Below are 54,917 nucleotides of genomic sequence, written 5' to 3'. Positions count from 1 at the left end.
GGAGGCATGGCCAAACAACCGCATCTCAGTGACAAGGCGTCGGCGTCACGGCTTCAGTCGGCCGCCGACCGCAGTGGCGATCCGAACCTGAAGGCAGCCTCCCAGCGCATGCAGTCAGTTGCTGATAAACGAGAGCACCATCAGCGCCAGCTGCGCAGTCGGTGATCCCTCGTTGAGGCTAAGGGTGCTCCACGTCGGCGGGGCACCCTTAGACGGATTATCGGCTATCTATGTGATCGGACGATCCCTGTCTGCTCCTACCCGTGTACGACAAGGGCCTTGGCCGGTAACTTCGCTGTGTGGCTACCAACGATGAGCAGACGCGCTGGATCGTGCATGGCGAGCGGCTGATCTACGACAACCGGTGGATCCGGCTGGGTCTGGTTGATGTTGCGATCCCGGACGGAGAGCGGTTCGAGCATCACGTGGTGCATCTGGATCGGGCGGCTATCGCGGTGGTGGTCGACGACCAAAACCGGGTGCTCCTGATGTGGCGGCACCGGTTCTTGGCTGACCGCTGGGGGTGGGAGCTGCCTGGCGGGCTGGTCGATGCGGGCGAGGACGCCATGACGACGGCCGCTCGTGAGGTGGAGGAGGAGACGGGGTATCGGCCCAAGGAGATCGAGCACCTGATCACTTACCAGCCGATGGCCGGCATGGTCGACTCGGAGCACAATCTGTTCCTGGTGCGGGGTGCCGAGTTGGTCGGGAGTCCGACGGGGGAGATTGAGGCCGATCTCATCGAGTGGGTGCCGATGTCGGAGATCCCGGCGATGATCGCCCGCGGTGACATCTGGACGTCGGGGACGTTGATCGGTCTGTACGCGGCACGGGAGCGGCTCAGCAGCGGGTGAGGGGCTTAGCGCAGTGAGCGCTTGACCGCTCGGGCGAGTTCCTCGATGCGTTTGCGCTGGCGGCGGGAGCCGGTCATGGTCGCGAGTTGCTGAGCGCGTTGGATGTGGGGTTGGGCCGCGTCGGGTTCTCCCCTGGCCAGAAGAGCATGACCCAGGTCGCAGCGGACTCCGGATTCGGCGCGGTTGTAGGTGCCGTCCATTCCCGCCAGGGCGGAGCGCAGATCTTCGACGGTGCCGGGGTCGCCGAAGCGCACCAGGCAGTTGCCGCGCCAGCGGGCGAGGTGGTGAGCGTCCAAGGAGAGGTAGGGCATGCTCACATCGGCCTCCCCGGCCGGTAGAAGTGCGGCGGCCTGGTCGAGGGCCGCGCGGCAGGTGGTCTCGTCGCCGAGGATCGCGGCGGCTTCGGCTTCGGCTGCTGACAGCCAGGTCCGTAACAGGTTGGGGATGCGTTCGCGGTGGGTGGTGTGGATGTACTGGAGTAGCTCGGTGGCTTCGGCCGGCCTGCCGAGTTCCATGAGGACGTAGGTCTGTTCGGCGGATACGTAAGCGAGAACGGCGGGATCGTCGGCTTCGCGGGCGGCGGCTTTGGCGTGCTCGTAGTGGTTCCAGGCGTCGTTGAGCGCTCCGGTGTGGATGGCCTGCCATCCGGCCAGTGAGGCGGTCTCGGCCAGGACGTGGGCGAGCTGAGCGCGGATGCCGGGGCGTACGGCGTGGCGGTGGGCGCGTTCCACCTGGGCGATCTGGGCGCGCATCTTCTCAGCGATGGCAACCCCGCCGACTCGGCGGTCCATGAGGCGCAGATTGTTGGTCTCGGTGGTGAGGATCATGACCATGACGGGGTCGATGGCGGCGGCGGCTTCGATCCGGGAGGTCAGCTCGTCGGCCTGCTCCTGGTGGTTGTCGCTGTGATTCCCGGTGGGGGATGCGAGGTCGAGCGGGGCCAGGCCGAAGAGCATGCGGGCGTGATCGGGCAGGCCAAGGCCGGTGGCGATGCGCTCGTAGACCTCCAGGTCGGTGACCTGGCGTCGCCCTCGGATGATCAGGCTCACGTGGCCCTGGGCTATTCCGGTGGCCGTGCTGAGGCGGATCTGGCTTGCTCCGCTGTACTTGACGGCGAGGTTGAAAAGCGCCATCACGTCACGGTTTTTAAGGATTTCTTGGCTTTCGTTGCGGTCCCAGACCCATGCCGGAATCTCGATCGGATTGAAAGCGTTCCCGTGCATTCCATCCTCCGGTCATCGGTTCCGAAGTGGTGCATTGCCGCAGAACGGGACTCTATATTCTCGGTGGTATACCTGCGCGGGATAGGGCGGAAAAGTTCGCCCGGACATTCTTTCCGGCATGACAACACCGGTTAAGTGCACGGAGTGCGACGGGCGCGGCTGGAAGATCGTCACTCGTCGTGGATGCGTGGCGGCCATGGGCCTGCACCTGGAACTCTCGGCGCAGGAGGACTGCATCTACTGCGGCGGCACCGAACAGCTCGTCGAGAGGTTCGAGTGGGAGGTGTTCATCACCTCCGGCGGAACCGACGAGCTTGGACCGTGCGGGATCAGTTCGGGGCAGGCCACTGCGATGGACACGCTCCGTACGGAACTGCGTCGGATGGAGTCGCCCGCAACGGTCTGGGGTCGCATCACGCACCGGGTCTACGACTTCGGCACCGTCTCCGACGACTGGACACGGCGGGTGATCTTTCACGCCACAGTGGACCCGGCCGGGTCGGTGCGTTTCGAGCGGCAGGAATCATGAGCGGGAATTCTCCCCGGCAGGGAGCGTCGTGCATGGCGCATCATCTCGTACCGGCTGCTCCCGGATGCATGCCTTTGACCTGGAATAGGTCGCGGCGTTTCGGGCGGGTTCGGGTAGTGGCCTGGACCTGTCACGAGCATCGGGTGACGTTTTACGAATTGTGCGATGCGGGCGGGCTGTCGTTCATTCGGCGTACGGTTCAGGACAAAAATCGGGTGACCGTATTTCATAGTGAGGCGTGGTCGCCTGCTCAGGCTCGGGTGGTGTGGATCAGGATTTTGGCGGGGCTGGCCAGGTAGCCGCCTGTGGCTGCCGCGCCTCCTGACAGGGCTGGTCTCAGCCGGTAGTGTGCTTGTGCAGACAAGTGGTAGAGCGATCGGGCGGTTAAGATGAGCAGGGATTTCGCCCCTCCGAAGTATGCCCAGGTGATGGGCGCGATTCAGGAGCGTATCGAGGCCGGGCAGTACGCGGCCGGTGACATGCTGCCCTCGGAGACGCAGTTCGTCCGGGAGTTCGGGGTGGGTCGCACGACGGTGGTGCGGGCGCTTCAGACGCTGGCCATGCAAGGCTGGATCGAGCGTGAGCACGGCCGGGGCTCATTCGTGAAGGGCCGTCCCGAGAGCGCCGCCGATCGCATCCGGCCGGGCCTGGCGGTAGCTGAGCAGGTCGAGAGCGGCGACATGGTGACCGAGGTTGCCCGTGTTCCGGCTCCCCGCCACATCGCTCGTCTCCTCGGTGTTGAGGACAAGACGCCGGTGATCTCGCGTCGGCGCGTGGTCAAGCAGGGTGGCCGGCTGTCGGCTGTAGAGACCCTGTGGTTCCCGCTGGAGGTCGCGTTGGGTACCGACGTCGACAAGCCCGAACCGCTGGCGCGTGGGGTGCGTCATCACCTCCAGGCGGTCAAGCACCTGCGGTTCGATCACGTCACCGAGCGGCTGACCGCGCGCAACCCGACCAAGGAAGAGGCGGAGTTGCTCGGCTCCTCCAAGCCTGTCCTCGGGGTGCTGGCCACCGTGCATGACGCTGCTGGAAGCGTGCTTCTCGTGATGAGCGTGGCTCTCCCTGGCGACCTTCACGAGCTCCAGGACGTCTACCCGGTGAGCTAAGTCTTCTCCACCCGCCTCACTCATTCACTTGTGCGGACAAGTGGGAGTGGGCTACTCTCAACTTAAGCGGACAAGTGAACAACCGGACATCTGGTTGCCGCTAAACGAGAGGAATCATCATGGCCATCCAAGGCCCCATCCCGATCAGCTTCACGCAGGTCTTCCCGCACGGCTGTTACGTCGTCGGTGAGGTCGAGCAGGTCAAGGACTTCGACGCCTCCTCCAAGGGGCGCACGGTCTACGCCAAGGACAAGAACACCGGCGAACTCGTCTGGCAGGTCGCCGTGATGGATGCCGATCCCACCGTGAAGGCCGGCCAGAAGACGGTCTCAGTCAAGATCCTGTCCCCGACTCAGCCCGTCGTCCCGGCCGCGCTGCCGGGCCTGCCGTTCGTGCCGGTCGAGTTCGACGGCATGACCGCAACCGCCTACGTCGGCCAGAACACCGGCCGCCTGGCCTGGTCGATCCGGGCAACCGCGATGCGGGCTCCCCGCTCGGTTGCGGCTTCCGCTCGACAGAGTGCTTCGGCCTCGGCCAAGGAGACGGCCGGTAAGGACGTGGCCGCGTGAGTGAGCACCAGCCCTACACCCGTGCCTCGATCTCGCTCGATGCGGACGGTACCCGGCTCGACATCTCGTTTCGTACCCCGGACCTGTCGGTCATGGCGCTGGGAGCCAAGAGCAGGCGGCCGTTCCTGAACTTGTCCACCGCACAGGCACAGGTGGTGATCTCCACCACCGGCGGCGGACCGGTCACCGAACGGGACGTGACCCTCGCCCGGCAGCTCGCCGACGCCACCGCGCGCTACCTCGGCGACTGCGAGCGCCTGCACACCGAACAGTCCACCAACCCCGACCAGGCCAAGCAGGACAAGGCGGCCTGACACGTAAGCGGGGCCGCCAGAAGCGCCAACTTCCGGCGGCCCCTCGGTTCTCCCTCTCACGCGAATTCAAGGAAGGCCCCCAGCCTAATGTTCAAGAAACTGCCCGGCGACGAGGCGCAGCACCTCGTCTCCACGACCCCCGATACCGCCGTCGTCTTCCGCCCGGCCGTCGTCCGTACCCCGGCGATCGTCACCATTGTGATCTTCGCGTGGCGGCTGCTGGCCGGTGCCCTGCGGCTGCTGTGGCGTCACCCGATCGCCTCGGCCGTGGCCCTCACCCCCGGTATGCTCACCTACTTCTACGGCTGGCGCTGGGGTCTTGGCCTCGTCGTCCTGGTTCCGCTCGGTCTCACCGCGTGGTGTCTCCTCGCTCGTCCGTCGTTCCTGCGCCTGGTGGGTTGGCGGCTGCTGGCCTGGTGGCGTCGGGTGTGGATCTATCGGCGGCACTGGCAACCAGTGATGATCATCTCCGGGCTCGGCCGTCACTTACGCGGCCGGGACTACCTTCCCCGCATCGTGCGCGTCACCTGTACCTCGTGGGCCGATGTGGTCACGGTGCGGATGCTCACCGGGCAGTCGGTCAAGGACTGGGCCGATCGCACCGACCATCTCGCCCACGGATTCGGTGCTCAATCCTGCCGGGTCTCCATCGCGAGAGCTGGCCGGCTACTGCTCGTCTTCCCCCGGCGCGATCCCCTCGCCACTCCGCTTCCGGCCGTACCGGTTCCGGCTGAGGCGTCGGTGGGGCCTGTGGAGGTCGGCAGGTGCGAGGACGGCAAGCCCTGGCTGTTGAAGGTTCACGGCACTCATGTCCTGGTCGCCGGGGCCACCGGGGCGGGCAAGGGCTCGGTCATCTGGTCGACGATCCGCGGCCTGCTCCCCGCCACCCGCGCGGGCCTGGCCCAAGTGTGGGCACTGGATCCCAAACGGATGGAACTGTCCTACGGGCGTGAGCTGTTCGGCACCCGCTACGCAGCCAGCCCGGCCGACTGCGCCGACCTCCTCGAATCCGCCGTGCAGATCATGCAGGAACGGGCCGACCGCTACGCCGGACTCCAGCGCTCCCACACCCCCACCCTCGATGACCCGTTCGTCCTGGTGGTCGTCGACGAGGTGGCGTTCCTGACCGCCTATCAGTCCGACAAGGGGTTGAAGCTCCGCATCTCCGCTGCCCTGGCCACGCTCACCACGCAGGGTCGCGCGGTCGGGTTCGGCGTCATGGCCGCACTCCAGGACCCGCGCAAAGAAGTCATGAACATCCGCAACCTCTTCCCCGACAAGATCGCGCTCCGGCTGGATGAGTCCGAGCAGGTGGACATGGTCCTCGGCGACGGAGCCCGCGATCGGGGTGCGCTGGCCGATCACATCTCGCTGATCCCCGAGCAGGGGGCCGGTATCGGCTACGTCCGGTTGGAAACCTCGCCCGATCCGATCCGGGTCCGCGCCGCGTACGTCTCCGACAGCGACATCCGCGCGATGACTCTGGGGGTGACCGCGTGAGGGTCTGCTTCTACGGCACCGACGAAGAGATCACCCGGGTGTGCGAGCGGCCCATCCTGGCCGTCCTGGGAACTCGCCACGCTCAGCCCGTCCTGACCTTCGAGCTGTTCAACGTCCGCGTCACCACCGACCCCTACCAGACCACGTTCCGGCTGTCGGCCGACCTGTCCGAAGTGGAGAGGGGCGAGCGTGACTGAGCTGGCCTACATCCTCGACGGTTTGCGCTGTGCGGCCTGCGGCGCGGTCGACACGCTGTGGCTGGACCTGATCCGCGGCCTGGTCGAGTGCCGCGAGTGCGGACAGGGCGCACTCCTCGACCCCGACCACGATGGGGAGGACCTGTGAGCAACCCCAACGATCGCGGCCTGTCGCGGGCAGAGCGTCAGAGAATGCCGCTCGCGCTGGATGTCGCGGTAGAGATCGCCAAACACAACGGCGTATGCATCCGGCCGGTGGTCCTGCGGCGGCTGGACACCTGCACCGGGCTCACCGAGGACGTCAACGTGCCTTGCGGGGCCACCATGGACGCCAAGTGCTCGTCGTGCGCCCGGCGCAACCGCTACCTGCGGATGGCCCAGTGCCGGGAAGGCTGGCACCTGGAAGCCGAACCTTCGATCACCCCGGATGAGCCCAACGAGGAACAACTCTGGCTGGTGGAGTTCCGCGCGGACATGCAAGCCCAGTGCGATGCCGCCGAAAAGGCCGGCGACGACACCACTGATCTGGACGCGATCCTCAGCGGACTGGATGCCGAGATCACCGCGGCCGGGATGCGCGGCACCCTGCTCGGCCGTACCACTGCCAAGCGCAACCGCTCGACCCGGCGACGCCAGGACGCCCCCGACCTGCCCAGGAAGGTCCGGCAGAACACCACCCTGGGACGGACGTTCACCAGCTCCGACGGGATGGTTTACCGACCGTCGCTGTTCGTCACGCTCACGCTTCCCTCTTACGGCAAGGTGCGCAACGGCGTGCCCGTCGATCCGGACGGCTACGACTACCGGCGGGCGGTCCGGGACGCACTGCACTTCTCCAAGCTCGTCGACCGCTTCGTGCAGAACCTACGCCGGGTCGCGGGCTATGACCTGCAGTACTTCTCCTCTGTCGAACCACAGAAGCGACTCGCGCCGCACCTGCACATGGCCATCCGGGGCACCATGCCGCGCGCTGAGGTCAAGGCGATCGCTGCGGCCACCTATCACCAGGTGTGGTGGCCCTCGGTCGACGAAGTGCGCTTCGAGGGCGATCACCTGCCGGTGTGGGTCGAGCGTCCCGCGCGGGAAGACGGCACGCCCTACGCGGACGGCCAAGACGGTGACTACCTCGATCCGGCCACCGGGGAAGTGCTGCCCACCTGGCGCGAGGCGCTCGACCGGCTCGACGCCGACGAGGAGGCCGAACCGCTGCACGTGGTCCGCTTCGGTGACCAGGTCGACGTTCAGGGTGTCCTCGGTGGCACCCCGGATGCCGACCAGTGCATCCGCTACCTGAGCAAGTACCTGACCAAGAGCCTCGGCGACACTCTCGACGCCGACAACCCTGCCCAACGTGACCACGCGGCCCGCATGGTCGAGGCGCTCCGCTATGAACCCTGCTCCCCGGCCTGCCCGAACTGGCTGCGCTACGGAGTACAGCCCAAGAATCCCAAGGCGGGCATGGCGCCGGGTCGGTGTCGGAGCAAGGCGCACAAGCCCGAACACCTCGGCTACGCGGGCCGGCGCGTCCTGGTCTCCCGCAAGTGGTCGAACAAGACCTTGTCCGAGCACAGGCGCGACCGGCGCATCTGGGTGATGGAAGCTCTCGGCCTGGCCGATGAGCCCGTTGACCCGCATCGCTACGTCTGGAAGCCCGTCCCGGCTGGCGACGGCAACATCCCCTCCCTGGCCCTGCGACTGCTGCGCATGGTCGCCGAACGCCAACGCTGGCGAGCAACCCTGCTCGCACTCCGAGAGAAGGCGACCGGACAAGATCTTTCGGCAATCAGGGAGGCGGCGTGAAGAAGAAGGACGACGACAAGCTCATGACCGTCCCGGAGATCCTCGACAAGCTCGGCGGGATCTCCGTCCGGACCCTCTACCGCTGGCGCGAGATCGGCAAGTTCCCCCGTGGCCTGCGACTGCCCAACGACGAGATCCGCCTCTACCGCAGCGAGTTCGAGGCGTGGCTTGAGAGCCTCCGGGAGGCGGCGTGAACACCTCGTACGACGTGAAGTTCTTCGAGATCAGCCGGAACAAGTCGAGCAAGACGCCTTCGTACGTGGTGCGCTGGGCGGTCGCCCGGAAGCGGTCCTCGAAGACCTATCGCACCAAGGCACTCGCCGAGAGCTTCCTGTCCGACCTGCGGCAGGCGGCCAAGCGAGGGGAGGCGTTCGACATCGAGAGCGGTCTCCCTCTGTCGATGATCAAGGCTAAGGATGCCCGGACCGTCCTTGAGTTCGTCGCGGCCTTCATCGAGATGAAGTGGCCCCATGCGGCGGCCAAGAGCCGGGACAGCATGTCAGACGCGCTCGCCACGGTTCTCCCCTCGCTGACCAAGGACCGTCCCGGCCGTCCCGATGCCGAGATCATGCGAACGGCTCTCCGGAAGCACCTCCTCCTCCCGGAGAGCAAGAGGGCCGAGATTTCCCCGGAGATGGCACAGGCGGCCCGCTGGCTTCAGTCCGCGTCGCTCGACCTGACCGCCCTGAACGATGCCAAGACGGTACGGCTGGCACTCGACGCGCTCGCCCTCCGCCTCGACGGCAAGGCGGCGGCTCCGAACACGATCGCCCGTAAGCGAGCCGTCTTTCATGCCGTACTGGAGTACGCGGTGGAGCTGGAGGAGCTGGACGCCAACCCGCTGCACAAGGTCACCTGGAAACCGCCCAAGGTCACCGAGACCGTTGATCCCCGTGTGGCGGTCAACCCCCGGCAGGCTCAAGAGCTGCTCACGATGGTGACCTACGTGGGCGGGCGCGGTCGTGGCCAGCGGCTCATGGCGCTGTTCGCCTGCATGTACTACGCGGCGCTGCGCCCGGCGGAGGCGGTCGGCCTGCGACTCCAGGACTGCCACCTTCCGCTCAAGGGCTGGGGGCGGCTGACGGTCGACATCTCCCGGCCAGAGGTCAACACGCACTGGACGGACAGCGGGGACGCTCACGAGGAACGGGGGCTCAAGCACCGGGGCCGTGCCGACGTGCGTCCGGTGCCGATCCCGCCGGAGCTCGTCGCGATCCTTCGTCGACACATCGAGGAGTACGGGACCGGCGCGGACGGGCGGATCTTCCGTAGCGAGCGTGGCGGCGTGATCGCGTCGACGGCCTACACCGAGGTGTGGCAGGAGGCTCGGAAGCTGGCCTTCACCCCGGCCCAGGTGGCCTCTCCCCTGGCCCGCAGACCGTACGACCTGAGGCACGCGGCGGTCTCTCTCTGGCTCAACGCGGGTGTCTCGGCTCCTGACGTGGCGGAGCGTGCCGGGCACAGCGTGGACGTCCTGCTGCGGGTCTACGCCAAGTGCCTCGACGGTCAGAAGGATCTGGCAAACAAGCGGATTGAGGACGCGCTGGTCGCGTGACATGCCATACGGACAGGACCCCGGAAGCGCTCCGGGGTCCTTCGGCGTTCCGGGGGCCGATTCCCATCTCAGGAGCGGCCGGAAAGTCCTGCACGACCTGGGAAAGCGCGGCCAAGATCATTGCACGCATATTGGTGGAGTGGTGACATGCGGCTGCTTCTGGCTGCCCGCGGCTGCATGTCCCGGAAACGCAAAAGAGGCCCCGGAGGGCCTCTGAGCTGCCAGTTTGGCTGGTGGCAGGTGCAGGACTTGAACCTGCGTAGGCTGAGCCGACGGTTTTACAGACCGCTCCCTTTGACCACTCGGGCAACCTGCCGTGTCCTCCGCGTACTGCGGCGACAGGAAAAGAATAGCGGACTTCCAGGGGTGACGTGACATCCGCGGAGAGCACCCGCCGATAGATGGGCACACTGGGACTTTTGGGGCGGGCGTTGTCGCGCGTGCCGGTCTTGAGCGGGGCGGGCGAGACAGGAGGGACGTCGCGATACGGGCGTGATACGGGGTTCGGCGGCGGGTATCGGGCGGGTGAGGCGGGTGGGCCGGAGGTGACCGGAGGGAGAGCCGGCCGTGGAGTGGGACGGCGGAGCAGGATAACGGGGTGGGACGACACGCTGTGGGCGAGGCGGGACACACTGCCGCCCCAGCATTGACAGGAGATGCTGGATAGGCTGATCCGTTACGTACGCGTCTACCGAACCTGCTCGCGGACGCCGCCGCGGTTCGTGGACCGCGATATTCGGGAGCCGGGCAGCGGGTGATGGTTCCAGCAGTTCAAAGGGGATTGGGCTTTGGCGGATTCATCGTTCGACATCGTTAGCAAGATCGATCATCAGGAGGCCGACAACGCGCTGAACCAGACGGTCAAGGAGGTCGGGCACCGGTTCGACTTCAAGGGTACCGGCGCGACGATCGCCTGGTCGGGTGGTCAGAAGGCCGTCGAGATCAGGGCCAACAGCGAGGAGCGCGCCAACGCGGTCCTCGACGTGTTCAAGGACAAGCTGATCAAGCGTGGCCTGTCGCTCAAGATTCTTGACGCGGACGAACCCAAGCTGTCCGGCAAGGAGTACCGCCTTCTGATCACCCTCAAGGAGGGCATCGACCAGGAGCAGGCCAAGAAGATCTCGAAGATCATCCGGGATGAGGGGCCCAAGGGGGTCAAGGCCCAGATCCAGGGTGATGAGCTGCGGGTGAGTTCCAAGAAGAGGGACGAGCTGCAGGAGGTCATCGCCCTTCTCAAGGGCAAGGACCTGGAGGTCGCCCTCCAGTTCACCAACTACCGGTAGACCGAGAGCCGGGCGGAGCTGTGACTCGCACGGTTACCGCCCTCCACTCTCGGACGCACACCGCCGACGACAGGCGCTTCGGGCCACTCTCCTCCGGACGCGTTCAAAGCGATCATGAGGCTTGAGTGGCCCAGCGCCACTCGATATCGGATACTCCACCGCGGCCACCACCAGAACGACTTCCCGCTTCCGAAGACGCACCGCCAGGCTCGACCATGCTCACCGGGTGCCCGCGACGGTTCCAGCGATGGACGTACGCGCCCTTCAGGCCGAGGCGAGGTGACGGCCCAGTCGCCTGATGGTCTCCGCGGCGAGCAGGGCGTGGCCCCGCATCGAGGCATGGATCATGTCTGAGCTGTACGTCGAGGTGTCGGCGCAGGCGGGGTGGCTCCACATGTCGACGACCAGCGCGCCGTGCCTGGCGGAGACCGCACTCACCCGCTCGTTCAACCTCAGCAGTTTAGGACTGAGCGCCTCAAGCTGAGGGATGGCCGAGGCGATGTTCATGAGGCGGTACGTGATCACTGTCGCACCGGCCGCCCGCAATCCGCCGATGATGGCGTCCAGCTCGCCCTCGACCGCGTCCATGTCGACCACCGGGCGGAACAGGTCGTTGCCCCCGCAGATCACGGCCGCGAGGTCGGGCCCGAACTCCAGTGCCCGGCCGAGTTGCTGTTCCCGTACCTCGGCGGCGACCAGGCCGCGCAGGCCGAGGTTCACATAGGCCAGGTCGGGCCGGCACCGGGCCAGCGCCTCCTGGGTCCGGTCCGCCCAGGGCAGGGTGCGGTAGCCGGGGGCAGGCTCACCCAGCCCTTCGGCGAGGCTGTCGCCGAGCACCGCGAACCGCTTCCACGGGGCGGCGGCGAGGAGCCTGTCGGCCTCCTTCGCGGGGAGGTGGAAATCATCGGTTGAGACGTCTTCGGTCACGTTCGTTGCCTTTCTGGGCATCGGTCCGGCCCGGCTGGGGGCCGAGCCGCCTGCCGACAGCATAAGAACGAACGATCGTGCTATCAACACCCATCAAGCTGGAAATTATCTGGTTGATTTAACAGAACGTTCGTGCTTAAAGTTTGACTCGCGAAGGACATGCTCGACAGCTGTTCCGTCGGTGTTCCGGCGCTGCTCGGCTCCGGGCCACGGCGGGCCGGTCGCGCCGGGGAGCACGGCTCGGGCGGCCCGCCGCATATGGTCTCCGCACCGGCTGTGGCCGATCAGGGGCGAGCCGATGTGCCGACGGGACTTCAGTGGACGGGAACGGTTGAGATGACACAGGACGGGCGTGTGGTGCGCGGGGACCAGACCCGGCAGCGAATCCTGGACCGCGCGATGGCCATCGCGTCCCAGGACGGGCTCGAAGGGTTGTCGATCGGGCGCCTCGCCACTGAGCTCGGGGTGAGCAAGAGCGGGCTGTTCGCACACTTCGGTTCGAAGGAGGAGTTGCAGATCGCGGTCGTACGGGCTGCCGAGGAGGTCTTCACCCGCGAGGTGGTCAAACCGGCGCTGCGGACCGCACCCGGCCTGCCACGCCTGGTCGAGCTGTGCAGGTGCTGGCTCGACTACTCAGAACGGCGGGTCTTCCCCGGCGGTTGCTTCTTCTACGCGGCGGGTGCGGAGTTCGACTCACGACCTGGCCGGATCCGCGATCTGCTGGCCCAGGCACGCCGCGACTGGCTGCGTCTGTACGAGCAGACCATCCGGGACGCCCAGCAACTCGGCCAGTTCGACGCGGATGTCGAACCGGCCCAGCTGGCGTTCGAGTTCGACGCGCTCGCCACCGCGGCGAACTCGGCCGCGCTGCTGCTCGACGACGCCTTGGCGTACCAGCGCTCGCGCGCCGGGATCCGCACCCGGCTGCGCGCCCTGGCCACCCGGCCGGAAGAGGTTCCCTGACGACTCCACAGCGAGACCCGGTCCGTCCCTTCAGGTCACAAGCCTCGGACTGCGCAGCCCCCCCAGCGGCGGCTGCGCAAATCGTCTCCCCCGGCATCGTACGATTCCGGGTGGCTATTCCTGGTCCCAGGTGACCTCAAGCCGGTGCACGCCATAGATGTTCATGTTGTGGCGCAACGGAACGTCCTCGGCCGGGACGGCCAGGCGGAGGGTCGGAAACCGGCCGAGCAGCGCGGGCAGCGCGACCCGCATCTCGACTCGGGCCAGCTGCTGGCCGAGGCACTGGTGGATACCGTGGCCGAAGGCCAGGTGCCCGGTGGCCTGCCTGCTCAGGTCGAGGGTGTCCGGGTCGGGGAACTTCTCCGGGTCGCGGTTGGCGGCCTGGACCGCGAGGGTGACCGTCTCACCCGCCCTGATCAGGTGTCCGTCCAGTTCGACGTCCTCCAACGCCGCCCGGACGTTGGTGTGCGTGATGGTCAGGTAGCGCAGCAGTTCCTCCACCGCCCGGTCGACGCCGCTCGGGTCGGCACGCAGTGCGGCGAGCTGGTCCGGGTGGTTCAGCAGGGCGAAGGTGCCGAGCGCGATCATGTTGGCGGTGGTGTCGAGCCCGGCACCGAGCAGGAACGCGCCGAGGCCGGCGACCTCCTCGTCGCTCAGGTCGCTCGCGGTCAGCTCGCTGAGCACGTCGTCGGTGGGGTTCGCGCGTTTGGCCTGTATCAGTCCATGCACGTACTCCTGCAGCGCGTTCCAGGCCGCGTACATCTCCTCCGGAGAGGTGTACGAGGAGGTCAGCGCCTTCGCGTGACGGTTGAAGGTCGCGCGGTCCTCGTAGGGCACGCCGAGCAGTTCGCAGATCATCATCGCCGGGACGGGGTGGGCGAACGCCTCGACCAGATCCACGGACGGGCCGTGGTCTTCCATGGCGTCCAAGTGCTCGGCGGTGATCTGCTCGACGCGTTCGGTGAGCACCCGCATCCGGCGAACGGTGAACCTGCCGGTGAGCAGCTTGCGGTAGCGGGTGTGCTCGGGCGCGTCGATCCCGGTGAGATCGCCGACCGGCGCGGGTGGAAACTCGGTGACGCCCGGAATCGGCAGCGGGAAGCGCATGAGCTCGTACCGGGAGCTGAACCGGGTGTCGGCCAGGACCGCGCGGGTCAAGGCATGGCCGGTGACCAGCCAGCCGACGTGCCCGTCGGGATAGGTCATCCTGGTGATCGGGTTCGCCTCACGGATCCGGCCCAGTTCCTGTGGCGGATCGAACGGACAGCCCTCGGGGCGGGTGACGGGCAGCGAGTCGACCGGCGGAATCTGTTGGTGCTGCATCGTTTCTCCCTGGTCTAGGTGCGGCTTAGCGGGCGGACTCGCGGTTGAACAGCTTCTTCGACCAGAGGTAGCCGCCGAGCGCGATGACGACGCACCAGCCGACCGCGATGACGGCGTTGTTCCCGATCGGCGTGCCCATCAGCAGGCCGCGCAGGGTCTCGATGAGCGGCGTGAACGGCTGGTACTCGGCGAACCAGCGCAGCACGGTGGGCATCGAGTCGGTCGGGACGAACCCGCTGCCCAGGAACGGGAGCAGCAGCAGCGGCATACCGACGTTGCTGGAGGACTCGACGGTCTTGCTGGCCAGGCCGAACGCGACCGACAGCCAGATGAAGGCGAAGGCCATCATCACCAGGACACCGATGAGGGCGAGCCAGTCGCCGGGCCCCGCCGACGGCCGGAAGCCGATGAGCAGCGCGACGCCGATGACCGCCGCGATGCTGAGCATCGTCTGAATGAGGCTGCCGATGACGTGTCCGGTCAGGACCGACACCCGGGCGATGGCCATGGTGCGGAACCGGTCGACGATGCCCTCGGTCATGTCCATGGCGATCGAGATGGTGGTGCCCTGGACCGCGGCGGTGATCGTCATCAGGATGATCGCGGGGGTGACGTAGTTGACGTACTCCGCACGTCCACCGGAGACGCCGCCGAGCCCGGCGCCGAGCGTGCCGCCGAAGACGTAGACGAACAGCAGCAGGAAGACGATCGGCATACCGATGAGCTGCAGTGTCAAGGACGGGTAGCGCACCATGCGCTTGAGGTTGCGGCGAAGCATCGTCGCCGAGTCGGTCAGGGCGTGCGACACGGTGCTCATCGTGCGGTCACCTTCTCCTTGTTGCCGGTCAGAGCGAGGAAGACGTCGTCGAGGTCGGGGGTGTGCACGCTCAGCGAGTCGACCTCGACCGCGTTCTGGTCAAGCCGGTCGAGCAGCGCCTTCAGCGACCTGAGACTGCCGTCGTGCGGCACGCGCAGGGCGAGCGTGTCGCTGTCGCGAGATGCCTGGCCCACGGCGCGTGCGGCGGATTCGAGGTCGCGCTCGTCGGCGAACCGCAGCAGGACGTGGCCGCCGGGAATGCGCCGCTTGAGCTCGTCCGCGGTGCCCTCGGCGACGATCTTCCCGTGGTCGAGCACCGCGATCCGGTCGGCGAGCTCGTCGGCCTCCTCCAGGTACTGGGTGGTGAGGAAGATGGTGACGCCACTCGCCACGAGCTCCCGCACGATCTGCCACATGGTGCGGCGGCTGCGCGGGTCCAGCCCGGTGGTCGGCTCGTCGAGGAAGATCACCTGTGGTGAGCCGACCAGTGTCATCGCGAGGTCGAGCCGCCGCCGCATCCCGCCGGAGTAGGTCGCCGCCGTCTTCTTGGCCGCCTCGACGAGGTCGAACTGTTCGAGCAGCCGGGCGGTCCTGTGCCTGCCCGCCTTCCGGCCGAGGTGGTGCAGATCCGCCATCAGGGTCAGGTTCTCCTGACCGGTCAGCAGGTTGTCGACCGCCGAGAACTGGCCGGTGACGCCGATCGCGGCACGCACCGCGTCCGGCTCGGTGGACAGGTCGTGACCCGCGATCCGCGCGCTGCCCCCGTCGGCGCGGATCAGGGTGGACAAGATCTTGACGGTGGTGGTCTTGCCGGCGCCGTTGGCGCCGAGCAACGAGAAAACGGTGCCACGCGGGACGTTCAGGTCGACGCCGTCGAGCACGACGTGGTCGCCGTAGGAGCGGCGCAGTCCGGTCGCCGTGATCGCGGATTGGGAGGGCATGGTCATGAGAACCCCTTCGAGATCTGGTCAGGAACGGCGGACGGTGATGTCGCCGAACGACGTGTGCGCGCGGACCTCGACGGTCCGCTCGGACTTCTCCGGTGCTTGGCCGAGGCCCTCCAGCGAGCTCTCCACCCGCCCGTACGAGGTGTTCAGGTCGAGCCATGCGGCGGTGCCTGCGGCGACACCGATTTCGAGGTGGCCGGTCGAGGTGTGCAGTGTGACGGTGTCGCGGGTGACCTGGCCGACGCGAATGGTTCCGTTGGAGGTCTTGGCGTCCACCATGGCGTCGGCCCGGTCGATGGAGATGTCGCCGTTGGCCGAGCGCACCCGCAATTCGCCGGTGACGGTGCCGATGTCGGTGTTGCCGTTGGAGTTCTTGATGACGGCGGTGCCGCCGATCTCGCCGATGCGCACGCGCCCGGTGCCGGTGGAGACATCGGCGTTACCCGCGACCGTTTCGACGGTGATGTCACCACCGGAGGTGTCCAGTCGAAGCGGTCCGGTCCGGTCGAAGCGGAAATGCCCGACCGACGCCTTGAGCCGGCACTCCCCCAGCGTGCCGACGCCGCGCAGGTCCGCTACCGACAGGTCCGCGTGCAGGTGCGAGCCGGTGGGAAGTTCGATCAGCACGTCGACCGACCTGGTCTTCTTGGAGAAGTCGAGCATGCGGGCCTTCGGCCCACGGACCGTCAACGTGCCGTTGGCGTACTCGACGCGCGTCTTCTGCGCGGCGTCCACGTCGGACTCGTCGGACTCGTCGCTCGGCCGCACCTCGACGACGGTGTCGGTCCGGTCGCTCGCGATGATCTGTACGTCACCGATGGAGAGTTCGATCGTGGCGGAAATCGGTTCGGGTGTGGCGAAAACCGGCATGGCTGTCCCCTTGGAATGAGTCAGAAGAACATCCCCGCTGGTCGGAGATGCACGAAGAAAGTGGTTCCGGGTGTCGGCGTGGGCTAGCGGGCCCAGCCGGTGTAACGCTGCGCGTTGCGCTTGCCGCGCCGGTCGGAGCCGTGGTCGCTCTCCGGGGCGCGCAGCGCGGTCGAGGCGGCCCGCACCAGCCAGGCGTTGAGCGAGCGGCCTTCCTTGCCCGCCGCCTCCTCGATCGCGGCCTTGAGCTGTTCCGGGAGGCGGACGTTGATCCGTGTCACCGGGCCGTCCTCGAAGCTCGCCGCGGCGTCATCGGCCGACACCGCGCCCGGATCCGGGGTGTCGGTGAGTGGTTGTTCCGCCTGCTGAGTCGTCACGACGAAGTTCGGGTCGCGTCCGCGCAGGTGCACCTGGACCGAACCGGGGGCCAGGTCTCGGGTGATCTCGTCGGCGGCCGCCGACAACGCCTCAAGCAGGGTGAGCCGGATCGCCGACTCCATCGACACGGTCAACCGCTCGACCAGCGCACTGGCGTCACCGTCACCGGTCTCGACGGCGGTCAGCAGCTCTCGACCGAGGGCGGCTACATACGGGGTCAGGTCCATGGCATCACTATGGCACACCGTGATGCCATCGACAAGCCATATTGGCTCAGATTGGCACCACTCTGGCTCAGGCTGGCTGTTCAGCCGATCACGACACGACGGGCCGACTCCGGAACTCGCACGTCAGAGCGTGCATCTCGCCGGCGAGCCGCCCGAGGGGGACCTGCGCGCCGGCTCTTGACGCAACTTTTCCCGCCGGGGCCCCATCTATCAGGGGGACGGAAGGAAACACCGATGAGACCCTCACGCGGATTCGCCGTACTCGCAGTCACCGCCGTAGCGGCCACCGGCATGATCGCCACTCCGGCGGCGGCGAAGACGGACGACCCGGCCAGGTACGCCTGGCTCAAGAGTTGCCCCAGGGGAGACGACAGCGTCCCCTGCGGTTCGTGGATGCTGACCCTGCGCAGCGGGAGGACCGTCAAGCTGCCCGACGCGCAGGTCCACCCCAGGTCCGCAGCCGGCAAGGTGGACAGGACCGCCAGCAACTCGATCTCCATCAGCGACGACGGCCGCTTCGTGAACTACTTCAGAGGCGGCGAACTCGTCGTCCGCGAAGTGAGCAGTGGAAAGGTCCGCCCGCTGCCGGGTGGTACCGCGAGCCCCCCCAAGGGGATCGGCCAGAGCGACGTGGACACGACGCTCTCTCCTGACGGCTCGGCCATCGTGGTCGACTACTATGACGCCGCGAACAGGCTACCGACCCTGGTCATCAACCTGAAGACCGGCGAGACGGCCAAGCTGCCGCCGAAGAACAGCCTGACGGGTTTCAGCCCCAGCGGGAAATACCTGCTCACCTCCCGATTCACCGATGACAACACCACCGAGTTCGTGGTCTTCGACGCCGAAGGCGACAAGACGGCGAGCCAGATCATCCCGCAGATCGTGTCCAACAACGCGCCTGTCGCACTGGCCGACGACGGGAACACCGTGGCCCTGGTCATCTCCAGCGAATCGAGCGGGCCCCGCCTGCGTACCTATGACCTGTCCTCTGACACCGTCTCCGAGGCGATCGGAATCGGCATGCCCAAGGGCGAGGCCGCGCAGCGTCTCTCCTGGGACACGGCCGGCTCGCTCACCCTCTGGACCAGCCGCAGCGACCAGGAGGGCGAGCCGGGCTCCACCGTGAAGCGGACGCTGAACGCCGAGACCGGGAGCACTCGCAAGCTGGACTCCTTCAGACTCAGGAAGAACGCGTGGGTCTGGTGGCTGCCCGGCGAGTGACGGTGAATTATCTTCGCTTTTATGGGGAAAATTCATGACAAGATCAATGACCGGCTGCGCGAGTTCATCGAAGCGCAGCCGGTCTATTTCGTGGCGACGGCTCCCGAGCAGGGCGGTCACGTCAACATGTCTCCCAAGGGATACGCCGACACCTTCGCCGTTCTCGACGACACCACCATCGCCTATCTGGACCTGGACGGCAGCGGGGTGGAGACCATCTCCCACCTCCGCCAGAACGGCCGGATCACGGTCATGTTCTGCGCCTTCTCCGGCCCGCCCAACATTCTTCGCCTGTACGGCACCGGCCGGGTCGTCGTACCGGAGAGCCCCGACTTCGCCACACTGATCAAGAACTTCGGCCCGCACCCGGGTGTGCGGTCGATCATCGTCGTCGACTGCGACCGCATCGCCGACTCCTGCGGCTTCTCCGTGCCGTTCATGTCCTTCGACAGTGACCGGACGCTGCTGGACGAATGGGCGGGCCGCAAGGATATCCAGGAGCGGCGTGCCTACCGGTCGAAGAAGAACCGCGAGAGCATCGACGGCATCCCCGGCCTCTCCGCCGAGGAGACCGACCCGGTCACCCAGCACTCCTGAGACCACCGCCGTATCCGGGCCGGCCCCCGAGGGCCGGCCTTTTCGCCCTGGTCCGACCGGGCCTTCTCCGAGGTCGGATGACACCAGTGTCAGTGCGCGGACGTTCGGCTCGTCGTGCCTGATGCTCCCAGACCTGGGAGAGGCCTTCGGGGAGGATCGGACCGGATTTTGACGGTCGGCGGAAGCCGTAGACGATCTCGGATCGCTATCGCGGATTCGGCTCGGCGTGCGGATGGTGGCGCGATCAGGACTGGCTGACCGGTGACCCACCGCGCCGCCTCCGCCGCCGGGCGCGCGTACCGGAGGCGAAGCCGCGCGAGCGCGCCCGGCGGATCGACGCCGAGCCGGCCGGGCTCGGTGGCCGGGAGACGCAGGTCACATTCGTCCATGTCACAGGGGGTCGGGCTGCCTCGTCTCAGAGGGTGTAGCCATCGACGACCACAGAGGAGCACACCATGGACGCGCGACTGAACTACTTCACCGACCCGACCGCCGGCAAGGTCCTCAAGTACTTCATGTCGGCGGGCAAGGCGCTCAAGGACTCGCCGCTGCCAGCCACCACGCAGGAGCTGGTGGCGCTTCGGGTAAGTCAGATCAACGGCTGCGCCGTCTGCATCGACATGCACACCAAAGAGGCCACCGCCGCCGGCGAGACCTCGGTGCGGCTGAACCTGGTCGCGGCGTGGCGGGAGGCCACGGTCTTCACCGAGGCCGAGCGTGCCGCGCTGGAGCTGGCGGAGGAGGGGACCCGGGTCGCGGATGCGGCCGGTGGGGTCAGCGACGAGGTGTGGGCGCACGCCGCCAAGCACCACGACGAGGCACAGCTCACCGCCCTGGTGATGCTGGTCTCCTTCATGAACACGGCGAACCGGCTGAACATCATCACCCGGCAGCCGGCCGGCGACTACGTGCCCGGGCAGTTCCACTGAACGGCATCGGCAACCGGCTGCGGGCTCCGGGCTCCGGGCTCCGGGGCTCGCGGCCGTCACTCTGGCGTGCCGGTGGTCCGGATGATCACCGGAAGATGCCTGCGCCGGCGAGTGCGGCCGGGTGAGAGGTCCGAGGAAAGGGGATTCGGCGTGAGCAAGGTCGAGGAGTTCGAGGAGCTGCGGCCGCTGCTGTTTTCGATCGCCTATCGGATTCTGGGCAGTGTGGGAGAGGCCGAGGACGCGGTGCAGGAGACCTGGCTGCGCTATGACGGCTTGGCGACCCGGCCCACGTCGACCAAGGCTCTTCTGTCGGCCGCGGTGACGCGGATCTCGATCGATGTGCTGCGCTCCGCGCGGGTGCGGCGGGAGGAGTACGTGGGCCCGTGGTTTCCCGAGCCGCTGCTCGCCGACCCTTATCAGGATCCGGCGCGGTCGGCGGAACTGGCCGACTCGGTGTCGATGGCGGCGTTGCTGCTGCTGGAGCGGCTCAGCCCGCTGGAGCGTGCGGTGTTCGTGCTGCGGGAGGTGTTCGGCTTCGGCTTCGACGAGGTCGCCGCGGCGGTGGGACGGTCGGAGGCGGCGTGCCGGCAGCTGCTGGTGCGGGCGCGGCGGCATATGGAGGCCGGGCGGCCGCGCTTCGAAGCGGTCCGCAAGGAGCGGGAGGAACTGGCGTCGCGGTTCTTCGACGCCCTCCGCGAAGGCGACGTCGCCGGCCTGCGGGAACTGCTCGCCGCCGACGTATCGGTGGTCGGTGACGGTGGTGGCAAGGCCCCGCAGCTGGCCAGGGCCGTCATCGGCGCCGAGAACGTGGCCCGGCTGCTCGCCTCCCTCTTTCCCCAGATGGCCCGGATCGACGTGACGTTCGAGCCGCAAGAGGTCAACGGCCAGCCGGGCGCGATCTTCCACGACCGGGACGGCAAGGTGCTCCACATCCTGGCGCTCGACGTACTCGACGGGCAGATCCAGACGATCCGCTCGGTGATCAACCCCGACAAGCTCGGGCACGTGGGCCCGGTAGCGGACGCCTGGGCAATCGACCGCGAAGTAAGACAGGCACGCCGGCGCACGGAATGACCGCAACAGCCGACCGCACCTTGAACCCCCTACGACTTCACCGGCAGGGCATTTCGCCATCCCGGGGATGGGGCAAGGACCGGCCGCACGCCCGCCGGCACTCTCATGTCGCTTGGCACATGACGGCACCGCCGGTCAGCCTTGACCGAGGCGTACAGTAGCCCGTACGTAACGGACGCCCCCCGAATGTCCGGAAGACTCGGGGGGTCCTCAGTGGGATTGTTCCGCCGCTTGAGTGTTTGCGTCGGCGTGGTCGTCGTGGTCATGGGGGCGGGCGTCCCCGCCCAGGCCGGGGGCGCGAGGTCTCCGGTCCGGTACGCGGGGCTCGACGGGTGCGTCTGTGCTCCGTGGAAGCTCTGGGTACGCGGCGGCAGGGTGGTCAGCCTCACCGACGCCCGGGTGTTCTCCAGGGGCGAGCAACGGGCTCCGCTGGCCCTGTCGCCCAACGGGAGGTATGTCACTTATTTCCAGCTCGGCGACGGGGCGCTGGTGGTACGGGAGATGGCGACCGGCGAGATACGCACGGTGCCCGGCGTGAAGTGGTCGAGCACCATGCGCGCGGCGCGGATCGAACTCTCTCCCGGCGGGCGGTACGTGGTGCTGGGCATCCGGTGGGGGCACCGGATCCTGGACACGTACAGCGGTGAGAGTGTCCCGGTGCCGCCGGGGCTGCGGCCCTGGAGCTTCAGCCCCGACGCGAGGTTCGTGCTGGTGGTGGACGACTCGTTCCAGGCGGGGATCTACTCGATGTCGCCCTTCGCCGAGTGGGGACGTGTCCCGGTGGGAGGCGCGCTCGGTCCTGACGGGGAGACCGTGGCCCATTTCACGGCGAGTGACGCGGGGATCGGCCTGTGGGACGTGTCCGCGGGCGGCGCGCTGAGGCGCGGCCCCATCCCCGTGCCCCGTGGCAGGACCCCTACCAGGCTGCGTTGGAACGGCAAGGGCCACCTCGACCTGCAGACGGTCACCCCGCGCAGGTTGAGGAGAGGGGGAGGCACTCGCTACGCCTGGTATCGGGTGGACCCGGAGTCAGGCCGGACGGAGCGGATCGGCGGCTTCATCGTGCCCGGATCCGTCCACAACCCGATCATCACCGGTCTGACGCCCTGACCCGCCTCATCCGGCGGGGTCAGCGGCGGCAATCTGCCAGGGGCTCTCGCGTCAACCGGTCAGCGGCGGTACCCGGCCATGCGCTCCAGGCGGGCGACGCGCTCGGCGGTGGGCGGGTGGGTGGAGAACATCCGGCCGAGCCCCGCGCCGCGGAAGGGGTTGGCGATCATCAGGTGGGAGGCGGAGGCGATCCGCCCGTTCTCCGGGAGGGGCAGATGGCGGGTGCCCATCTCGATCTTTCTCAGTGCCGAGGCGAGTGCCAGCGGATCGCCGGTCAGCCGGGCCCCTGACTCATCCGCCTGGTATTCGCGGGAGCGGGAGATGGCCATCTGGATCATCCCGGCCGCGACCGGGCCCAGCACGATCATGAGGAGTGCGCCGATGAATCCGGGCCCCTCGTCGTCCTCTCCGCCACCGAAGAACAACCCGACGTAGCCGAGATAGGTGATCATGGTGGCGAGCGCTCCGGCCACCGAGGAGATCAGGATGTCGCGGTTGTAGACGTGGGAGAGCTCGTGCCCGATGACACCGCGTAGCTCGCGCTCGTCGAGTATCTGAGTGATCCCGTAGGTGACGCAGACGGCGGCGTTACGAGGGTTGCGCCCCGTCGCGAAGGCGTTGGGCTGCATGGTCGGTGAGACGTAGAGCCGGGGCATGGGCTGGCGGGCCTCGGTGGAGAGCTCACGCACGATCCGGTAGAGCAGCGGCTGCTCGACCTCACTCACCGGCCGGGCACGCATGGCCGACAGCGCGATGCGGTCGGAGAGGAAATAGGCGGCACCGTTGGTCACCAGCGCGACCAGAACCGCGATCTGCACGCCTGCGCCACCTCCGAACCACGCCCCCACCGCGATGATCACCGCGGACAGTGCGCCGAGAAGGACCGCGGTACGCAGACCGTTGTGATGCACTACACCCCCCTTTCGGTTGATGCCGATTCACCTGTGACAACGTTTCCAGCCAGGACAAACGTTCCCAGGTGTTTCAGCCCGCGGCGATGAGTGCTCCGGGGACGAGGTCGAGGACCAGTTGGGGGGCGACCGAGAACGCGACCGCGACGATCCCGGCCACCGCGATCGCCACACCGGCGGGTATCCACCCGGCGGCGCGGCCGGCCGTTTCCGTGCCCTCGGTGGCCGGAGTGAAGATCCGCACCACCCAGGCGATGTAGTAGTAGAGGCCCGCGACCGTGTTGACCGCCATCACCACGGCCAGCCAGCCGCCGCCACCGCCGAGGAGCTCCCGGAACACCACGATCTTGGCGAAGAGCCCGGCCAGCCCCGGGGGCAGGCCCGCCAGGCAGATCAGGAAGAAGGCCAGTGCCAGCCCGGCCGCCGGGTTCCGGAACGCCAGGCCCCGGTAGTCGTCCAACTCCCCCCTGCCCGAGCGCCTCGACACCAGCGTGACCACGGCGAACGCCCCGAGGTTCATCGCCGCGTAGAAGACCAGGTAGGCGATCGAGGCGTTCATCGCCTCGGGGCGCCCGGCGCCGAGGGGAGCGAGGATGTAGCCCGACTGGGCGACGGACGACCAGGCGAGCAGCCGCACGGCATGGCGCTGGCGCATGGCCAGGAGGTTGCCCACGGTCATGGTGAGCGCGGCGATGATCGCGATCAGCGGGACCCAGGTGGCACCCTGGCCGCCCAGGGCGACGACCAGGATGAGGATCAGTCCGGCGAACCCGGCCGCCTTGGAGATGACGGAGAGCAGGGCCGCGACGGGGATGGGCGCACCCTGGTAGACATCGCCCGCCCACGCGTGGAACGGCACCGCCGCGATCTTGAAGGCGAACCCGGCGAGGACCAGCACCATCGCCACGGTGACCACGGCGGGCAGGTCGTGGCCGATCTCCAGCGAGGAGCCGTAGGCGGTGTCGGCACCGTCCAGGACGAGCCTCAGGCCGGGCGCCCCGAGAACACGCTGCTGCAGAGCCTCGGCGATCCGATCGAGGTAGACGGTTCCGGTCGTCCCGTACAGCAGGGAGACCCCGAAGAGCATCACCGCCGTGGAGACCACGGAGACCAGGAAGAGCTTGACCGCGGCCTCGGAGCTCCGGCCGTCGTAGCGTCTGAGCGCGGTGAGCGCGAACACCGGCAGCGAGACGAGCTCCAGGGCGACCACCAGCATGATCAGGTCACGGGAGGCGGGCAGCGCGACGGCACCCGCCAGCGTGCAGAGCAGCAGGAAGTACCACTCGCCGACGGGGATGTCCCCAAAGGAGAGCTCTGCCGCCGAGAGCAGCACCACGACGATTCCGGCCGCCAGTGCGAGTCCCGCGAAGACCAGCGTGAAGTCGTCGACCACGAACGAGCACGGCGCCGCGGCGGCCGGGTTCACCGCCTGCTCGGTGCTCAGGGGGGCGATGGCACCGATCACCGCGCGAGGGGAGCCGAGCAACCCCTCCGGCACGCAGAAGGTCCTCAGCGGGTCTCCGGTGCGCAGTGCCTGCGAGACCACCACCGCCAGGGCACCGATCACCCCTGCCAGGGTGACCGCGCCGAGCGCCGGCCGGACGTACGGCCTGCGGGGCAGGAAGGCGTCCAGGAGCAGCACCAGCCCGGCGGTGAGGGCGAGGATCAGCAGCGGCGCGACCGCGTAGTAGTCGATCGACTGGATCACGGTGCCCCCACCAGGGTCCGGACCACCGGATCGGTGAGCAGCAGGAGCGCCTTGGGCCAGAGCCCGAACAGCAGGATCAGCGCGATCAGCGGCACCCAGGCGGCCAGCTCGTAGCCCATGACGTCGGGCATCCGCGGCCTGCCCGCGCTCGCCGCTCCCGGCGGGTGCGTGCCTCCCCCGTCGGCGGCCACCGCGGCCGCGGGGAGGTCCTCCTCCCCGCCCGCCCTGGATCCGGGGGCGTCGTCCTCGGATCCGGGGCCCGTGGAGGGGAGGGCATCCGTGGTGGCCACGGCGAGGAGCGGGACGTGGACGGTCTCGGTGCTCCGGCCGTGGGTGACGCGGGAGAGCATGAGCAGGAAGTAGGCGGCGGTCAGCACGGTGCCGAGACCTCCGAGAGCCATGAAGACCAGGTAGAGGGGGCCGGACAGGCCGGTGGCCGGTTCGAAGGCACCGAGGAGGGCCAGCATCTCACCCCAGAAACCCGCCAGCCCCGGCAGCCCGAGTGAGGCGACGCAGGCGAAGGTGAGCAGGGAACCGAGGTGGGGAAGGCGGGTCAGCATGCCGCCGCCGAGGGCGGGCATGTCCGAGGTGCCGTAACGCTCCTTGATCGCCCCGGCGACGAAGAACAGCAGGGCGGTGATCAGGCCGTGGGCGATGTTGCCGAACAGCGCGCCGTTGATCCCGACGGGGGTCAGCGTGGCGAAACCGAGGAGCACGAAACCCATGTGACCGACCGAGGAGTAGGCGATCATCCTTTTGAGGTCGCGCTGGGCGAGGCAGGCCAACGAGCCGTAGATGATGCCGATCACCGCGAAGGCTCCGAGCCAGGGGGCCACGGCGGCGGCTCCGTCAGGCAGGACCGGGATCGCGATTCTGGCGAAACCGTACGTACCCATCTTGAGCAGCACCCCCGCCAGGAGCACCGAGCCGACGGTGGGCGCCTCGGTGTGGGCGTCGGGCAGCCAGGTGTGCAGCGGCCACATCGGGGTCTTGACCGCGAGACCGATGCCGACGGCCAGGAAGGCGATGATCTGCACCGGGCGGGACATGCCCGTCCCCCGCGCCTGGGCCAGAGCGGTCATGTCCAGGGTGCCGGTCTGCGACCAGATGATCAGCAGGCCGAGCAGGAGGACCACCGAGCCCAGCAGGGTGTAGAGGATGAACTTGGTCGCCGCCGCCCGGCGGGCACGTCCTCCCCAGATGGCGATCACGAAGTACATCGGGATGAGGACGACCTCGAAGAACACGAAGAACAGCAACAGGTCGAGCGCGAGGAACGTGCCGATCATGCCCACTTCGAGGACGAGCAGCGTGAACACCAGTGCCCGTGGCCGGTTACCGCCGCGTTTGGGGCTCAGCAGCTGCCCGGGGCCGTCGGCGCGGCCCCGGCACAGGTAGACGAAGCAGAGAAAGGTCAGCAGCGTGGTCAGCACGACCAACGGCAGTGAGATCCCGTCCACGCCGAGGTGGAACCTGAGGTCCAGACCGGGGATCCAGGCCAGGTCGGTCACGAACTGCATGCGGGCGGCGTCACCGTGGTCGAACGTGACGGCCAGCACCACCGACAGTGCGAAGGTGACCCCGGAGACGGCCGGCCCGTGCACCCTGAGCAGCCGCTGCCTTGCCGCCGTGTCCGCCCCGGACGGCACGAGCAGCACGCCTGCTCCGGCGAGCGGCACGCCGAGAAGTGCGATCAGGAGCCAGCTCATGGCGCGGCCACCTCACAGAAATTCGGCCCCGGATTCGGCTCTGGATTCGCTTCCAGGTTCGGCACTGGGTTCGGTCGCCGGGGAGAGGTCAACGGCACGTCACCGCCAGACGGGTGGAGAGCGGCACGGCGGCGTCCACGCCGCCCCGGAGAGACGGAGAGCTCACCCGAAGATCACCGCCCCGGCCGCGATCAGCAGGACGCCCGCCAGCAGGCCGGTGACGTAGAGCTGGGCGTTGCCGTTCTGCACCAGGCGGACCAGCCCCGCCAGTCTCAGGGTCGTCCGGCCCGAGCCGCGTACCGTGCCGTCCACCACGCGGCTGTCCATGCGGACCACGAGGCGCGCGAGGAGCAGCACGGGCCTGACGAGGAGCCCGGTGTAGACGGAGTCGACGTAGAAGGCCCGCTCGCAGGGGACGCGGAAGGGGCCGAGCACGCGGGCCGGGTCGGTCTGGGGCGCGGAGCGCCACACCGCGTAGACCGCCCCCGCGCCCAGCAGTGCCACCGTGAGGCTGAGGGCGGCGGTGCCCCAGTGCACGTCGCCGATGCGGGCGAAGCCGAGGAGCAGGGCCGGAACGGCCAGCACGACGATGGGCCAGCGCATGGTGGCCGGTGCCTCATGGACGGCAGGTACGGCGGCGTGGGCCTCGCCCGCCACGGGCTCGGGCCGTGAGGCACGCTGCCCGAAGAAGGTGCGCAGCCACGCACGGGTGGCGTAGGCACCGGTCACCGCGATCGTGGCGAGGGCGCAGCCGTAGAGCAGGAGGGCCGCGGCATCGGTCAGCGGGCCCGCGGACAGGGAGTGCTCGATGCCCGTCAGCATCTCGTCCTTGCTGAAGAAGCCGCTGGCCGGAGGCAGGCCCATCAGGGCGGCGAAGCCGATCGTCATCGCGGCGAAGGTGACCGGAAGCCCTCTGCGGAGACCTCCCATCGTGCTCATCAGGTTGGAGCCGACCGCGTGGATCACCGCTCCGGCGCAGAGGAAGAGCAGTGCCTTGAAAGCCCCGTGGGTGATCAGGTGGAAGATCGCGGCGTCCCGTGAGCCTGCGGCCAGAGCACCCGCCATGTAGGCGAGCTGGCTGATCGTGGAGTAGGCGAGGACGCGCTTGAGATCGTCCTGGGCCAGGGCGGCGAGGGCCGCGCCGAGCATGCCGAGGGCGGCCAGGACCGCGAGCACGTCCAGGGTGGGACGGGCGCCGAGGAAGGCGGGATAGAGCCGGGCGACGACGAAGATCCCGGCGGCGACCATGGTGGCCGCGTGGATGAGGGCGCTGATCGGTGTCGGTCCTGCCATCGCGTCAGGGAGCCAGACGTGCAGCGGAACCTGGGCGCTCTTGCCCGCGACCCCGGCCAGCAGCAGCATGGTGGCGGCGACGAGGGTGCCGGACGACATCTCGGGGACCCCGGCGATGACGTCGGCGATCCTGAAGCTGCCGGCCGCCGTCCCGAGGACGAAGATGCCGAACAGGAAGCCGACGTCGCCGATCCGGGTGACGAGGAACGCCTTGATCGCCGCTCGCGAGTTGGCCCGATCCTCCCACCAGTGCCCGACCAGCAGGTACGAGCACAGGCCCATGATCTCCCAGCCCACGTAGAGGACCAGGAGATCCGCCGCGTAGACGACCAGCAGCATGGCGCTGGTGAACAGGCTGATGAAGGAGCTGTAGGACGGGTAGCGCCGGTCACCGCGCAGGTAGCCGATGGAGTAGACCTGCACGGCCAGCGCGACCACGGTGACCAGCACCGCGATCGACGCGGCGAGGCCGTCGACGAGCAGCCCGACCGAGATCGGCACCGACCCCGTCTCGATGACGGTGAACGTCGCGGTGACGCCGTCGGCCGCGCCCTGGCCCCCGCTCCCGATCGGGACCCGCGGCTCGATTCCGCCCTGGCCGGTGGCCGCCCAGGTGGCGTAGGCCAGCCAGATCGCCAGGGCGGTGGAGATCGCGGTGGGCAGCACGGCGATCCAGGCGGCCCGGCGGTCGGCACCGGCGTTGAGGTCTGTGCCGGGGGTGCGGGACGTCGCACCGCGAGGCCCCAGGGGGAAGCGGGAGCCGAGAAGCCCGGTGGCCGCGGCGAGGAAGGGCAGCAGGATGACGAGCGAGGCGACAGTGATCATAACGCGTCACCCGGCCTGGTGTCCGTCTCGGACCCGGCGGGAGACCGGGACCGCCGCGTGCGGGTCGCGGTCCGGGTGTGGCCCTGGGGCAGGCTCCGGGTCTCGTCCGGGGGCTGCTCCGGGCTCTGGGACCGGGGTGGGGAGTGGGCACCGGCCTCGGTGAGCTGGACGCCATCGGGGCCGGAGTCCGTGGCCCCGGGGTCGGTGGTCTCGGACAGGGCGCGGAGGCGATCGAGGTCGATGGTCCGGCGGTTGCGGTAGAGCGCGAGAACGATCGCGAGACCGAGGCCGACCTCGGCGGCGGCGATCACGATGACGAACAGGGTGAGCACCTGCCCGCTGTGCAGCCGGTCGCGCAACCAGACGTCGAAGACGACCAGGTTGAGGTTGACGGCGTTGAGCATGAGCTCGACGGACATCAGCACCAGGATCGTGTTGCGCCGGGCGAGCACGCCGTACACGCCGATGGAGAAGAGCAGTGCCGAGACGACCAGGGGGTAGACGACGTGCACCTTCAGTCCCTCCCGCGAATGTCGGTGCGGGACAGGACGATGGCGCCGATCAGTGCCGCCAGCAGCAGGACCGAGAGCACTTCGAACGGGAGCACCCAGTTGCGGAAGATGCTCGCGCCGAGTTCCCCGGCCGAACCGCCGCCGGGCTCAAGCGGGACGTAGGCCATCCGGAAGCCGTCGACGACGACGGTGACCAGCACGGCCGCGGTGGCGATCGCCACGATCACGGCGGTCGGCCGGTTCGGACTGTCGAGGTCGGCGCTCCTGCCGATCGGGGCGCGGGTGAGCATGATGCCGAACAGCAGCAGGACGACGATCGCGCCGACGTAGATCAGCACCTGGACCCAGGCGACGAACTCGGCGGTGAGGACCAGGTAGCACCCGGCCAGCGCACCGAAGCAGACCACCAGCCACAGGGCGGCGTGGACGAGTTGCCTGGTGGTCACGGTAAGCAGCGCCGACCCGACGGCCACCGCGCCCAGCAGCAGGAAGACGATCTCCTGCCCGGTCGGCGACAGATAGGACGGCGCCTCGGTCACGTCTCCTCCTCGGGCTCTCCACTCGGATTGGTGGCAGAAGTCTGCTCCGGCGGGGCCGCCTTCGGAGGAACGTCATCCCTACCTGTGGATAACTCCCCGGCGGACGACTCGCCTGTGGACGGAGTGTCCTTCTTGGGGAGGGCACCCGGCGGCCGGATGGCCCGGACGCTCGCGTGTCCCGCCGAGGGGCCTGTCCTGGCCGGTCTGCCGGGTGGCGGAACACGTCGCGCGGGCGGCTCCTCGGGAACTCCCGGGGCCTCGGGCGCGGGAGTCGCGGCAGCCTGGGGAGCCGGCGCGGGACGGGGGCGGACCGGGCGGGAGGTGGCCGCCAGTTCCTTCGGCGGCTCGGCGCCCGGCTCGTGGGCCGGGGGCGGCGGGACGGTCTGGGCCCAGGCGGCCAGCTTGTCCTTCTCGTGGAGGAGGTTGCGGATGTCGCCCTCGGCGTACTCGAACTCCGGAGACCAGAACAGCGCGTCGAACGGGCAGACCTCGATGCAGATCCCGCAGTACATACAGAGGGAGAAGTCGATCGCGAACCGGTCGAGCATGTTGCGGGCGCGGGGACGGCCCCCCTCCGGGGCGGGGATGGTCTCCTTGTGGGAGTCGATGTAGATGCACCAGTCGGGGCACTCACGGGCGCAGAGCATGCACACCGTGCAGTTCTCCTCGACCAGCGCGATCACCCCCCTGCTCCTCGGGGGCAGATCCGGCCGGACTTCGGGGTACTGCTGAGTCACCGATCTGCTCAGCATGTGGCGAAGGGTGACGGAGAGTCCCTTCACCAACCCCACTCCTGGTATCCGTGCCACAACTCAACATCATGACGCACAGCGGGGCGCTCGGGAATGCGGTGGGCCCTCCAGACCGTCACGGCAGGGGAACTCGCGTTATCCACAGAAGTTATCCACAGACTGTGTGTTCGATAACCGCCCCTCAACCGCCGGGTCGACGGAGAAGGACTGCGGAGATCCTGAAAAAATCGTATTGTTCGGCACATGTCCCACCAGTACGGTCCGGCCTGGCAGCCGCAACCACCGGCACGATCCAATACGGCGTGGAGCGTGGTGTGGGCGCTGGTGCCCCTGTTGACCTGTGGTGTCGGCACGCCGTTCGTCATCGGACACGCCGCACGCCGGCTGCGGAGCCCGTTGCTGGCCCTCGCCGCCGCCCTCTACGGCCTCGGCATCGGCATCTTCGTGATCGCCGCCTGGATCTACGGGGACTCCGATCTCATCCCGGTCTGGCTGGACACCATCGGAATGATCGGCCTGTTCGGCAGCTGGCTCGGCGGGCTGGGCCACGCGCTGATCCTCAGGGGTGAGGTGTTCCGGCAGCGGCCGTTCCAGGAGTTCCGCCCGGGACCGCCATTGGAGTACGGACGTCCGCCCCACCAGACCGGCCCCACGGTGGCCTCGGTCCAGCACCCGCCCGCGCAGCGGCACCCGGGGCCCGCGCAGCACGGCGGATACCAGCAGGCACAGCATCATCAGCGTGACGACCGGCCGCCCCAGTACGTGCAGAACCACAGCGCACAGGGCCAGTTCACGCAGGGCCAGTTCACGCAGGGCCAGTTCGCGCAGGGCCCGCCCACCCACGCCGTACCGGGCCAGAACCCCCAAAGCCCTCAGAACACCCCGGCCCCCCAGGGCTGGCTGGGGCCCTACCGCCTGATCGGCAGCCTGGGGAAGGGCGGTCAGGGAACGGTTCACCTCGCGCTCACCCCACAGGGGCAGAAGGTCGCGATCAAGGTGCTGCACGAGCACTTCAACGGCAACCAGGTGGTCAGGGAGCGATTCCTGCGGGAGGTGGAGGCGACGCGCAGGGTGGCGACCTTCTCCACGGCCCGGGTGCTGGACGTGAACATCAACGAGGACCAGGCGTACGTCGTCAGCGAGTACGTGGAAGGCGTCTCCCTGGAGCAGCTGGTCCGCGACAAGGGTCCGCGCGACGAGGACGGGCTGACCCGGCTGGCCCTGGCCACGGCGGGCGCGCTGGCCGCGATCCACCGGGCCGGCGTGGTGCACCGGGATTTCAAGCCGGCCAACGTGCTGATCGGCACCGACGGACCCCGCGTGATCGACTTCGGCATCGCCCGAGCCCTCGACCAGGTCACCGCGACGTCGGGCAACATCATGGGCACCCCCGCCTACATGTCGCCCGAGCAGCTCGCGGGCGAGACGATCGGCCCGGAGACCGACGTGTTCAGCTGGGCCTCGACCATGATCTTCGCCGCTTCCGGCCGGGTGGCCTTCGGTGAGGACACCATCCCCGCGATCCTGAACCGGGTGATCAACCACCAGCCGGACCTGACGGCCCTGCCCCGGTCACTGCGCCCGCTGGCCGCGGCCTGCCTGGACAAGCAGCCCCGCAACCGGCCCACGGCCTCCGACATCATGCTGCGGATCGTGCAGTAAGGATCCCCCGCAGGGATCCCGCGCAAAAATCACGCGACCAGGATCCCACCGTCAGTACCCGTCTCTCCGGCAGGGACGACCCGCCCCACCGGGCGAAGATCCTGGCCGGTACCTCAGGGGACCGCGTCCTTCGCCCCCGCCGTCAGGTCCAGGTATTCCTCCTGGGTCAGCGAGCGAGCCTGGAACTCCAGGCCGTTACCCACGGCGAAGCGCTCGACGTCCCCCGCGTTCCAACGCCCCGGCAGGTGGAACAGCCCCCCGCCCACCAGCAGGCCGGTCACGCCGGACTCCGCCGAGTAGAGCAGCAGCTCGGAGGCGTCCAGCTCGCGGGTCCTGCGCGCGGTCTCCAGCAGCAGACGACCGTGGACGACCACCAGGCGGCAGTGCGGCTGGCCCCCGCGCCTGAGCACGCGCCCCTGGGCGGTCCGGTCACGGGACCTGCGGCGGCCGACTCCGATCACCACGACGGCCCCGACGACCGTCAGCCCGGCCAGCACCAGGGCGGCGACCGCGAGCGGGCCCATCCCCCGGGTGACATCGGCGCGGGTGTCGGTCAGGTTGAGGAACACGAGCGCCACGAAGATCACCCCGTAGCCGAGCACCGCCCACATGAGCACGTACAGCAACTGCTCGCGCCACCACACCTTCGGCGAGCCCAGCGGCGGCCTGAGGCTTCTGGCACCGGGCACGCGCAGGCGCGGCAGGGGCGCGGGCGCCCTGCGCCAGGTCACCGCGCGCCATCTCGGCGACCTGCGGGCCAGCGCGACCCTGGCCTGCTGCGGGGTGTCGAACGCCCGGAACTCGAACTCCAGCCCGTTGCCCGCGGCGAACGCCTCCACCGCCTTCCTCGACCGGGACCCCGGAGCCTCCAGCATGACCAGGCCGGACTCGTCGAGCACCGCCAGGCCGTATCTCGTCCTGCCCCTGCCGGGATAGCCGAAGATCAGCAACCTGCTCGCCCGGCTCGCACCGGCGAGCGGCAGCCGCACCGATGGGTGTTCTGGCACCTCGACGACCAGTTCGTCGTTTTCCACGGCAAGCGCGAGGGTCATCCGTTCCGTCCTTGGCAAGTGATGTCGCAGGGTGCACTGCTCCCTGCCCAGGGTGAGCGCTTCGAACGTCAGATCATCCGTACGGTGGGCCGAGCGGGAAACCGGTGCGGGCGCGCGGTGCGAGGTTACCCGGCGAGAACCCTGACGACCCCTGTCAGCGCGAGCTGGACCAGCGCCAGCGGCACCAGGCCGACCCAGGCGAGCCGCTGCAGTTGGTCCTCGCGGAGCCTGGGATAGCTCACCCTCAGCCAGATGACCACGAAGACCAGCAGGAAGACCTTGATGAGCATCCACACCGGCCCCGGCAGGAGAGGACCGTGCCAGCCGCCCAGGAACAGCACGCTGGTCAGCGCGGAGACCACGATGATCCCCGCGTACTCGGCCAGCATGAACAGGGCGAACCTGATGCCCGTGTACTCGGTCATCGGGCCCATGATGAGCTCGGAGTCGGCGATCGGCATGTCGAACGGCGGGCGCCGGAGCTCGGCGAGTCCCGCGACGAAGAAGACCACGCCGCCGATCGCCTGCCAGGGCAGCCACCACCACTGCCAGGCTGCCACGATGCCCGGCAGGGAGAGCGTGCCCGCCGCCATCGCGACGCTGGAGGCCGCGAGGACCAGCGGCAGCTCGTACGACATGAGCTGGGCCGCCGAGCGCACTCCGCCCAGGACCGAGTACTTGTTGCCCGACGACCAACCGGCCATGATCGAGCCGAGCACGCCGACCCCCATCACGGCGAGGACGAAGAACAGCCCGGCGTCCAGGTCGACCCCGACCAGCCCCGGCCCGACCGGGATGACGACCATCACCAGGAGATAGGGGACCAACGCCACGCCGGGGGCCAGGGTGAAGACCCTGCGGTCGGCGGCGGCCGGGATCACCTGCTCCTTCTGCATGAACTTGACCCCGTCGGCGATCAGCTGCGCCCAGCCGTGGAAGCCTCCGGCGTACATGGGGCCGAGGCGCGCCTGCATGTGCGCCATGACCTTGTGCTCCATCTGCCCGGCAACCAGCGGCAGCACCAGGAAGACCGCGACGATCACGACCAGCCGGACCGCGACGTCGAGCACCTCGGCGATCATGCCTACCTCCGGTCCTTCGGGGGGAGAAGCCTGCCGGGTCGCCGGAATGTCTCAGCCGCCACGCTCACGCCCCCAGTCGGCGGGCACCCCCGGCGGGAGCGTCTTGCGGCGGCTCGGCGAGCCGTGGCCGGACTCGCCGGGTTCCTTGGCTCCCGGCCACGCCTTGGCGACCCTGGCGGCCAGTACGAAGTCCTTGCGCAGCGGGAACCCCTCGAAGCCCTCGGGGAGCAGCAGCGGGACGAGGTTCGGGTGGCCCTCGAAGACGACGCCGAACATCTCGAAGGTCTCGCGCTCGTGCCAGTCGGCTCCGCGGAACACGCCGACCGCGCTGGGCAGCCGGGGGTCCTCGCGCGCCACCCTGGTGCGCAGCAGCAGGTGGGCGTGGGAGGCGGGGGCGAACAGGTGTGCGACGACCGCGAAGGCCTCCGGCGGCTCGTCCACCGCGGTCAGCCAGTCGAAGAACTCGTACCCCTGGGATCTGGCGGATTCCAGCAGGGCGATCCAGTCGTCGGCGTCCACGTCGACGGTCCGGTAGCCGAAGGACTCCGACACCCGGGCACCCTCGCCGTGGGTGAAGGCGTGCAGGTCAGGCATAGCGGTCACCCAGGTTCTCGGCGGCGATCTTCTCCTGGAGCATCATGATGCCGTGGAGCAGCGCCTCGGGGCGGGGAGGGCAGCCGGGGACGTAGACGTCCACCGGGATGATCTGGTCGACGCCCTTGGTCACGCAGTAGGAGTCCCAGTAGGGACCGCCGGAGTTGGAGCAGGCACCGAAGGAGATCACGTACTTGGGCTCGGGCATCTGCTCGTAGAGCCGCTTGACCGCGGGGGCCATCTTGTCGGTCACCGTGCCCGAGACGATCATCAGATCCGCCTGCCGGGGACCGTTGGCGAACGGGATGACCCCGAACCTGATGAAGTCGTGCCTGCTCATCGAGGTCGCGATGAACTCGATGGCGCAGCAGGCCAGGCCGAAGTTGAACGCCCACAGCGAGTAGCGACGCCCCCAGTTGAGGATGAAGCGCATGGGTTTGGGGGCGAGCCGTGTGGCCGGGCCCACCGTGGGCATCGGGAGATCTGCCATGGCACGCATTCTCCTTCAGGGTCGGTGCTCGCGCTCGCCCGGTTCAGGTCCAGGTGAGCACACGCTTGCGCCAGGCGTACAGGATGCCGAGCGCGATGAAGCCGAGGAAGACGAACATCTCGGCCAGGGTGGTCGTCCCGAAGCCCGGCTCGGCGAAGATCGTCGCCCAGGGGAAGAGGAAGACCGCGTCAACCGCGAAGATCACATACAGGTAGGTGAACACGTAGTAACGGACCTGGGACTGGGCCCAGCCGTCGCCGACCGGGTCGACGCCGCACTCGTAGGTGAGCAGCTTCTCGGCGGTGGGGCGGTTGGGGCGGAGCGCCCGGTTGACGAGCAGCGCCCCGGCGACGATCAGCAGGCCGATCGCGAACAGCGCGAGGACCACCACATAAGAGCCGAAATATCCGCTCATGGCCTCTCCTCTTCGGGGCCTGCCGCATGGCTTCGTCCCGATCTGCCGTACGCCCTACCTATAGCAGTATCCGCCCTTCCCGTCATGCGGCGAAGCCCACGTGCCCAAGGTCGCTAAAGCCTCCGTGCGCTTAACCTCAAATCAGGGTAAATGCACTATTACCGCACCTAGGGTGACTTCATGCCCAACCTGCGATTCGTCGGAGGAATTGCCTTGATGGCCGTGACGATCGCCGGCTGCGGCGCAGCCATCACCCCCTCCTCCGAGAAGGCCCCCGTGCCCTCGGAGCCCACATTGATCGACTATGTGGACCCCTCCGTGGTCCAGGGCCTGAGCACCCGGATCCTGTTCTCCGGAGAGACGGGGAGCCGGCACGTGCACGCCGTCTATCCGGTCGTCCCCGGTGCCCCCCGCCTCACCGAGAAGCTCCGCAGGACCGTAAGCGAGGAGCTCGACGGGTTCACCCGGCACCGCGCCCCCGCCGACGCCCTGACCAAGCCCGAGTTCAACGTGGACTGGCAGCTCGCCGCCGCGTCCCCCGAGGTCCTGGGGGTACGGCTGCGCATCGGTCACTCCATGGAGTCGGGCTGGAGCGAGGCGCGCACCACCGTCTGGTACGACCGGGTGAAACAGCGCGTCCTCGACTCCGCCGACCTGCTCACCGACCGTCCCGCGCTGGTCACGCTGGCCGGGATCGTCAGGAGCGAGCTGGCGCTGCGGGGACCGCTGGTGACCCCGAACGCGCTCAGGTCGGACCGGGAGATGTTCGACTCCCTCGGTTTCAACCCGCGTGGCGACCTTGTCGTGGAGTTCGACGACGAGCAGGTGGGGCTGGGGGTCGCCGGCCGGGTGGCGGTCGCCGTACCGTCCGCGACCGCGGCGCCGCTGCTGTCGGAGATCGGGCTGCGGGCACAGCGCGCGGCCGTGCAGGCGAAGAAGGTTCCGGCCCCCACGTCGTGGGAGGAGATCAAGGCCGCGAACACCGACAAGCCCCCGGCGCGCAGTTCCAAGGCGGGCAGTGTGGACTGCGCGAAGCTCAAGTGCGTGGCGCTGACCTACAGCGACGGGCCGGGCCCCGAGACCGCGCGGCTGCTCGACATCCTCCACGCCCAGGGGGCGAGGGCGACCTTCTTCACCCTCGGTTCCAACGCCTCCGCCCGGCCCGACCTGCTCAGGCGGATGCGCGACGAGGGGCATCTGGTGGCCAACCACACCTGGTCCCACCGCGATCTCACCATGCTGCCCCCCACCAGGATCGCCGACCAGCTCACCCGCGCGCAGCACGCGATCGCCCAGATCATCGGCCAGGCCCCCACCCTGATGCGCCCGCCGTACGGCGTCAGCGACGCTCAGGTGGCCTCCGTCGCGGGCCGCCTGAACATGGCCGTGGTGCGCTGGAACGTGGACCCCGAGGACCGCTGGGACCCCGACCCCCGGGCGATCGCCGGCCGGACCGTCGCCCGGGTCGAGCCCGGAGCGATCGTCCTCCTGCACGACTCCCACCCCGCGACGGTCGACGCGGCCCCGGAAATCCTGCGCCGGCTCTCCGCGGCGGGCTATACCTTTGTCACCGTCCCCGAGCTGTATGGCTCGCGCGAGATGGTGCCCGGCCGGACCTACGACTCCGGGGGCGTTTCGACGGCGCCGGACCGGTAGCCGATGTCATAGCCTGGAGCTATGGGGCCATAGCCTGGGGCGATGAGACCGCGGCCGCGGCGGGACATATAGTTGGGCAGCGTGACCTCAACTGTCCTCTTCGCCCGCCTGCATGTCGACCTGTGCCGGCTCGCGGCGGGGCTGTGTCGGGACGGCCGTCCGCGATCGTGACCTCCACGTAGGCCGTGATCCGGCCGCACAACGCGACATCCGCGCCCCAGGTTTCGACTCAGCGGCCGCAGAGGATGCGCGACACGGGTCGCCCTCCTCCGCCGAGTGGAACGCGAAAAGACTACGCGTGACCCCCGAGGATCTAGCATGGAAAAAAGAATGTGCCACGAGCAACGGCGCCCTGTCGCGTCGAGGAGGACTGAGCTGTGACCAAGCAGGTTCAGCAACTCGAACGCGTGATCATCCGTTTTGCCGGGGACTCCGGCGACGGTATGCAGCTGACCGGTGACCGCTTCACCGCCGGAACGGCTGAGTTCGGCAACGACCTGTCGACACTCCCCAACTTCCCCGCTGAGATCCGCGCCCCCGCAGGCACCCTGCCGGGCGTGTCGAGTTTCCAGCTCCACTTCGCCGACCACGACATCCTCACCCCGGGTGACGCGCCCAACGTCCTGGTCGCGATGAACCCCGCCGCGCTGAAGGCGAACCTCTCGGACCTGCCGCGCGGCGCCGACATCATCGCCAACACCGACGAGTTCACCAAGCGCAACCTGCAGAAGGTGGGCTACGCCGTCAGCCCGCTCGAAGACGACTCGCTCGCCGCGTGGCGGGTCCACTCGGTGCCGCTGACCTCGCTGACGGTCAAGGCCCTCGAAGGCTTCGCGCTGTCCAAGAAGGACGCCGAGCGGTCCAAGAACATGTTCGCCCTCGGGCTGCTGAGCTGGCTCTACCACCGGCCCACCGAGGCGACGATCCAGTTCCTGGAGACCAAGTTCGCCAAGAAGCCCGACATCGCCAAGGCCAACATCGCCGCCTTCCAGGCGGGCTGGAACTACGGCGAGACCACCGAGTCCTTCTCGGTCTCCTACGAGGTCAAGCCGGCCAAGCTGGCCCCCGGCGTGTACCGCAACATCTCCGGCAACCAGGCGCTCGCCTACGGCCTGATCGCCGCCTCGGTGCAGTCGAGGCTGCCGCTCTTCCTCGGGTCCTACCCGATCACCCCGGCCAGCGACATCCTGCACGAACTCTCCAAGCACAAGCGGTTCGGCATCCGCACCTTCCAGGCCGAGGACGAGATCGCGGGCGTCGGCGCGGCGCTCGGCGCCTCCTTCGGCGGCGCCCTGGGCGTCACGACGACCTCCGGGCCCGGTGTCGCGCTGAAGGCCGAGACCGTCGGCCTCGCGGTGACCACCGAGCTGCCGCTCATCGTGGTCGACGTGCAGCGCGCGGGTCCCAGCACCGGCATGCCCACCAAGACCGAGCAGACCGACCTGCTGATGGCCATGTACGGCCGCAACGGCGAGTCGCCGCTGCCGATCATCGCCCCCGCCACCCCCTCCGACTGCTTCGACGCGGCGGTGGAGGCGGCCAGGATCGCGGTGAAGTACCGCACCCCGGTCATGCTGCTGTCGGACGGCTACCTCGCCAACGGCTCCGAGCCGTGGAAGGTGCCCGACGCCGCCGATCTGCCCGACATCTCCACCGAGTTCGCCTCCGGGCCGAACGCCGAGGACGGCACGACCTTCCTGCCGTTCAAGCGCGACCCCGAGACCCTCGCCCGCCCCTGGGCAATTCCCGGCACCGCCGGCCTGGAGCACCGGATCGGCGGCATCGAGAAGGCCGAGGGCACCGGGAACATCTCCTACGATCCCGACAACCACGACCGGATGGTCAGGATCCGCCAGGCCAAGATCGACGGGATCGCCCACGACATCCCGGCGCTTGAGGTGGACGATCCCGACGGCGACGCCCGCGTGCTGGTGCTCGGCTGGGGGTCCACCTACGGGCCGATCGCGGCGGCCGTGCGGCGCATCAGGAAGGCCGGCGGCAAGGTCGCCCAGGCCCACCTGCGACACGTCAACCCGCTGCCCGCCAACACCGGCGAGGTCCTGCGCGCCTACGACAAGGTGCTGCTGCCGGAGATCAACCTCGGCCAGCTCGCGCTGCTGCTCCGCGCCCGCTTCCTGGTCGACATCATCAGCTACAACCGAGTGCGTGGACTTCCGTTCAAGGCCGAAGAACTTGCCGGCGTGATCCAGGACGTGATCGACAGTGAGTAGTGGTACCGAATTGTCCGTCCCCGGAACCGGCGGGGGGCTTTCGCTGGTCCCGAAGTCCGAGGTCAAGCTCGGCATGAAGGACTTCAAGACCGACCAGGAGGTCCGCTGGTGCCCCGGATGCGGTGACTACGCCATCCTGGCCGCGGTCCAGTCGTTCGTGCCCGAGCTCGGCCTCAAGCGCGAGAACATGGTGTTCGTCTCGGGCATCGGCTGCTCCTCACGGTTCCCGTACTACATGGACACCTACGGGTTCCACTCGATCCACGGCCGCGCCCCGGCGATCGCGACCGGCCTGGCCGCCTCGCGTCCCGATCTGTCGGTCTGGGTGATCACCGGTGACGGCGACTCGCTGTCCATCGGCGGCAACCACCTCATCCACGCGCTGCGCCGCAACGTCAACCTGAACATCCTGCTGTTCAACAACAGGATCTACGGTCTCACCAAGGGGCAGTACTCCCCGACCTCCGAGGTCGGCAAGATCACGAAGTCCACCCCGATGGGCTCGCTGGACAAGCCGTTCAACCCGATCTCGCTGGCCATCGGCGCCGAGGCCTCCTTCGTGGCCAGGACCATCGACTCCGACCGCAAGCACCTGCAGTCGGTGCTGCGCGAGGCCGCCGAGCACCGGGGCACCTCGCTGGTCGAGATCTACCAGAACTGCAACATCTTCAACGACAACGCCTTCGAGCAGCTCAAGGACCCGGAGCGGCGGGACGACATCACGCTCCGCCTGGAGCACGGACAGCCCATCGCCTCGGCCTCCAAGGCGGTGCGCCGGGCGGCCGACGGCGGTATCGAGGTCGTCCCGAGGTCGTCGGTGAGCGAGGACGAGATCCTCGTGCACGACGCCCACCGCGCCGACCCCTCGCTGGCCTTCGCGCTCTCCCGGCTGGACGAGCCCGCCTTCGAGCACGTCCCGATCGGCGTCTTCCGCAGCGTCGCCCGCCCCTCCTACGACGAGCTCATGGCCGAGCAACTCCAGGAGGCCGTCGACGCGCGGGGTCCCGGCGAGCTGAACGACCTGCTGCTCGGCGGGGACACCTGGCGCATCGGCTGACACCCATACCACGTGATGAGGCCCGCTCTACGGAGCGGGCCTCATCACTTTTCCCCGGATTCTCGGTATCGCCTGCCGATATCCGGTGTCACGAGGTATGAATTATCCGGTCCTTCCCCGAGAACCTCGCTCGAACAGGGAGATCTCACATGCGAAGCCCGGCCCCCGTGCACGGAGCAGAGGATCACTGGCGTGGGAGACGGGTGCTGGTGACGGGGGCGAGCGGCTTCATCGGGGCCCACCTGGTGCGACGTCTGGGCGCACTCGGCGCGCGGGTGCACGCGGTCGGCCGCCGGGTCAGGGAGAGCACGGACGGCGAGACCTGGCACGTCGCCGATGTCGCCGACGAGGGCGCGGTGCAGAAGCTCATCGCCTCCGTCCGCCCGGAGGTCGTGTTCCACCTGGCCAGCGAGGTCGCCGGGGCCAGGGACCCCCGGCTGGTGCTGCCGATGCTGCACAGCAACCTCACCGGCGTGGTCAACCTGCTCACCGCGGTCGCCGGCGCCCCGGAGACCCGGGTGGTGCTGGCGGGCTCGCTGGAGGAACTCCGGCCGGAGGAGGGCGGCAGGGCGCCGTCCTCACCCTACGCGGCCTCCAAGTGGGCCGCGGACGGCTACGCGCGGATGTTCCACCACCTGTGGGACGTCCAGGTCAGCAACCTGCGGATCGGCATGGTCTACGGACCAGGCCGCCAGGACACCCGCAAACTGGTCCCCTACCTGGCGTTGTCCCTGCTGCGCGGCCAGGAACCCGAGCTGGGCAGCGGGACACGCGAACTCGACTGGGTGTACGTCGACGACGTGGTCGACGCCTTCCTCGCCGCAGGCGAGACCCCGGACGCGGCGGGCCGGGCCTTCGACATCGGCACGGGGAAAGGCACCTCGATCCGCGACACCGTGGACCTGCTCTCTGAGATCGTCGGCGGCCGGGCCGTCCCCCGCTACGGCGCGCTCACCGACCGCCCGCTGGACAGCGCCAGGATCGCCGACCCGGCCCCCGCCGCCGCGACCCTCGGCTGGCGGCCCACCGTCGGTCTTGAGGAGGGGCTACGGCGGACCGTCGCCTGGTTCGCCCGCGAACACGACTGACCGGTACTTCTGGCTCGGCAACCGGCCGGGCCGCTGACGGGGAAGGTGCGTTACCTGCCGAAGAACCCCGCGACAGCGTGGATCGAGAACGAGGCGGAGTCGGCGGCCGACCGCTCGCTCTTCGTCTCCCTCGCCATCTCCATCGGGTGGACAGTGATCATGGCCTGGTACGCCTTCATCGAGCTGCCAGGCTAGACAGGTGCCAGGGTAAGCCGACGCGGCGGTTCCTTCTCGATCAGGGAGCGGTCATCCGGGACGACTCCCTTCCGCCCGAGAAGTGGAAGCCCGCGAAGTCGGTGGAGGACTTCGCGCCCTCGATTCCGGTACGACAGGGGGCCGGCTTCCGCCGTAGGCTGAATTTCGCACATGATGGACAGAAGGCTGAGGTGGCCGAGACGATGGTGGCCGAGGTGATGGCCGAGCTGGCCGAGCTTGAGGACCCGAAAATACGCGAGGTGAACGAGAAACACGGTGACGATCACGGTGTGAACCTCGGCAAGCTGCGCTCGCTCGCGAAGCGGCTGAAGACGCAGCAGGAACTCGCGTGCCGGCTCTGGGAGACGGATGACACCGCGGCGAGACTGCTGGCGATCCTGATCTGCCGCCCGAAGGCGTTCGAGCGTGACGAGTTGGACGTCATGTTGCGCGAGGCGCGCACCCCCAAGGTGCACGACTGGCTCGTGAACTACGTGGTGAAGAAGAGCCCGTACTCCGAAGAGTTGCGCCTGGCCTGGTCAGCCGATCCGGATCCGGTGGTCGCGAGTGCCGGCTGGGCGCTGACCACCGAACGCGTGGCGAAGAAGCCCGATGGTCTCGACCTCGCAGGAATGCTCGATGTCATCGAGGCGGAGATGAAAGACGCCCCGGATCGCCTGCAGTGGGCGATGAACCACTGCCTGGCTCAGATCGGGATCGAGCACGCCGAGCACCGCGCCCGTGCGATCGACATCGGTGAGCGCCTGAAGGTGCTCAAGGACTACCCGACTTCCCCGGGCTGCACATCTCCGTTCGCGCCCATCTGGATCACCGAGATGGTGCACCGACAGCCACGATAAGACGTTGACTCATTTGGTGAGTCGGCGGTACTTCCATGGGTGCGCTCCTTCACGAAGGCGAGAACAGGGAGCCCTGCTGAACCCGCCGGTATCGCGCGTCCCTGCTCCTGGGCGAGCTTCCCACCAGTTCGACGACGCCCTCCTCTCGCATGATCGACAGCCAGCGGCGTACGGTCTGGTCGCCCAGGCCGGTGCTCGTTGCCAACTCGGCACGGGACAGGGTTTCGTCACCGAGTGCTTCCAGCAGTTGAGGGCGTCGGTCTGCTCGTGATGACACGGACGTCCCGACGGCAGCCGACCGGAGCAGGCGCGGGGGCAGCTCGTAGCGGGCCCATCTCCGTGCCCCGCTCTGGATGAGCAGCTCTCTTGCCACGAGATCCTGGAGCTCGGCTGTGGCAACGCGCGAGTCCACTCCGGTGGCGCCGCGGTAGGAACGGTTGTCGAGCACCTCCGAGTCACGCAGCATGGCCAGGGCGACGCACTGACTGTCCGTGAGGCCGCTCGCCCCGAGGCTCTCCACCCACCGCACCGTCTCCTCACTCAGCAGGGCGTGGTTGGGGATGGTGACCACGAACGAGGAGACACGGTCGTCGAACTGCGGAGGGCTCATACCGGCAGCCAGCAGGGAGGCCACCATCGCGCGGATTCCAGAGCCTCGGTTCTCGCAGACGGTCCGTGTCTCCCCGGGAACGGTGACCTCTTCGAGGATTTTCATCAGTGTCGCGTTCCGCGCCGAGGAAATCCCCTCGTCGGCGAGGCTGTCGAGGGTCACCGGTCCGAACAGGCCACCAGGACTACGGATCGTCAGCCGATCCGGATACATCTCGATCTGGATCTGTGTGCCACGGGCCGCGCTGGACAAGTCCCTGTGGACGAGCGCGTTGACCACGGCCTCACGAAGAGCGGTCTCCGGATACTCCCAGATGTCTTCCCGCCCCATCCCCGTGATGACCGCCCGCCTGGACATGTTACGGCGGATGGCTGCCAGCGCGTCACGGACCATGACGGGGACAGGACCCTCGACAGTGAGATCGTCCAGGAAACGAGTTCCTCCGGCCAAGGCATCGCCGCTGCTCAGGGGATAGTGCACGAAGCTGATCATCAGCTGGGGGAAGTGTTCCTGCGGGTAGGAGCCAAGCGCGAGCAGACCCGCCAACGAGAGCGTTTCCGAACCGTCCGTCCCCGTCACCAGGACCTTCGCTCGCCGAAGCACGTCATGGCGGTCAAGGTCCTTGAAAGCGTACGGCCGGCTGGCTCTCAGCCGTGTGATCAGCGACTCCACAGCGGCCGGATCCAGCAGGTCGAGGCCGGTTCCCGGAACGCCCTGTTCGTCCTCGCGAGGTTGTCCCCGTGAGGACAGCATGACCTGGACCTCATAGCTGGACAGACGACGGTCGCCGTCGCCGACACGGACGAAGCTTCCCTTCGTCATGCCCACCCCCCGGTAGAAGCACGGCCGCCGGCTCGGATCCACCTCCGGGATCTCCGCCACGACGAGCTTGACGCCTTCGAAGTCGTGGATGCGGATCAACGGCCGCAGGGCCGGCTCCATATCGGCTGAGCAGAGTGCGGCAAGGTCGCTGGAGAGCCGCACGGGATCGCGTACGCCGGTCGGCGCGAACCCTTTGGTCTCATCCAGCCCGAGAATGAGCACTCCACCATGGGTGTTGGCGAAGGCTGAGAGGGTCTCACGGGTCGACTTCGGCAGCTCCGTCCGCGACGCTTTCACCTCGACATCGGCGATGTCGCCACCCAGCGCGCGAAGGTTGCCGACAATCTCCGTGAGCTCCCCATCGAGCATCGATCTCTCCTCTCAGCCCACATGTTAGCTATCATGTTAGCTGGCATGTGGAGGCGGAAGAGGCGATTCTCGCCATCTTCTCCTGCTGGGAGAACGATGATCGGGTCTTCCCCCGGAGCGATCGGCTAGCAGGGAGTACGAATGAGCGCGGTCAACTGGGACGAGGTGAAGCGGCGGGCGCGGGAGCGGCGCCAGGCTGCGAGACTGCCCGTGCAATCGGATGCCGGGAAGTCCGCCGCGATGGAGCAGCTCGCCGCGGAGGTCAGGGCGTACAAGCTCGCGGAGATCAGGCGTGAGCGGGATCTGACCCAGCGCGACGTGGCCACCACCATGGGGGTCTCCGGCCCAAGGGTCTCGGCCATCGAACACGGAGAGGTCGACCGCGTCGAGGTGGCGACCCTGCGCTCCTACGTCGAGGCTCTCGGCGGGCGGCTGCGCGTGGTGGCCGACTTCGGCGACGTCGAATACACCGTGGCATAGCCCGTACGACGACAGAAGCCCTCGGCCACCTGGTCGAGGGCTTCCCTGTTTCCGGAAGTGGAGTCAGAAGTCGAACTCGCCCTTCTTGGCGCCGTCGATGAAAGCGTCCCAGACACTCGCGCTCACCACGAACGGCGCCTGCCCCGGAGCCTCGGTGTCCCGCAAACCCACCCGACCACCCGACAACGGAGCAACCTCCAGGCAGTCCCCGCCATTGGGCCCGCTCTTGGTGGCCTTACGCCAGGCCGCGCTCTTCAGCTCATCATTCAGATCCACGGTTTCTCCGCCTCTCCGCTGTTGGCGGTACGGACGGGAAAGCCCCTGGCGGTGGCCGAGAATCTTCCCGTGTTCCGAGGTTGGGGCTAGAAGTCGAACTCGCCCTTCTTGGCGCCGTCTACGAAGGCGTCCCAGACACTCGCGCTCACCACGAACGGCGCCCGCTCGGGAGCCTCGGTGTCCCGCAAACCCACCCGACCACCCGACAGCGGAGCAACCTCCAAGCAATCGCCCTGGTTTGACGCACTCTTGGTGGCCTTACGCCAGGCCGCGCTCTTCAGCTCATCGCTCATGCCCATAGCCTCTCTGCCTCTCTGATCAATTCGATCGAGACATACTGAGGGCTTGCCTCAGCTCGGATGGCGTCGTATCGGGCGCAGACAGCCCCGACATCCTCTGGCCGATTTGTCACATGTCCGTGCGTTACAGACTCGACATACACCATATCTGGGTTTCCTGGAAGCTGGGCGATCACGAAGCCTCCCGAAGTTCCCGTAGTCGATCCACGCATCAAAGGAAGAATCTGGATACCGATACGAGGCCGCTCGACCATTTCCAGAAGATACTGGAGTTGGTGCTGCATGACCTCTTCTCCGCCGATCGGGCGGTGCAGGACTCCTTCGTCGAGGATAACCCAGAGCATAGGCGGCGTAGATCGCAACAAGATCTTCTGTCGCTCCATGCGAGCCGCTACGGCCTTTTCCACCTGCTCGTCAGTTATGCCCGGCTCTCCGCGAATAACCGCCCGCGCGTACTCCTCGGTCTGGAGAAGGCCGGGCACGACGATCGGCTGCCAGGTATGCAGGGCGTGCGCTTCCGGTTCGATGTCGAGCCAGTCGCGGAACCATCGAGGGCTCGCCGCGTGGGTGATGTACGTCCAGTACTGGATGAGTTCTCCGTTCGCACCCAGAGCGTCGTCGCAGCGTTGTGCCAGGTTGCGGCTGGGATTGCGCTCACCTCTCTCGGTGAAGCTCAACAGGCTCCTGCTGAACTGAGTCACCTCGGCCAGGTCGTCCTGGGTCATTTTTGCCTTTTTCCGGTATTTGCGGAGTTCCGCGCCAAAGAGAGCCCATTTTTCGTTTTTCGGATTGAGTTTAGAGTCCTTGGACATTTTGGCTCCGTCCAGCGGGGGATTCCACACGCGACACAAGCAGGGCAGCTTTTCCACAAACTGTCACACTGATGTGCCTCGACTTTTGATACCCAAAGTAGTCACCCAGAGGCACTCTGTGAAGAGGTCTGGGAGAGCGGAAACGCCGCCGGAGCGGCCCTCTCTTGCACGCGGAGAGCAACCCTCTACGGCCGTCGAAAAAATCGCCGCATATGTCTGGATAAAGGGAGTGGAAATGTCCGTCGATTCAGCGGAAAACGCACCATCGATCGCGGCTCACGCCTCTTCCGGACACACACCTGTCACCACCGAGTAAGCCACGCCGGGTGGACGGAAGCCAATTCGCGCAAGACGGAAATACCGGGCCATGTCGCCCTTAATCCCTAAACAGAGCGGGGCCTGCCACGGCACGGCACGCCATGACAAGCCCCTCGACCGGACTACGGAGGTCCGACCTGATGCACAACCCTAGAGGAAACCCCAGGCCGATCCGGGTACGTTGGCACGCGAACCGGCCGCCGATGCCCCCTGCCAAGGAGGTTCCGGCAACCTCCCCCGAACACCCTCCGTTGCTCTCCACCGAGCAGGTTCCGATGCTCCCCTCCGGGCAACTCCCCACACCATCCCCCGGCCGGCACCGGCGACCGGAGCAGGCCGTGACCACGGCCGCCGTGCCGTACCGGCGTGGAAGGCCACTGGGCACCCGTACCCCCTCCGGTAAGCACACCCCGTACCGGCAGGGAGCGACGGCATGAACGGACGCGACCCCCAGACCCGGCAGAGCGGGCGGCACCGGCGAGGAACGGCCACCGCGCAGGTCATCTCCCGGCCCTGGGACCTGGCCGAGCGAGCCTGCGCCGAGCGGCTCGACCAGATCGAGCCCGCCTGGACCGTCTGGTACGGCCCCGGCACCCGACGCTTCCACGCCGTCGCCGTCTGGCCCGCCCCCGAACCCCTGATCGTCCAGGCCGGCACCGCCGACGAACTACGCGACCTGATGCGCGAGGCCGAACACAGCACACCGCCACCCCCAGGAGGGACCATGCCCAAGACCCCGGACACCCCGCGGCTCCCGTACGACCCGCAGGCCCTGAACCGCCCTCGGCCCTCGAAGCACCCTCACACTCCGTACGACCCGCAGCTCCCCGGCGCCTCGCAGACGTCCGCCGACCAGCGCCCCATGGACGACCCGCGCACCGTCTGCTGGGACCTGCCACATGACCTGCCGATCGTCGGCAAGGCCCGCACCATGGTGCGCGAGACCCTCACCGCCTGGGCGCTCCACCACCTCGTCGACGACGCCGTCCTGGTGGTCGGCGAGCTGCTCGCCAACGCGATCATCCACGGCGAGCCCGTGGTCAGGCTCTCCCTGTGGGCCGGCGCGGACGAGTTCCAGATCCAGGTCACCGACCGGGGTTCCGGACGGCCCCGGCACCTCGCCCTCGGCGTCGAAGCCATCCACGGCCGCGGCCTGACCATCGTCCGAGCCCTCGCCCACGACACCGGCGTCACCCCCCTCCCCAACCATCCGGGCAAAACCATCTGGGCCCGCTGGCGCCTTCCCCTTCGAACCCGCCCGCCCGGCTACCCGGGCATCGTTGTGGGAGGAGCCGTCCGGTCGGGAGGCCACAGCCCGGGAGTGGGTGGAGCGCTCCCGGGAGCAGAACGCGGAGCCGAACCGGCGGCCGGCGGCTGAGCAGGAGGCACTGTCCCGGTCTGTGATCACCTGAGGACGGTTGAGGAGATCCTGTGCGACGCCAGGCGGTGCGCGCGACGGGCGAGACAGGTGGCCGGATCGATCAGGAATCGAGAAGCGCGGGTCACAAAGCCGCAGCTAGCCTGATTGTCATGGACATCACCATTCACACGAGCTTCCTCCCGCATGACGACCCGGACGCGTCCCTGGCCTTCTACCGCGACGCCCTCGGCTTCGAGGTCCGCAGCGACGTCGGACAGGGCAAGATGCGCTGGATCACGGTCGGCCCCGTCGGCCAGCCCGGCACGTCCATCCTCCTGGCGCCGCCGGCCGCCGACCCCGGCATCACCGACGACGAGCGCCGCACCATCGCCGAGATGATGGCCAAGGGCACCTACGGCTGGATCCTGCTGGCCACCCCCGACCTCGACGGCACTTTCGAAAAGCTGCAGGCCGGCGACGCCGAGGTCGTCCAGGAACTGGTCGAGCAGCCGTACGGCGTCCGCGACTGCGCCTTCCGCGATCCCGCGGGCAACCTGGTCCGCATCCAGGAGCTTCGCTGAGCCGTCCGGTCATCGATTCGGCCACGGTGGCCGGCGTCGCGACCACCGGCCACCATCCCGCCGCCGTCGAGCAGTCGCTCGACCGGCTCGTCGACTCCGGCAAGCCGGTCATCGAACGCCTGACCCCCTCGGCATGCGACCCGGACATCGACGAAAAGGAGTTCTCTCATGTGTCACCCCTCGGGACCCGCACGCGCCGCGGCGCAGCGCCTGAACGACCTCGCGCTACTGCGCCGCGTCCGCGACCGGATCGACCGGGAGTACGCACAACCGCTGAACGTCGAGGCGCTCGCCCGCGGCGTGAACATGTCCGCCGGACACCTCAGCCGCCAGTTCCGGCTGGCCTACGGCGAGTCGCCGTACTCGTACCTGATGACGCGGCGTATCGAGCGCGCGATGGCGCTGCTGCGTCGTGGCGACCTCAGCGTCACCGAGGTCTGCTTCGCGGTCGGCTGCTCGTCGCTGGGCACCTTCAGCACCCGCTTCACCGAACTGGTCGGCATGCCGCCCAGCACCTACCGGCACCACGCGGCACGCGCGACGGCGGGAATGCCACCGTGCGTGGCGAAACAGGTGACCAGACCGATCAGGAACCAAGAAGCACCGGTCGCCGAGCCGCAACCAGCGTGATGGCCATGGCATCCATCGAAGCGGCCCCGGTGAACCGGCCGATGACCGACGGAGCCCGTCCTCTGAAGGAAGGGCTCTCCACGAAGTGACTGGAGGAAGCATGACGGGTGCGCCGCCGCGTGGACTTGAGGAGAGGCTGCGGGACACTCGCGCGAAACTGGAGAGCGATGTCGATCTCTGGGTCGCGACGTCGGGTTCCCCGGACGGCGTCCACCTCATCCCGCTCTCGTACCTCTGGGATGGGACCGCGTTCCTCATCTCGACGCCGCGCGCCTCGGTCACCGGCCGCAACCTGCTGGCGGACGGCCGGGTGCGCCTCAGCCTCGGGCCGACCCGCGACGTCGTCGTCGTCGAGGGCACCGCCGAGCCGGTGGACCTCGCCGACCTCGCCCCCAAGACGGGTGACGCGTTCGCGGCCAAGACCGGTTTCGACCCGCGCGAGCTCGACGAGCCCTACCGGTACTTCCTGATCCGGCCGCGGCGCATTCAGGCCTGGCGTGAGGCGAACGAGCTGCGCGGACGCGACCTCATGCGCGACGGCCGCTGGCTCGGCTGACCGCTCACCTGGACGCGGGCTATGACTCCGACAAGACCCGCGACCTGCTGGAAGGCCGTGACCTGGCCGACGCGGTCATCACCGTCCGTAGCCTCATTCGCCGCGCCTGGCCCCCCACCGCTGGGACGAGCGCCGCACCAGGCGACCATGACCCCACGCCGTCGCGCGAGCTTTAGCCCGGCTGCTTGATGCTCTCGATGATTCGGGCGAAGCCTTCCGCTCCGTGGCCTGCATCAATCTGGCGTTGGATGAGCCCCTGGACCATGGCGACCACCTCGGTGCTGATGCCCTGGTCGGAACTGGCGGCCAAGAGGTCACTGAGGTTGGAGAACTCAAGGCTCTGCTGCCCTTCGACGGTGTAGTTCCCGCCGTCGATGACTGCGGCGAACCCTTGGAAGGCACCGGTCATGGCGGTCAGCCAAGGTGTGGCCATGGCAGCGAACTGGCCCGCCGTCACACCGGCCGGCGCAACCATGGCGGCGCCGTGCATGAACCCGGCGAACATGACGTACATGCCCGCGAGTAGGGCGAGGTCGTACAGGGACGCCAGCCCGGCATCCTCCCCGAAGTAGGTACTGGTTGCCCATAGGTCGAGCAGCGGCTTGCACTCGTTGAAGACATCGGCCGATCCGCTGTAGAGGATCGATGCCCCAGGCTGGCCGATCATCTGCGGTACGGCCATGATGCCGCCGTCCAGATACGCAACCCCGGCATGGGCAGCCCAGGCGGCCAACTCCCGTGACTGAGCCGGCGTCGTCGTGGTTACGTTGATCAAGGTTCGGCCGGCCAGCTCATTGGAGAGCGGATCAAGCACCTCATGGACCGACGCGTGGTCCAGCAGGCATGCGATCACCAGTCGGCCGGCCAGGACCGCGTCACCGGCCGTGGCAGCGGTCTGCGCGCCCTGCGCCACAAGGTCGTCCGCCTTGCCTGGTGAGCGGTTCCAGACTGTTGTCGCGTATCCGGCCTTCACCAGGGCGCCCGCCAGAGCGCTACCCATCGCCCCCAGCCCGAGAACGCTCACCTGGACGCTGTTGTTGCTTGTCATTCTTGGGGCTCCCCTCGAATTCATCGTTCGGCCAATCCTTTCCGCCGCCGGTAGAGTTGACCAGTACGGACTATTTAGTCAGGTACTTACTCATGGGTAAGTACGTCTTGGAGAGGGCGGATGGCGACATCAGCACGACGAGGTCCCTACTTCTGCGGCATCGACGCGGCGATGGACGTAGTCGCCGGCAAGTGGAAGTCGCTGATTCTCTGGGAGCTGCACAACTACGGGACACGCCGGTTCGCCGAGCTCCGACGCGGTCTGCCGGGCGTCAGTGAGAAGATGCTGATTCAACATCTGCGGGAGATGGAAGAGGACGGGCTCGTGCATCGTGAGGTGTACCGCGAGGTGCCACCGAAGGTCGAGTACTCCCTGACGGAGCACGGCGTCTCGCTCAACGCGGCCCTGGCCTCATTGGGAAAATGGGGCACCGAACGCATGCAGCGGATCGGGGCCGAAAAGGTCTCCGTTAACGTTGCCGCGGCGGTTCGGCGATAGAAGCGGATGGGCCGGATCGTAGGCCGGGCGCTGTGACAGCACCACGAATCGGTCCCACAGGGGGTCGGTCAGCCATGATGGCAGTGCAGGCACAGGTATCCCGGCGATCACAGAGCGTCGCAACTCCATGATCACCAGGCTCGGTGCCTGTTCTGCTCCTGAGGTTCTCCATCCTGCCTATCCGCGCGAGCTCTCATGCGTCGGCTTGTTGCGCCTGAGGCCGGCTTCCTCGGCGAGGGACTTGATGGTGAGCCGGCCGTCCGATCGCGGCGGAGTCCCGGCGAGCATCGGACGCTTCTTCCTTATCCCCGGCCGACTGAGATACGCGTATCCGCGAACCCGGTGCCCGTGACAGCCTCAGGGCATGATCCGGTAGATGTGGTGGGAGTGCTCGGCGGCGAAGGAGTCGGTGAAGCGGCCCTTGCCGTCGACGCGGAGCGTCCGGTTCTCGAAGAGGACCTCGGCGCGGGTGGCCCGTACCCCGCGCGGCAGGGTGAACGTGCGCCTGCCCGGCGCCGCCTTCCCACCGGGCATCGCGAAGACGTAGTACGAGCCCCGGTGGTGTTTCAGCATGGTGTCGAGGCCGGGGCCGAAGCGGTGCGCGTACGACTGGGTGTTCAGCACCGGGGCCAGCTTCCTGATCCGCCGGTTGATCTCGGCCACCGCGGGCCTGACCGCCTTCCCGCACCCCTCGCGCAGCACGTGCTGGGAGTGGCAGGGGCCGCCGAAGTTGTGGTTGAAGTAGACGATGCCCCGAGCCTCGTGGATCAGCGAGTTCATCACCGCGCCCGTCACCTGCTCCGGCCGGATCGCCCGGGTGTCGTTCTCGGCGGGCCAGCCGACCTCGACGAAACCGTAGATCGGCTGGCGGCGGCCGTCCAGCGCGTCCAGCTCGCGCTGGCGGTCGATGACGGCGCCGTAGTTGGCGGCCCTGCGGCACCTGGCGACCGGCAGGGCCAGGAAGTTCTGCCCGTCCAGGCAGGCGCTGGCGCTGGTGTACCAGTAGACGTCGGTCGAGACGGCGTCGGTGAAGCGGTTGACGAACGCGGCGGCGTCCGCGTCCTTCTCCCACATCATCACGCCCTTGCCGTAGTTGGCGTAGTGCAGCCTTCCGTCGCCCTTCGGGAGCCGGTCCTTCTGGCTGCGCAGCACGGTGAAACCGCATCCCTGCTCTTCCGGGACGCACAGGGGGCCCTCGCCGGGGTGGTTGCCGGTCCACCCCGCGTCCCCGGCCTTCGCCCACATGTCGACCTCGTCGTCGAGCAGCCAGCCCACCGTCTCGCTGCCGTAGCCGGGCAGCGGGACGTTCGTCAGCGCGAACATGCCGTTCTTCCGCACCAGCGCCATGTCGCTGGTCTCGGTCAGCTCCACGTACGTGTTGATCCCCGAGGCCCGGTCCCTGTTCACATCGGCCTGGCTGATCACGGACTCGAACCAGACACCGACCGGGAAGAACGACGGGTCCGTCCAGCCCGCCGCGGCGGGCGCGGCGAACCGCCCGTAGTAGGCGGGACCGCCCTCCCAGGGCACCCGCGTGGCCGTCGCCGGAGGGCCCTGGGCCGACTCCGGTGCTCTCCCCTGTGGCACGTCGCCCTGCGTCGGGGCGCCCGTCGACACGTCCGCGAGCGGGCGCCCGGCCCGGTCGGCGGGCGAGCAGAACCCGAGCATCGCCATCGTCACCGAGGCGGCCCCCACCCCGGCCAGCACCGGCAGCGACCGTCCGCGCCTTCCAGCCCCCATGACCTCGTCCTCCTCAACGCGGACCCGACGAACGCGGACCCGACGAACGCGGATCCGATGACGGCTCGGCGAGCGCCATCAGTTGTGCCGCACGCGACGACCAGGACGCGCCGAGCACGGACCCCCGCAGGTCGTCGGCCGGCCTCGGGCCTCCCTCACGCAATGCCGCACGGACAGCATCCAGGAAGAGGTCACCGCCGGCGGCGATTCTCACTCGATCGGCATAGTTCGCGAGTTCCTGGAAATCGGTGCTGACCACCGGCAGGCCCAGCGCGAGGTATTCCTTGAGTTTGATGGGGTTCGAATGCTTTATCCATGGATTGTTCAGCCACGGCATGATCGCGACATCGAACCCCGATCCGTAGCCGGGAATCGTTTCGTACGGCCTGAATCCGAGCCAGTGCACATTCGGATGGCGGGTGAGCCGTTCCATCGGGACCGTCGCGTCGCCGATCAGAACCAGCGAAACGTCGGGCAGTTCCCTGGCTATCCGTTCGAGAAGGTCGAAATCCACCAGATAGTCATCAAGCGCGCCGAAGAAACCCACCCTCGGCCCGGGAATCGCACGAATGTCGGCGGGCTGCTCGCTCTCCGGGCGCCGCCGGAAGTGGTCGGTGTCCACCCCGTGGTCGAGGAAGTACGCGCGGTCGCCGGTCATCCGGCGCTCCTCGTCCATCAGCGCGGTGCTGACGTAGAGCACGTGGTCGGAACGCTCCAGCAGGCCGCGTTCCAGCGCCTCGATGGTCGGCCGGTCGGACTCGGGGAACGACGAGTGCCGGTCGGAGCGGTTGAACACCAGCGCCTGCCTGCGCATCGGGCGCACCACGTCCCACGCCGTGGGGATGGTCACCATGATCACGGGTCGACGCAGCCCCAGTGCCCGCGAGACCGCCAGCACCTGTGCCCGGACCAGCAGCGCGTTCACCCGCCGGGCCGGCGGCGATCCGTAGAAGGGCAGCGGCAGCGGGGACATCACGTAGAAGCCTGGCAGCTCGCGCAGCGGCCTCCTGACCAGCATCGCGACGCTGCGCAGCTTGCGCCCGACGCGCCGCAGCACCTGGGTGGACCTGCCCGGTGTCGGCATCCGCATCCCGATGCTGTTGACCACGAGGACCTTCCGATGGGCGGCGATCGAGCGCATCAGCTGGAAGTCCGAGTGCGCCCGGTTGTGGTACCACCAGTCCTGCGCCGAGAAGCACAGGTAGCCGGGGGAGTCGGCCTCCTGAACAGGAGAGGTCCTTTTCTGGACGGGCAGGATCTCCTCCTGAGCAGGGGAGCCGCCCTTTCTGATGGGCAGGGCCTCCCCGTGGGCGGAGGAGGCCGGTCCGTGGGTCGAGGGTGTCGTCTTCCGGGTCGGAGCGGTCGTCTCGTGGGCCGCCTCGCCGGGCCCGGGTGGCCACTCGCGCATCGCGACCAGCCCGCGCAGGGCCGCCCGGTGCCTTCTCCCGCCCGCGCCGCCCCTGGCGACCGCGCGGACCAGCTCGTTGAGCCCGACCGCCAGCCGCATCAGCTGCCCGTGCGGGCGACCGTACCGCTCGCGGTGCATCCGGACCCGGTTGACCGCCGACAGCGCC

General features: G+C 68.2%; 56 protein-coding genes, 1 tRNA gene and 1 pseudogene (1 of these 58 only partly in view). 31 read left to right on the top strand and 27 right to left on the bottom strand.

Annotated features, from left to right (window positions below; translation table 11 throughout):
* The first annotated feature begins 299 nt into the window (after positions 1-299).
* Positions 300-854, top strand: coding sequence for an NUDIX hydrolase (locus ACQP0P_RS05500; protein ID WP_433371741.1), 555 nt, complete (start codon positions 300-302; stop codon positions 852-854).
* Between the two features lie 5 nt (positions 855-859).
* Here the strand turns inward: ACQP0P_RS05500 and ACQP0P_RS05495 are convergent, their stop codons facing one another.
* Positions 860-1,987, bottom strand: a complete 1,128-nt coding sequence (locus ACQP0P_RS05495; protein ID WP_433371738.1) for an XRE family transcriptional regulator — start codon at positions 1,985-1,987, stop codon at positions 860-862.
* A 208-nt stretch (positions 1,988-2,195) separates the two neighbouring features.
* Between ACQP0P_RS05495 and ACQP0P_RS05490 the strand changes: the two genes are divergently transcribed.
* From ACQP0P_RS05490 to ACQP0P_RS05445, 10 genes are all read left to right on the top strand, one after another.
* On the top strand, positions 2,196-2,606 hold the full coding sequence (locus ACQP0P_RS05490) for a hypothetical protein (RefSeq protein WP_364227483.1): 411 nt from the start codon (positions 2,196-2,198) through the stop codon (positions 2,604-2,606).
* A gap of 389 nt (positions 2,607-2,995) precedes the next feature.
* On the top strand, positions 2,996-3,712 hold the full coding sequence (locus ACQP0P_RS05485; RefSeq protein WP_433371734.1) for a GntR family transcriptional regulator: 717 nt from the start codon (positions 2,996-2,998) through the stop codon (positions 3,710-3,712).
* Positions 3,713-3,831: 119 nt separating this feature from the next.
* Entirely contained in the window at positions 3,832-4,281 is a 450-nt protein-coding gene (locus ACQP0P_RS05480; RefSeq protein ID WP_433371731.1) for a plasmid replication, integration and excision activator, read from the top strand.
* Complete coding sequence (locus tag ACQP0P_RS05475; protein ID WP_433371728.1) at positions 4,278-4,595, top strand: hypothetical protein; 318 nt, start codon at positions 4,278-4,280, stop codon at positions 4,593-4,595. Before ACQP0P_RS05480 ends, ACQP0P_RS05475 begins: the two co-directional genes overlap by 4 nt.
* Positions 4,596-4,682: 87 nt before the next feature.
* Positions 4,683-6,095, top strand: coding sequence for an FtsK/SpoIIIE domain-containing protein (locus ACQP0P_RS05470; protein WP_433371725.1), 1,413 nt, complete (start codon positions 4,683-4,685; stop codon positions 6,093-6,095).
* On the top strand, positions 6,092-6,292 hold the full coding sequence (locus tag ACQP0P_RS05465; protein ID WP_433371722.1) for a hypothetical protein: 201 nt from the start codon (positions 6,092-6,094) through the stop codon (positions 6,290-6,292). Before ACQP0P_RS05470 ends, ACQP0P_RS05465 begins: the two co-directional genes overlap by 4 nt.
* Positions 6,285-6,440 carry a hypothetical protein gene (locus tag ACQP0P_RS05460; RefSeq protein ID WP_433371719.1) on the top strand — a complete coding sequence of 52 codons (156 nt, stop codon included), beginning with the start codon at positions 6,285-6,287 and terminating at the stop codon, positions 6,438-6,440. Before ACQP0P_RS05465 ends, ACQP0P_RS05460 begins: the two co-directional genes overlap by 8 nt.
* Positions 6,437-8,092 (top strand): replication initiator, encoded by a 1,656-nt coding sequence (locus ACQP0P_RS05455; RefSeq protein ID WP_433371716.1) that lies wholly within the window; start codon positions 6,437-6,439, stop codon positions 8,090-8,092. Before ACQP0P_RS05460 ends, ACQP0P_RS05455 begins: the two co-directional genes overlap by 4 nt.
* Before the next feature lie 23 nt (positions 8,093-8,115).
* Positions 8,116-8,286: a helix-turn-helix transcriptional regulator gene (locus ACQP0P_RS05450; protein ID WP_433381705.1), complete on the top strand. Its 171-nt coding sequence runs from the start codon at positions 8,116-8,118 to the stop codon at positions 8,284-8,286.
* Complete coding sequence (locus ACQP0P_RS05445) at positions 8,283-9,647, top strand: tyrosine-type recombinase/integrase (RefSeq protein WP_433371713.1); 1,365 nt, start codon at positions 8,283-8,285, stop codon at positions 9,645-9,647. The genes ACQP0P_RS05450 and ACQP0P_RS05445 overlap by 4 nt, the downstream gene beginning before the upstream one ends.
* Positions 9,648-9,878: 231 nt before the next feature.
* Here ACQP0P_RS05445 and ACQP0P_RS05440 read toward each other — a convergent pair.
* Positions 9,879-9,963 (bottom strand) — tRNA-Tyr (locus ACQP0P_RS05440).
* 472 nt (positions 9,964-10,435) lie between these two features.
* On the opposite strand from ACQP0P_RS05440, the gene ACQP0P_RS05435 reads away from it, so the two are divergent.
* On the top strand, positions 10,436-10,930 hold the full coding sequence (locus ACQP0P_RS05435) for a YajQ family cyclic di-GMP-binding protein (protein ID WP_030925087.1): 495 nt from the start codon (positions 10,436-10,438) through the stop codon (positions 10,928-10,930).
* Between the two features lie 264 nt (positions 10,931-11,194).
* Here the strand turns inward: ACQP0P_RS05435 and ACQP0P_RS05430 are convergent, their stop codons facing one another.
* Entirely contained in the window at positions 11,195-11,857 is a 663-nt protein-coding gene (locus tag ACQP0P_RS05430; protein WP_433371709.1) for an SGNH/GDSL hydrolase family protein, read from the bottom strand.
* Positions 11,858-12,193: 336 nt separating this feature from the next.
* On the opposite strand from ACQP0P_RS05430, the gene ACQP0P_RS05425 reads away from it, so the two are divergent.
* The gene (locus ACQP0P_RS05425) at positions 12,194-12,820 is read left to right on the top strand and encodes a TetR/AcrR family transcriptional regulator (RefSeq protein WP_433371706.1); all 627 of its coding nucleotides are present in this window, start codon (positions 12,194-12,196) and stop codon (positions 12,818-12,820) included.
* A gap of 114 nt (positions 12,821-12,934) precedes the next feature.
* Here the strand turns inward: ACQP0P_RS05425 and ACQP0P_RS05420 are convergent, their stop codons facing one another.
* From ACQP0P_RS05420 to ACQP0P_RS05400, 5 genes are all read right to left on the bottom strand, one after another.
* Positions 12,935-14,143, bottom strand: a complete 1,209-nt coding sequence (locus tag ACQP0P_RS05420) for a cytochrome P450 (RefSeq protein ID WP_433371703.1) — start codon at positions 14,141-14,143, stop codon at positions 12,935-12,937.
* Between the two features lie 25 nt (positions 14,144-14,168).
* Positions 14,169-14,960: an ABC transporter permease gene (locus ACQP0P_RS05415; protein ID WP_433371700.1), complete on the bottom strand. Its 792-nt coding sequence runs from the start codon at positions 14,958-14,960 to the stop codon at positions 14,169-14,171.
* Positions 14,957-15,907, bottom strand: coding sequence for an ATP-binding cassette domain-containing protein (locus ACQP0P_RS05410; protein WP_433371697.1), 951 nt, complete (start codon positions 15,905-15,907; stop codon positions 14,957-14,959). The genes ACQP0P_RS05415 and ACQP0P_RS05410 overlap by 4 nt, the downstream gene beginning before the upstream one ends.
* Positions 15,908-15,928: 21 nt before the next feature.
* A complete protein-coding gene (locus ACQP0P_RS05405; protein ID WP_433371694.1) occupies positions 15,929-16,777 on the bottom strand; it encodes a DUF4097 family beta strand repeat-containing protein in 849 nt (282 codons plus the stop codon).
* Positions 16,778-16,860: 83 nt separating this feature from the next.
* On the bottom strand, positions 16,861-17,379 hold the full coding sequence (locus ACQP0P_RS05400) for a YlcI/YnfO family protein (protein ID WP_433371691.1): 519 nt from the start codon (positions 17,377-17,379) through the stop codon (positions 16,861-16,863).
* 234 nt (positions 17,380-17,613) lie between these two features.
* Here ACQP0P_RS05400 and ACQP0P_RS05395 point away from each other — a divergent pair, with 234 nt between their 5' ends.
* From ACQP0P_RS05395 to ACQP0P_RS05375, 5 genes are all read left to right on the top strand, one after another.
* On the top strand, positions 17,614-18,603 hold the full coding sequence (locus ACQP0P_RS05395; RefSeq protein ID WP_433371688.1) for a hypothetical protein: 990 nt from the start codon (positions 17,614-17,616) through the stop codon (positions 18,601-18,603).
* A 21-nt stretch (positions 18,604-18,624) separates the two neighbouring features.
* Positions 18,625-19,200, top strand: a complete 576-nt coding sequence (locus ACQP0P_RS05390; RefSeq protein ID WP_433371685.1) for a pyridoxamine 5'-phosphate oxidase family protein — start codon at positions 18,625-18,627, stop codon at positions 19,198-19,200.
* Positions 19,201-19,655: 455 nt separating this feature from the next.
* Positions 19,656-20,129 (top strand): carboxymuconolactone decarboxylase family protein, encoded by a 474-nt coding sequence (locus tag ACQP0P_RS05385; protein WP_433371682.1) that lies wholly within the window; start codon positions 19,656-19,658, stop codon positions 20,127-20,129.
* A 150-nt stretch (positions 20,130-20,279) separates the two neighbouring features.
* Positions 20,280-21,203 carry an RNA polymerase sigma-70 factor gene (locus tag ACQP0P_RS05380; RefSeq protein WP_433371679.1) on the top strand — a complete coding sequence of 308 codons (924 nt, stop codon included), beginning with the start codon at positions 20,280-20,282 and terminating at the stop codon, positions 21,201-21,203.
* A gap of 231 nt (positions 21,204-21,434) precedes the next feature.
* On the top strand, positions 21,435-22,313 hold the full coding sequence (locus ACQP0P_RS05375; RefSeq protein ID WP_433371676.1) for a hypothetical protein: 879 nt from the start codon (positions 21,435-21,437) through the stop codon (positions 22,311-22,313).
* A 59-nt stretch (positions 22,314-22,372) separates the two neighbouring features.
* Here the strand turns inward: ACQP0P_RS05375 and htpX are convergent, their stop codons facing one another.
* The 7 genes and pseudogenes from htpX to ACQP0P_RS05340 all read right to left on the bottom strand — a co-directional run bounded on the left by htpX (position 22,373) and on the right by ACQP0P_RS05340 (position 30,562).
* The gene (htpX, locus tag ACQP0P_RS05370) at positions 22,373-23,224 is read right to left on the bottom strand and encodes a zinc metalloprotease HtpX (RefSeq protein ID WP_433371673.1); all 852 of its coding nucleotides are present in this window, start codon (positions 23,222-23,224) and stop codon (positions 22,373-22,375) included.
* A gap of 73 nt (positions 23,225-23,297) precedes the next feature.
* Positions 23,298-24,932: an NADH-quinone oxidoreductase subunit N gene (locus ACQP0P_RS05365; protein WP_433371670.1), complete on the bottom strand. Its 1,635-nt coding sequence runs from the start codon at positions 24,930-24,932 to the stop codon at positions 23,298-23,300.
* Positions 24,929-26,641 carry a complex I subunit 4 family protein gene (locus ACQP0P_RS05360; protein WP_433371667.1) on the bottom strand — a complete coding sequence of 571 codons (1,713 nt, stop codon included), beginning with the start codon at positions 26,639-26,641 and terminating at the stop codon, positions 24,929-24,931. Before ACQP0P_RS05360 ends, ACQP0P_RS05365 begins: the two co-directional genes overlap by 4 nt.
* A 162-nt stretch (positions 26,642-26,803) precedes the next feature.
* Positions 26,804-28,759, bottom strand: coding sequence for an NADH-quinone oxidoreductase subunit 5 family protein (locus ACQP0P_RS05355; protein ID WP_433371664.1), 1,956 nt, complete (start codon positions 28,757-28,759; stop codon positions 26,804-26,806).
* Between the two features lie 230 nt (positions 28,760-28,989).
* Positions 28,990-29,271: pseudogene (gene nuoK, locus ACQP0P_RS05350) on the bottom strand (NADH-quinone oxidoreductase subunit NuoK); the annotation flags it as partial.
* Positions 29,272-29,273: 2 nt separating this feature from the next.
* Positions 29,274-29,810: an NADH-quinone oxidoreductase subunit J family protein gene (locus ACQP0P_RS05345; RefSeq protein ID WP_433371661.1), complete on the bottom strand. Its 537-nt coding sequence runs from the start codon at positions 29,808-29,810 to the stop codon at positions 29,274-29,276.
* Positions 29,807-30,562, bottom strand: a complete 756-nt coding sequence (locus ACQP0P_RS05340; RefSeq protein ID WP_433371658.1) for a 4Fe-4S binding protein — start codon at positions 30,560-30,562, stop codon at positions 29,807-29,809. The genes ACQP0P_RS05345 and ACQP0P_RS05340 overlap by 4 nt, the downstream gene beginning before the upstream one ends.
* A 243-nt stretch (positions 30,563-30,805) precedes the next feature.
* Here ACQP0P_RS05340 and ACQP0P_RS05335 point away from each other — a divergent pair, with 243 nt between their 5' ends.
* Entirely contained in the window at positions 30,806-32,224 is a 1,419-nt protein-coding gene (locus ACQP0P_RS05335; protein ID WP_433371655.1) for a protein kinase domain-containing protein, read from the top strand.
* A gap of 113 nt (positions 32,225-32,337) precedes the next feature.
* Here the strand turns inward: ACQP0P_RS05335 and ACQP0P_RS05330 are convergent, their stop codons facing one another.
* From ACQP0P_RS05330 to ACQP0P_RS05310, 5 genes are all read right to left on the bottom strand, one after another.
* Positions 32,338-33,276 carry a hypothetical protein gene (locus ACQP0P_RS05330; RefSeq protein WP_433371652.1) on the bottom strand — a complete coding sequence of 313 codons (939 nt, stop codon included), beginning with the start codon at positions 33,274-33,276 and terminating at the stop codon, positions 32,338-32,340.
* 125 nt (positions 33,277-33,401) lie between these two features.
* Complete coding sequence (gene nuoH / locus ACQP0P_RS05325) at positions 33,402-34,358, bottom strand: NADH-quinone oxidoreductase subunit NuoH (RefSeq protein WP_433371649.1); 957 nt, start codon at positions 34,356-34,358, stop codon at positions 33,402-33,404.
* Between the two features lie 51 nt (positions 34,359-34,409).
* Complete coding sequence (locus tag ACQP0P_RS05320) at positions 34,410-34,952, bottom strand: NADH-quinone oxidoreductase subunit C (protein WP_433371646.1); 543 nt, start codon at positions 34,950-34,952, stop codon at positions 34,410-34,412.
* A complete protein-coding gene (locus ACQP0P_RS05315; RefSeq protein ID WP_433371643.1) occupies positions 34,945-35,442 on the bottom strand; it encodes an NADH-quinone oxidoreductase subunit B in 498 nt (165 codons plus the stop codon). Before ACQP0P_RS05315 ends, ACQP0P_RS05320 begins: the two co-directional genes overlap by 8 nt.
* Before the next feature lie 43 nt (positions 35,443-35,485).
* Complete coding sequence (locus tag ACQP0P_RS05310) at positions 35,486-35,857, bottom strand: NADH-quinone oxidoreductase subunit A (RefSeq protein WP_350918219.1); 372 nt, start codon at positions 35,855-35,857, stop codon at positions 35,486-35,488.
* Between the two features lie 216 nt (positions 35,858-36,073).
* On the opposite strand from ACQP0P_RS05310, the gene ACQP0P_RS05305 reads away from it, so the two are divergent.
* The 6 genes from ACQP0P_RS05305 to ACQP0P_RS05280 all read left to right on the top strand — a co-directional run bounded on the left by ACQP0P_RS05305 (position 36,074) and on the right by ACQP0P_RS05280 (position 42,944).
* Entirely contained in the window at positions 36,074-37,513 is a 1,440-nt protein-coding gene (locus ACQP0P_RS05305) for a polysaccharide deacetylase family protein (protein ID WP_433371639.1), read from the top strand.
* A 377-nt stretch (positions 37,514-37,890) separates the two neighbouring features.
* Positions 37,891-39,744, top strand: a complete 1,854-nt coding sequence (locus tag ACQP0P_RS05300) for a 2-oxoacid:acceptor oxidoreductase subunit alpha (protein WP_433371636.1) — start codon at positions 37,891-37,893, stop codon at positions 39,742-39,744.
* 10 nt (positions 39,745-39,754) lie between these two features.
* A complete protein-coding gene (locus ACQP0P_RS05295) occupies positions 39,755-40,801 on the top strand; it encodes a 2-oxoacid:ferredoxin oxidoreductase subunit beta (protein WP_433371633.1) in 1,047 nt (348 codons plus the stop codon).
* 149 nt (positions 40,802-40,950) lie between these two features.
* The gene (locus ACQP0P_RS05290) at positions 40,951-41,889 is read left to right on the top strand and encodes an NAD-dependent epimerase/dehydratase family protein (protein ID WP_433371630.1); all 939 of its coding nucleotides are present in this window, start codon (positions 40,951-40,953) and stop codon (positions 41,887-41,889) included.
* A gap of 45 nt (positions 41,890-41,934) precedes the next feature.
* Positions 41,935-42,084: a hypothetical protein gene (locus tag ACQP0P_RS05285; protein ID WP_433371627.1), complete on the top strand. Its 150-nt coding sequence runs from the start codon at positions 41,935-41,937 to the stop codon at positions 42,082-42,084.
* A gap of 218 nt (positions 42,085-42,302) precedes the next feature.
* Positions 42,303-42,944, top strand: coding sequence for a DNA alkylation repair protein (locus ACQP0P_RS05280; protein ID WP_433381702.1), 642 nt, complete (start codon positions 42,303-42,305; stop codon positions 42,942-42,944).
* A 49-nt stretch (positions 42,945-42,993) separates the two neighbouring features.
* Here the strand turns inward: ACQP0P_RS05280 and ACQP0P_RS05275 are convergent, their stop codons facing one another.
* The gene (locus ACQP0P_RS05275) at positions 42,994-44,745 is read right to left on the bottom strand and encodes an ATP-binding protein (RefSeq protein ID WP_433371624.1); all 1,752 of its coding nucleotides are present in this window, start codon (positions 44,743-44,745) and stop codon (positions 42,994-42,996) included.
* A 141-nt stretch (positions 44,746-44,886) separates the two neighbouring features.
* Here ACQP0P_RS05275 and ACQP0P_RS05270 point away from each other — a divergent pair, with 141 nt between their 5' ends.
* Positions 44,887-45,225 (top strand): XRE family transcriptional regulator, encoded by a 339-nt coding sequence (locus tag ACQP0P_RS05270; RefSeq protein ID WP_433371621.1) that lies wholly within the window; start codon positions 44,887-44,889, stop codon positions 45,223-45,225.
* A gap of 63 nt (positions 45,226-45,288) precedes the next feature.
* On the opposite strand, the gene ACQP0P_RS05265 is transcribed toward ACQP0P_RS05270, so the two are convergent.
* From ACQP0P_RS05265 to ACQP0P_RS05255, 3 genes are all read right to left on the bottom strand, one after another.
* The gene (locus ACQP0P_RS05265) at positions 45,289-45,501 is read right to left on the bottom strand and encodes a DUF397 domain-containing protein (protein ID WP_433371618.1); all 213 of its coding nucleotides are present in this window, start codon (positions 45,499-45,501) and stop codon (positions 45,289-45,291) included.
* Positions 45,502-45,587: 86 nt separating this feature from the next.
* Positions 45,588-45,794 carry a DUF397 domain-containing protein gene (locus ACQP0P_RS05260; protein ID WP_030925987.1) on the bottom strand — a complete coding sequence of 69 codons (207 nt, stop codon included), beginning with the start codon at positions 45,792-45,794 and terminating at the stop codon, positions 45,588-45,590.
* On the bottom strand, positions 45,791-46,612 hold the full coding sequence (locus tag ACQP0P_RS05255) for a helix-turn-helix domain-containing protein (RefSeq protein WP_433371614.1): 822 nt from the start codon (positions 46,610-46,612) through the stop codon (positions 45,791-45,793). The genes ACQP0P_RS05260 and ACQP0P_RS05255 overlap by 4 nt, the downstream gene beginning before the upstream one ends.
* Positions 46,613-47,363: 751 nt before the next feature.
* On the opposite strand from ACQP0P_RS05255, the gene ACQP0P_RS05250 reads away from it, so the two are divergent.
* From ACQP0P_RS05250 to ACQP0P_RS05235, 4 genes are all read left to right on the top strand, one after another.
* Positions 47,364-48,308 (top strand): ATP-binding protein, encoded by a 945-nt coding sequence (locus tag ACQP0P_RS05250; protein WP_433371611.1) that lies wholly within the window; start codon positions 47,364-47,366, stop codon positions 48,306-48,308.
* A gap of 152 nt (positions 48,309-48,460) precedes the next feature.
* Positions 48,461-48,871, top strand: coding sequence for a VOC family protein (locus ACQP0P_RS05245; protein WP_350918256.1), 411 nt, complete (start codon positions 48,461-48,463; stop codon positions 48,869-48,871).
* 168 nt (positions 48,872-49,039) lie between these two features.
* A complete protein-coding gene (locus ACQP0P_RS05240; protein WP_433371608.1) occupies positions 49,040-49,501 on the top strand; it encodes a helix-turn-helix transcriptional regulator in 462 nt (153 codons plus the stop codon).
* A 100-nt stretch (positions 49,502-49,601) separates the two neighbouring features.
* Positions 49,602-50,057, top strand: coding sequence for a pyridoxamine 5'-phosphate oxidase family protein (locus ACQP0P_RS05235; protein WP_433371605.1), 456 nt, complete (start codon positions 49,602-49,604; stop codon positions 50,055-50,057).
* 172 nt (positions 50,058-50,229) lie between these two features.
* On the opposite strand, the gene ACQP0P_RS05230 is transcribed toward ACQP0P_RS05235, so the two are convergent.
* On the bottom strand, positions 50,230-51,105 hold the full coding sequence (locus tag ACQP0P_RS05230; protein WP_433371602.1) for an NAD(P)-dependent oxidoreductase: 876 nt from the start codon (positions 51,103-51,105) through the stop codon (positions 50,230-50,232).
* Positions 51,106-51,225: 120 nt separating this feature from the next.
* On the opposite strand from ACQP0P_RS05230, the gene ACQP0P_RS05225 reads away from it, so the two are divergent.
* Complete coding sequence (locus tag ACQP0P_RS05225) at positions 51,226-51,603, top strand: winged helix-turn-helix transcriptional regulator (protein ID WP_433371599.1); 378 nt, start codon at positions 51,226-51,228, stop codon at positions 51,601-51,603.
* 357 nt (positions 51,604-51,960) lie between these two features.
* Here the strand turns inward: ACQP0P_RS05225 and ACQP0P_RS05220 are convergent, their stop codons facing one another.
* Together ACQP0P_RS05220 and ACQP0P_RS05215 are read right to left on the bottom strand one after the other, a co-directional pair.
* Entirely contained in the window at positions 51,961-53,343 is a 1,383-nt protein-coding gene (locus ACQP0P_RS05220; RefSeq protein WP_433371596.1) for a hypothetical protein, read from the bottom strand.
* 13 nt (positions 53,344-53,356) lie between these two features.
* A protein-coding gene (locus tag ACQP0P_RS05215; protein WP_433371594.1) for a glycosyltransferase crosses the window boundary here: on the bottom strand, positions 53,357-54,917 show its 3' portion. 860 nt of this gene lie beyond the right edge of the window; the window shows 1,561 of its 2,421 coding nt (coding positions 861-2,421); the start codon falls outside the window, past its right edge; its stop codon occupies positions 53,357-53,359.

The sequence above is a fragment of the Streptosporangium sp. CA-115845 genome (assembly GCF_050943795.1).
In the GTDB taxonomy this organism is placed as follows: domain Bacteria; phylum Actinomycetota; class Actinomycetes; order Streptosporangiales; family Streptosporangiaceae; genus Streptosporangium.
The sequence above is the reverse complement of the archived record's forward strand: the minus strand, read 5'-3'. Positions and strand labels throughout refer to the sequence as shown.

What these genes read in the sequence shown, in the direction of transcription:
- ACQP0P_RS05495 (WP_433371738.1), bottom strand. Translation starts at nt 1,987, where the DNA reads ATGGCGCTTTTCAACCTCGCCGTCAAGTACAGCGGAGCAAGCCAGATC.
- ACQP0P_RS05490 (WP_364227483.1), top strand. Translation starts at nt 2,196, where the DNA reads ATGACAACACCGGTTAAGTGCACGGAGTGCGACGGGCGCGGCTGGAAG.
- ACQP0P_RS05485 (WP_433371734.1), top strand. Translation starts at nt 2,996, where the DNA reads ATGAGCAGGGATTTCGCCCCTCCGAAGTATGCCCAGGTGATGGGCGCG.
- ACQP0P_RS05480 (WP_433371731.1), top strand. Translation starts at nt 3,832, where the DNA reads ATGGCCATCCAAGGCCCCATCCCGATCAGCTTCACGCAGGTCTTCCCG.
- ACQP0P_RS05470 (WP_433371725.1), top strand. Translation starts at nt 4,683, where the DNA reads ATGTTCAAGAAACTGCCCGGCGACGAGGCGCAGCACCTCGTCTCCACG.
- ACQP0P_RS05450 (WP_433381705.1), top strand. Translation starts at nt 8,116, where the DNA reads ATGACCGTCCCGGAGATCCTCGACAAGCTCGGCGGGATCTCCGTCCGG.
- ACQP0P_RS05425 (WP_433371706.1), top strand. Translation starts at nt 12,194, where the DNA reads ATGACACAGGACGGGCGTGTGGTGCGCGGGGACCAGACCCGGCAGCGA.
- ACQP0P_RS05420 (WP_433371703.1), bottom strand. Translation starts at nt 14,143, where the DNA reads ATGCAGCACCAACAGATTCCGCCGGTCGACTCGCTGCCCGTCACCCGC.
- ACQP0P_RS05415 (WP_433371700.1), bottom strand. Translation starts at nt 14,960, where the DNA reads ATGAGCACCGTGTCGCACGCCCTGACCGACTCGGCGACGATGCTTCGC.
- ACQP0P_RS05410 (WP_433371697.1), bottom strand. Translation starts at nt 15,907, where the DNA reads ATGACCATGCCCTCCCAATCCGCGATCACGGCGACCGGACTGCGCCGC.
- ACQP0P_RS05405 (WP_433371694.1), bottom strand. Translation starts at nt 16,777, where the DNA reads ATGCCGGTTTTCGCCACACCCGAACCGATTTCCGCCACGATCGAACTC.
- ACQP0P_RS05400 (WP_433371691.1), bottom strand. Translation starts at nt 17,379, where the DNA reads ATGGACCTGACCCCGTATGTAGCCGCCCTCGGTCGAGAGCTGCTGACC.
- ACQP0P_RS05395 (WP_433371688.1), top strand. Translation starts at nt 17,614, where the DNA reads ATGAGACCCTCACGCGGATTCGCCGTACTCGCAGTCACCGCCGTAGCG.
- ACQP0P_RS05390 (WP_433371685.1), top strand. Translation starts at nt 18,625, where the DNA reads ATGGGGAAAATTCATGACAAGATCAATGACCGGCTGCGCGAGTTCATC.
- ACQP0P_RS05385 (WP_433371682.1), top strand. Translation starts at nt 19,656, where the DNA reads ATGGACGCGCGACTGAACTACTTCACCGACCCGACCGCCGGCAAGGTC.
- ACQP0P_RS05360 (WP_433371667.1), bottom strand. Translation starts at nt 26,641, where the DNA reads ATGAGCTGGCTCCTGATCGCACTTCTCGGCGTGCCGCTCGCCGGAGCA.
- ACQP0P_RS05355 (WP_433371664.1), bottom strand. Translation starts at nt 28,759, where the DNA reads ATGATCACTGTCGCCTCGCTCGTCATCCTGCTGCCCTTCCTCGCCGCG.
- ACQP0P_RS05340 (WP_433371658.1), bottom strand. Translation starts at nt 30,562, where the DNA reads ATGCTGAGCAGATCGGTGACTCAGCAGTACCCCGAAGTCCGGCCGGAT.
- ACQP0P_RS05335 (WP_433371655.1), top strand. Translation starts at nt 30,806, where the DNA reads ATGTCCCACCAGTACGGTCCGGCCTGGCAGCCGCAACCACCGGCACGA.
- ACQP0P_RS05330 (WP_433371652.1), bottom strand. Translation starts at nt 33,276, where the DNA reads ATGACCCTCGCGCTTGCCGTGGAAAACGACGAACTGGTCGTCGAGGTG.
- nuoH (WP_433371649.1), bottom strand. Translation starts at nt 34,358, where the DNA reads ATGATCGCCGAGGTGCTCGACGTCGCGGTCCGGCTGGTCGTGATCGTC.
- ACQP0P_RS05320 (WP_433371646.1), bottom strand. Translation starts at nt 34,952, where the DNA reads ATGCCTGACCTGCACGCCTTCACCCACGGCGAGGGTGCCCGGGTGTCG.
- ACQP0P_RS05315 (WP_433371643.1), bottom strand. Translation starts at nt 35,442, where the DNA reads ATGGCAGATCTCCCGATGCCCACGGTGGGCCCGGCCACACGGCTCGCC.
- ACQP0P_RS05310 (WP_350918219.1), bottom strand. Translation starts at nt 35,857, where the DNA reads ATGAGCGGATATTTCGGCTCTTATGTGGTGGTCCTCGCGCTGTTCGCG.
- ACQP0P_RS05305 (WP_433371639.1), top strand. Translation starts at nt 36,074, where the DNA reads ATGGCCGTGACGATCGCCGGCTGCGGCGCAGCCATCACCCCCTCCTCC.
- ACQP0P_RS05290 (WP_433371630.1), top strand. Translation starts at nt 40,951, where the DNA reads ATGCGAAGCCCGGCCCCCGTGCACGGAGCAGAGGATCACTGGCGTGGG.
- ACQP0P_RS05280 (WP_433381702.1), top strand. Translation starts at nt 42,303, where the DNA reads ATGGCCGAGCTGGCCGAGCTTGAGGACCCGAAAATACGCGAGGTGAAC.
- ACQP0P_RS05275 (WP_433371624.1), bottom strand. Translation starts at nt 44,745, where the DNA reads ATGCTCGATGGGGAGCTCACGGAGATTGTCGGCAACCTTCGCGCGCTG.
- ACQP0P_RS05270 (WP_433371621.1), top strand. Translation starts at nt 44,887, where the DNA reads ATGAGCGCGGTCAACTGGGACGAGGTGAAGCGGCGGGCGCGGGAGCGG.
- ACQP0P_RS05260 (WP_030925987.1), bottom strand. Translation starts at nt 45,794, where the DNA reads ATGAGCGATGAGCTGAAGAGCGCGGCCTGGCGTAAGGCCACCAAGAGT.
- ACQP0P_RS05255 (WP_433371614.1), bottom strand. Translation starts at nt 46,612, where the DNA reads ATGTCCAAGGACTCTAAACTCAATCCGAAAAACGAAAAATGGGCTCTC.
- ACQP0P_RS05250 (WP_433371611.1), top strand. Translation starts at nt 47,364, where the DNA reads ATGAACGGACGCGACCCCCAGACCCGGCAGAGCGGGCGGCACCGGCGA.
- ACQP0P_RS05245 (WP_350918256.1), top strand. Translation starts at nt 48,461, where the DNA reads ATGGACATCACCATTCACACGAGCTTCCTCCCGCATGACGACCCGGAC.
- ACQP0P_RS05240 (WP_433371608.1), top strand. Translation starts at nt 49,040, where the DNA reads ATGTGTCACCCCTCGGGACCCGCACGCGCCGCGGCGCAGCGCCTGAAC.
- ACQP0P_RS05235 (WP_433371605.1), top strand. Translation starts at nt 49,602, where the DNA reads ATGACGGGTGCGCCGCCGCGTGGACTTGAGGAGAGGCTGCGGGACACT.
- ACQP0P_RS05230 (WP_433371602.1), bottom strand. Translation starts at nt 51,105, where the DNA reads ATGACAAGCAACAACAGCGTCCAGGTGAGCGTTCTCGGGCTGGGGGCG.
- ACQP0P_RS05225 (WP_433371599.1), top strand. Translation starts at nt 51,226, where the DNA reads ATGGCGACATCAGCACGACGAGGTCCCTACTTCTGCGGCATCGACGCG.
- ACQP0P_RS05220 (WP_433371596.1), bottom strand. Translation starts at nt 53,343, where the DNA reads ATGGGGGCTGGAAGGCGCGGACGGTCGCTGCCGGTGCTGGCCGGGGTG.